Origin of the sequence: Actinomyces marseillensis, from assembly GCF_900155605.1 — a bacterium.
Lineage (GTDB): Bacteria > Actinomycetota > Actinomycetes > Actinomycetales > Actinomycetaceae > Pauljensenia > Pauljensenia marseillensis.
The window spans coordinates 710,884-768,554 of record NZ_LT707420.1 but is presented as its reverse complement, the minus strand read 5'-3'; the positions used below and the strand labels follow the sequence as shown (position 1 = coordinate 768,554).

The window sequence follows — 57,671 nt, the reverse complement described above, 5'->3', positions numbered from 1 at the left end:
AGTTCTTGAGGGGACAGTTTCCCTGCACCGCGATTCTCGCCACGGCGAGGTCCTTGCCCACCTAGCAACCTCGGGCCCACTCATTGGTCTGATTTCGCTCGCTCGAGGAGAAAACGCCTTTTTCACTGCACTGACGACAAGCGAAGCGACCGTCGTGCGTCTGACAACCGAGCAGCTTCAGATCGCGTTAACCGAAGATCCCTCAATTTCGACAGTCTTGACCGCGCTGGCAATTCGTTCACTGACGCGCCGACTCATGCGCGCCGAGGACCTGCACGTGGAAAACGCAATGCTTGCCGAAGACCTCGAACGTCAAAAAGAAGAGTTAGCTGCGACCCTTGAAGATCTTCGCGCAACCCGCGCCGAGCTTGTTGAACGCGCACGCTTCGCTATGCTCGGTGAACTCAGTGCAGGAATCGCTCACGAGCTTAACAATCCCGTGACAGCTCTATTGCGCGCGGCCGGGCACCTGCGCGAGGACGCTGAGGCGGTGATGGCTTCGCGCGCGCCCGAGGCCTGCCGCAATGCACTTGATTGCGCGATGGACTCTCCGCCGCTGTCTACCGCACGCGAGAGGGAACTCCAAAAAGAACTCCTTCCCATCCTTCACGATCGCAGTGTCATCCGTCAGCTCATTCGCGCTGGTTTAACTGACACCGCCCACGCGCACGCTTTAGCAAACAACCCCGATCAACTAGAAGCTTTCCAAGCAGGAGCACGCTTAGGAGGCTCATTGCGGTCAGTGTTGGCTTCGGGAGAACGCATTATTTCCCTTACCCAGTCCCTGAAGGGATATGCGCGCCCCGATGCCGACGATCTCAAGGAAGTTGATGTTCGGCGGGGAATTGATGATGTCTTGCGACTGACCTCCCACCGCGTCCACGGTATTGAGGTCGTGTGTGAATACGAGGATGTCCCTCCCATCCTCGCTCACCCCGCCAAGCTCCAGCAGGTGTGGACAAATCTCATTGTCAACGCCGCCGAAGCAATTGAGGACGAAGAGGCGGACCTCAAGGCGCAGGGGCAAGAAGGCGCGGCCTCGGAAAAGAAACTTCCCGCACGAGGCCACGCGGAAGCACGCATCACCATTACCGTCGCAAATTCCGGCGACGGCGTCGAAGTGTGCGTGTGCGATAACGGACCGGGGATTTCTCCACAGGTCCTCGAACGCATTATGGAACCACACTTCACGACGAAGGCTGGTCGTGTGCGTTTCGGTTTGGGAATGGGCATGTCCATTGTTCATTCGATCATCGCTGATCTGGATGGTCAGCTCACTATTGACTCTCACCCAGGGTCCACAATTATGCGGATCCTGCTTCCACTACATCATGTTCACGAGGAGGAATCATGACCCTGACCATTTTGTCCCTCGAAGACGAGGCCGATGTTCGCCAGGCACTGGAACGTGACCTCGAAGATTTTGAGGGCCGCATCCGTTTGGAGCTCGCGGAAGATGTTGAAGATGCCTGGAGCGTCATCGAAGAAATTACCGATGACGGGGATGAACTTGCCCTGGTTCTTTCTGACCACCGCCTTCCGGGCAAATCCGGTGTTGATTTTTTGGTTGAGCTCACTGCAAATCCGCACTTTGCTTCCACGCGAACAGTGCTGGTAACCGGTCAGGCAGATCAGAGCGATACGATTCGCGCGCTCAATCAAGCGGGATTGGACTACTACATTGCCAAGCCGTGGGATCCGGAGCTTTTGCGCGAGGTGGTTCGCACTCAGCTGACGGATTACGTCCTTGAAGAGGGGATCGATCCCCTGCCCTACATGCCTGTCTTGGACGGCGTGCGGGTCATGGAGTCGATTCGCTAGAACATTCATCGCATCAAAACAAGGAACCGGCCCGCCTCCTCACGAGGTCGGGCCGGTTCTGGTAGCTACAGTCAATATCCCGGGGATTTCCTGAGTCAGGCAAGAAATCCCCGGGAACAGATGAGAGTATTACCCTCTTCTTCTGATGACGACAGCGGTGCCTGCGCCGAGCGCGATCGCTCCGGCAGCCACGGGGATCCACCACCAGCGAGATAACGGCGATCGCGATGGTGCAGCTGGAGAGTCTGCTGCCAAAGCAATGGGATTAGCCTCTGGCGTTTCTTGCGCGTCGTCACTCGGTGAGGTGGATGCTTCCTCCTTATGCTCACCTGCAGGGCTTGTATCCGCACTCGTTGCGCTTTGTGCACTGCTGCTCGATCCGAAGACCTGTCCTCCCGTCAAGCGTTCAACGGCGCTGACTCGTCCCAGCGGGCTGGCCGATCGCGAGGGTGCAGCATTGGAAGACACGAGCGTCGAAGCCCCGGGAGCAGGAGGATTCTGCGCTGCGGGTGAGCTCGCGGGAGAATCCCCCGGAGCTTGAGAGGGCTCGGGTGCAGGCGTCGCAGTCGGCGCTTCAGGCACTGGGTTTGAGGAAGCAGCAGGGGCAGGTACGCTCGGCACTGCGGATGCGCTCACCGAAGGCGTAGGAGCCAGAGTCGGCTGCACGGAAGGAAGCGCGGTCGAGGGGCTAGAGGGTTCCGGCTGAGCTGCGGCCTCGTGAATGGAAGCAATCCAACTCACCGGTGCCGCAATTTCCTTGTCTCCGTCGAGGGCGCGGATCTGCAGGCGATAGCGACCTGGGCGCGAGAAGACCCAATTCGCGTGCATGTGAGTTGGCGAATCCGTGTGAATTCGAGAGAGCACGGGGTTCGCAGAATCGATCATGACCTGTGCTGGTCCACCGAAGGTACCCGTTTGGAAGAATGCGACACGGGAGTCCTTCGGAGATTCGAGCACGCGGACTTCATAGTCGATTCCCTTGGGGAAGAGAGAATAGTCAATCCCTTCCGTGCTCACTCCGGGCCAGACGATGTCAGGGTTCTGGGTTTCAGGCAGCACATAGCTGGATTCACCAATCGCGCCGAGAACGTCATAGCTTGGGTCTGTCAGGCTCTGAGGGCGTGTAAAGCGGGCGTTCACACCGACCTTCCAGGTCACCGAGTCGATTGAGCGCATGACCGAGGTCTTCTCACCCGTGAGTGAATCGTCCTTGAGCACCAGCGAGTACTTCGTTGGACTGGAAGAATCTGCGCGAAGACGCAGGTCCATGTGTCCGTGCGTGAGCTCAACAGGATTCGTCTTCAGCTCGTCAGCTGCGTGGTCGTTGCTCGTATCTGGAATAGTCGGGGCAGGCGATGCAGATGCAGACGGCTGCGGCGTAGGAATGAGCGGCTGTGTCGTTGGTGTTGGAGTGGGCTCAACCGTGTTTCCACCCGGCCACATCTTCAACTTCAGATCAAGCCCGAATGATGAAGACAGTTCGACATCTTCTTGCGCCTTCGTTGTCATCGAGGCCAAGGACTTCGGGTGGGGGCGAACAGTGAATTTCATATACATGGGCTGGCCCACGCAGGCCCCAAGGTCTTGCTGCTGAACATCGATTCCGCCCTTTCCGAGCGTGCCTTCGATGGCGCACCACGGCGAGAAGTCGTATTCACTTTCAAAGAACTCAACCTTGTAGGCTGCGCGCAGTTCGGGATCATCGGCTTGGACCTGAACCGTGTATTGGTCTTCGCTTCCTTCCTTGCGGACATATGAGACATGCACCCCCGGACGCGACACTGAAATGTGCGCGGGGTCCCAGACGGGGCTCGGGTCCGGGTTTGAGGGCTCAATGATGACCGAGCTTGATCGGGTGACACGTATTTCCGCTCGATCTCGCTGGGAAAAGGCTTGAGGTGTCGAGGCCCAGCGCGCGGCCCCACTTCCAGCCTCGGGAATGAAGATCGCCTGAATCAGCGCGTCATCATCGCCGAGGAGCTCGCGTACCTGTGCACGCCCATCGACGACGGGCTCTTCGGTCAAGAAATACCCGTTGACGGTGAGCCACAGACGTCCTTGATCCCCCGGATTTCCACTGTTGAAAGTGATCTCACTGAGGTGCTGATCACCGGGATGTTCACGCTGCGTATTGGGAGCAAGCGTGAGGGAAGGACGTGCCTGCGCGCCGTCACTGCGCTCGGTGGGTGCCGCTGCGAAGGCCTCGTGAATATCCTTGATGCTTCCAGAAGCAGGATTCGAGCCACCCACCTGCCACGTCAGTGACTGGATGGGAGAAGTGTAAATAGTCGTGCCATCAGTCGAGCGGGCATTAACCCGGAAGCGGGCCTGGTAGCGGCCAGGCTGCGTAAAAGTCGTGAAGAGGTGCGTGTGGCGCGGGTTGTAAACCGAACGATAAGCAATATCGTGACTGGAAAGGAAACGAGAGACTGAATCTCCGTGGTCGATGAACATTTCCATCCGGCCAGGGCCATCAACATTGATAAGGTCGAGCGTGTAGGTGCTTCCGTCAAATTCATCAGGGGCTGCCCACTCGACCGAGGAGTCGGCTCCGAGGCCCGCCCAGATTGGAGTGTTATTGGGACCGGGGTTTTGCGGGGCTGCGTTGAGCACCGAGTGCTCGGGACCCAAGAAAGCAAGATCGGGGCGCTTCTCTGGGACTTCTAGTTGGTACTTTGCATCCTGTGCACCGCTTCCCGCCCAAGCCTTCGGTAACCATAGGACGGTCTTTTCAACGGGCATATTGATGGTGTTCATGGTGAAACTACGCGTGTCAGCGTGCCAGATGGGAATGGGAGCATCAACATGTTGTCCCGTGACAACCCATTCGGTATCACGGTCGGGTCCTGCCCATGCCGCTTGGGGGGCAAACACGAGGGAGAGTGCGAGGGCTCCCGCAGAAATCAGTCTTTTTGTTCTCATAATGAGAATCATTATCACTCTAGAAGGTGTGCCCCGTCAATTTCACGATGAGTCACGCACCTTCTTCACAGAGCCTCACACACAAAAGCGCGACGCTTTACATATGCGGAATGCTACGCATCACCCTCCGCGTGAGCCAACGCGGAGAAACCCGCATGGCGCCCATCGCAAGTTTGTAAACGGGACGCGGCGTAACCAGCACCTGTCCCCGACGAACCGCATCCAAGGCCTCGGAAACAACTTGCTCAGGGCTCGCCCACAGCCACTGGGGCGCCGAGGACATATCGACTCCAGCGGCCTCGAAGAAGTTCGTATGCACGGGGCCTGGACACACCGCGGTCACCGTCACACCGCTCCCCCGCAATTCCTCGGAAAGCCCCTCACTAAAGGCCCTGATCCACGCCTTGTGCGCACTGTAGGTCCCAGCACCCGTTTCCGAAGCAACTGACGAAAGATTGCAAATTGCCCCGCGCCCACGAGCGCGCATTGCCCGGGCTGCCGCATAGCTCAAAGCCATGGGAGCACGAACCATGACGTCCAGTGCATTCTCTTCAGCCTCAAGCGAGTTATCAACGAAGGCCTTCCCCAATGCAAAGCCCGCATTATTAACCAGCAAACCGATGGGTGCCTCATCCTGGCGAAGACGAGCGGCTACGCGTTCGACATCTTCGGCGACACTGAGATCCGCAACGAGTACTTCTACGCGTACACCCGCGATCTGGCGGAGTTGTTCAGCTAACTCCTCGAGTTTGTCCTTGCGCCGCGCGACCACAACCACATCGTGGTGCGCCGCAGCCAGTTGCCAACAAAATTCCTCACCAATACCAGAGGTTGCCCCGGTCACAAGTGCTGTACCCATGGCGATTATTTTAGGCGCTGCCGCGTATGCTGGGGTGCCATGAGGCTTGCAACATGGAACGTTAACTCAATTCGTACCCGCGTCGAACGCGTCATCGCTTTCCTTGAGCGCGCCGATATCGACGTCTTGGCAATGCAGGAAATTAAGTGCAAGCCCGAGCAATTCCCCGTCGAAGCCTTTCACGAGGCCGGCTATGAGGTGCGTATGCACGGCCTTAACCAGTGGAACGGTGTTGCCGTCGCTTCCCGCCTCCCAATCGTCTCAACCGAGGTCAACTTCCCCGGCCAGCCCGGCTTCGGCGATCCTGAGGTCGTTGAGGCTCGCGCGCTGGGAGTCACAGTCCTCGATGGAGACCAGGAAGTCACAACCTGGAGCCTGTACGTACCCAACGGCCGCGAGCTTGACCATCCGCACTACACCTACAAACTGCGCTGGCTTCACGCTCTTCTTGAAATCGGCGATACCTGGCTTGAACAGGGCCGCCAGATCGCGCTTGTCGGGGATTGGAATATTGCACCCTATGACCACGATGTCTGGGATATCAAGGCTTTTGAGGGACAAACACACGTATCCCAAGCCGAACGCGAGGCATTCTTTGCCTTTGCACAACACGGATGGGATGAAGTCACCCGCGAGCGCGTCTCCCAATACACCTACTGGGATTACCAAAAGCTTCGCTTCCCGAAGAACGAGGGAATGCGCATCGACTTCATCTACGCCTCGCCGCAATTGGCCGCGCGCGTGACCTCTGCTTCGATCGATCGAGATGAACGCAAGGGAAAGGGCGCCTCCGATCACGTTCCCGTGATCATTGACCTCGCATAGTGTGCAGGATTTCCTCGTTCAGGGCGCTCCAATTGTCGTGATGCCACGGGCCAAAAGGCTCTTCACCTAAGAAAACCGCACGTTCACCTGAAAGAGGATCAACCCACAGGAAAGAACCTGACTGCCCAAAGTGACCGAAAGTCTTTCCCGAGGAAGAGGGCGCAGTCCAATGCGCCTGCTTATCACCCTTAATTTCCACACCAATTCCCCAGGGACAGGGACGGAAATTTCCGTATCCGGGAACAATCCCATCCAGATGGGGGAAATGAACAGTGGTTGCCAGGTCAAGAAGTTCAGCACTGATCAGCGTCGGGCGAGATAGCTCGCGAGCAAAAAGCATGAGGTCTTCCGCGTGGGCATAGCCCGAATAGGCCGGAGAGCCTTCAACAGTGAGGCTTGTCAGCCCCAGTGGCTCAGCAATCGTTTCTTCGATCCAGCGACCAATCTCTGTGCCCGTGGCTTCTTCAAGCATATCCGCGGCCGCTTCAATTCCCGCATTGGAGTAGATCCTGCGGGTACCCGGTGGGCGTGTGATGCTGCGCTCCCCCATTGTCATTCCCGAGGCGTGGGAAAGCAGGTGCTCTAGCGTCACCCCCGGATAGGGAGCAGGCGCACTCAATGTGACGAGGCCTCGAAAGATCGCAATCAACGCTGAGTAGGCGGTAAAAAGTTTTGTCACCGAGGCGAGGGGGAAGACTTCCCGCGAATCCCCTGAAACAAGGGAAGCCCCCGCGTCGTTCTCCGCGAGAATCGAGGCGCGGAAGGGAACAGAAAGCAACTGCGAGGTCATCGACTACTTCGAGGAGCTCGAGTACTCCACGAGGAGCTGCTGGAAGGGCGCAGCCGCTTTGCGCGGAATCATCGATCCCAGGGCGAGAAGCTGCTCAGCGCTGTAGTGGAGCTCGCGAACGGCAAAGGCCAAGTACTTGACGATGAGCTCGCGGCTATCGAAACGCTCGCCGTCCCAACCGCCAAGGATCACCATGCCGTACCAGCGCTCGACAAGCCTACGAGTATCGACGGGGTTGTCCGGGTCGCGATCGGGCATCTTCTCTGCGAGGCGTTCGAGCAATTGCAGCATTGCTTCGACTCGATAGGAGAAGTGATCGTGTGCGGGGTGGCTTTCATTGACCGATTCGACGGTGAACACGCGATCCAAGTCGGTCATGATTTGGTTGTCGCTTGCAGCCGCAAGACGAAGATGAGCAGCAATCCACTCATTCATCGTGTCAACTTTGGCACCGCGCTCTTCCAGAACAAGTTGGTCAGCTTCGCCCTCGGCGCCTTCGCGGGTGACGACATCAACGTCGAAAATTCCGAAAGCATCTTCAAAAGCATGGATCACGTGTAGAACGAGGGCGTCCTTCGTTGGGAAGTGGTACATCACGGTCGGGTGCGAGACACCGATTTCATCGGCGAGGTCTCGCAGCGAAAAGCCGTAATAGCCGCGAGTTGATAATAGCTGCGCCGCACCACGGATGATTGTCGTCCGGGTGGAACGCCCAACGGAGTAGCTGCCTCGTTTCTTGCGAGTTGCTCCGCTTTGCACACCTTCGTCGTCGCTCACGGCTACCTCCTTCATTCTTCAGTTCTGCTCTGTTATTTGGGATAACTATTAGAGTCTATGCGAAAAAAATGGGTGGCGCGAAATTATCGCGCCACCCAAAGGTATTTTCGTGATCAACGACCTATGATCTCGATTTTCAGTTCTTCAAGATCATCGCTGACATCAATGAGGACCTGCTCTCCGTCTGTGAGTTCACCACTGAGGAGGAGCTTTGCCAAACGGTCACCAATCTCTCGCTGAATGAGACGACGCAAGGGACGAGCACCGTAAGCCGGATCGTACCCGCGCCTGGTCAGCCAGCCGCGAGCGCCTTCGCTGACGCTCAGACTAATGCGACGATCCTTGAGCCTCTCTGCCATGGAATCCACCAAGAGGTCAACAATTCCAGACAAATCATCGGGGCTGAGCGGGTCGAAAATAACCGTTTCATCCAGACGATTGAGGAACTCGGGCTTGAAGGAGGCGCGCACGACGTTCATCACGCCCTCGCGCTTTTCTTCGTCGCTGAGGTCCGGATCCGTGAGGAACATCGATCCCAGATTCGAGGTCAAGATCAAGATGGTGTTCCTGAAGTCGACAGTGCGTCCCTGCCCATCGGTTAGACGACCATCGTCCAAGACCTGCAAGAGAATATTGAAGATCTCAGGGTCGGCCTTCTCAACTTCGTCCAAGAGAACGACGCTGTAGGGGCGACGACGCACGGCCTCGGTCAGTTGACCGCCCTGTTCGTAACCAACGTATCCCGGAGGGGCACCGACGAGGCGCGCAACCGAGTGTTTCTCGGAATACTCCGACATGTCGATTCGAACCATCGCCCGTTCATCGTCGAAGAGGAACTCGGCCAAAGACTTGGCAAGCTCCGTCTTACCGACGCCCGTGGGGCCAAGGAAGAGGAAGGATCCGGTCGGCCTATTCGGATCGGACAGTCCGGCGCGTGACCGACGAACCGCGTCCGAGACCGCGCGAACAGCGTCCTTTTGCCCAATCAGGCGGTGGGCAATGACGTCTTCCATGTGGACAAGCTTCTCACTTTCGGTTTGAAGCAGTTTGCCCACGGGGATCCCGGTCCAGGATTCAACGACCTCTGCGATTTCGGTGGGACCAACCTTTTCGGCAATCATGGGTTCGACCGAATCGGAATTCTTCTCCTCGGCTTCAACCTTTTCTTCCTCTTCGCGAATCTGGCGTTCGATCTGGGGAATATCGCCGTTTTGGAGGCGGCCAGCCTCATCGAAACGACCCGCGCGGATTGCAAGTTCAAGCTGGGTGCGCAATTCATCCAATTGCACGCGCAGCTCACCGACGCGGTTGTGTCCGGCCTTCTCTGCTTCCCAGCGACTGGTGAGAGCAGACAGCTCCTCGTTCTTGTTCGCTAGGTCCTCACGCAGCTTCTCGAGGCGCTCAGCCGTGGCCTCGTCCAGACCGTCGGGGTCAGATTCGGTCAGGTAGGACTCTTCCATACGCAGGCGGTCCACCTGGCGACGCAGAACGTCGATCTCCTCAGGGGAGGAATCCAGTTCCATGCGCAGGCGGGAGGCGGCCTCGTCGATCAGGTCAATAGCCTTATCCGGAAGCTGACGGCCGGTGATGTAGCGGTCGGACAGCTGCGCGGCTGCAACCAGAGCGCCATCAGAGATGGTGATCTTATGGTGCGCCTCGTACTTGGGGGCAATACCACGCAAGATTGCAACGGTGTCCTCGACCGACGGCTCACCAACGAAAACCTGCTGGAAACGACGCTCAAGAGCCGGGTCCTTTTCGATGTTCTCGCGGTACTCATCCAAAGTGGTTGCGCCAACCATGCGGAGCTCACCACGGGCCAACATGGGCTTGAGCATATTGCCCGCGTCCATTGCCCCTTCAGAGCCACCACCGGCACCGACGACAGTGTGGAGCTCGTCGATGAAGGTGATGATTTCACCATCGGATCGTTCGATTTCATTCAGGACGGCCTTGAGGCGTTCCTCGAATTCACCGCGGTACTTCGCACCCGCAACCATCCCTGTCAGATCAAGAGCGATGAGCTTCTTGTTCTTCAGGGACTCGGGCACATCTCCGGCGACGATTCGCTGAGCCAGCCCTTCCACAACTGCGGTCTTACCAACGCCAGGTTCACCGATGAGAACAGGATTGTTCTTGGTTCGACGGGACAACACCTGGATCACACGGCGAATCTCGCTATCACGGCCAATCACCGGATCCAGTTTTCCTTGGCGAGCCACCTCAGTAAGGTCACGACCGTACTTCTTCAGGGCCTCGAAGGAGCCTTCAGGATCGGCGCTGGTAATAGGATCGGGACGAAGCTCATCCAGAGCCTTCTGCAAGCGATCTGCGGTTGCGCCGTTTTCGCGCAGGATTTCGCCTGCGCTATCGTCATTTGCTGCCAGCGCAATGAGAAGGTGCTCGGTGGAGACATAAGCATCTCCCTTAGCGTCTGCGCTTTTACGGGCATCGTTAATCACTTGGATCAGGCCGCGTGAAGTTTGCGGCTGAGCGACACTCGAACCGCTGGTTGAGGGTAGTGCCACCAGCGCATTGCGCGTACGCGCACCGATTTGCTGCGGGTTTACGCCGATTGCTTGAAGCAGGGAGTAGGCAATACCCTCACCCTGTTCAAGAAGTGCTTCCAAGAGGTGTAGGGAATCCACCTGCGGGTTCCCAGCGGCCTGTGCCGACTGGACCGCACTGCTCACCGCCTCTTGGGCTTTGCTTGTAAATTGTTCAGTCATCATTCCTCCTGCCGCTCGTAATGGGCGGCTTTTTTCGTTCTGACTTACACAACGTCAACAAACTTGAGTCTATTCCACTCAACTTTATTTTTCTTCGCAAATCAGCATTCGAGTGCACATTTCACAAAAAAGAGAAGAACGCTGAATCTGACGCCTCACACGCCAGCTCAGCGCTCTTCCACATAAGAGCAGTTTTAATGCGTACGACGCAGGTAAATACCCAGACCGATCACGCTCAAGCCCAGCATTCCAACAACACTTGACCACGTCATCGCGTCGGGAGCCTTCGACAGGGCCACAGACTCACTAAAGCCCGTCATTCCAACCATTTTCACGCCGTCGGGAGAACAACTCACAGTGTATTCACCAGGGGTAAGCCCGGAGACAGTCCACTGATTAAGAGTGACTTGCATCGGATGTTCGCCACCATCAGCGCCCCGCAAGCTACACGTCTGCGCATTCCCAGCGGTGATCTGCACGACGTAACCGCCACTGGAATCAACCGTCACGCTTTGACCATTGGACACCTCACGAAGGCTCGACTGCATCGCTGAGAAATCGGCGCCAGAGAAGGCAATAGCAAAGAAGAGCACGGGGGCACACACAACCGACATGACAATGCCGAGGAAAATCACCCAGCCTCCACGCTTACGCACACGTGGCGCAGTTGGCACGGAAGAGGGATCAACAGGCGTCTGCGCGGGTGGTGCGTAGCCCAGCGGCCCGCCCGAGGTACGCAAACGGATTCTTCCGGACTCTCCTTCACGAGGCAGTCGCCGGCTAGGATCGCCACTTCCCTGCACCGTGGGCAAGGCAGGGTCATCGGAAAAAGAAGATGAGGTCTCGGCAGAGGGATCGAAGCGAGCAAAGCGCGGGGTACGCGCGGGGGCAACGACCTCGCCGTACTGCTCCCAGGGAACCGCAGAAGGAGAGGAGGGGGCTGCGCTCTCTTGCGATTGATCCTGCCACTGCGGCGAACGGGCTCCGAAACGCGGCTGATCCTCAGCGGCCATCGCGATCCAATCGCGAAATCGTCGCACCTAGGCGTTCCTTGCGAAGCTCGTCAACACCTGGAATTTCAAGGGGCTCAAGCTCGTGTCCACAAGCGCGCTCAAGCAGCAAATCAGCCAACTGCGGATTGCGAGCAAGAACCGGCCCGTGCAGGTACGTGGCGATAATCGAACCCTGGACAGCACCGTCGATTGCTCGAGACTGCTGAGCGTCGCCCTCAGCACCTTGACGATCAGCGGGCAAGGTCGAATTGCCGTTACCGAAAAGAACCCTACCCAAGGGACGAGCGAGTGGCCCCAGGCGACTGCCACCACCGTGGTTCTCAAAACCCGTCAGGGGCTCGCTTAGCCCCTCAATTTCGGGTTGAACAACGAGTTCGCCAATGGAGCGCTTGCCCTGCGGCAAGGTCGTGAGATCCAAAAGACCCAGGCCAGAAACCTTGCGATTACGCGCATCCGTGTACCAGTGGCCAAGAATCTGCAGGGAAGCACAGATTGCAAGGAGGGGACGACCGGCCTCGACCGCACGCTTCAGACCAGAATCGGCCGTGAAGGTCTCAACTGCTAGCTCCTGAGCGGCGTCCTCTCCCCCACCGAGGGTGTAGATATCGAGGTCATCGGGGATTGCATCGCCCACGCCGACGTACTCGATCCGGGCATCGATTCCGCGGCGGCGCGCGCGCTCCGCCAAGACCAGAGCGTTGCCGCCGTCAGCGTAAGTCCCCAAGACCTCGGGAAGAAGAACACCAATTCGCAGTGCACTCATTCTGCTTCCTCCGCTTCACGATGAGAGTCCAAAACCCGCTTGAAATCACGCAAAGCCGTGTAGTTCAGCAGGATTTCAACGCGCCCAGGGGTGCATGCGCGAAGCGCTTCCATAGGCAGAGGGAAGAGTTCACAATGCACACCCGCATACTCCAAGCGCACCGCGAGATCAGCGCCGCGCTCACCGCAGGCGTAAACCTTGCGCGCTGGCGCACCCAAGACCGAGAAATCAACGTCCCACAGCCACGAGAGATCCTGGCCGTCAGCGACCTGGCCATTCACGGCAACGATCACCTGATCGACGGCCGGATCAATCATGTACATGGCTTCTTGCCAACCGGCGGGGTTCTTCGCCAGCATGAGTCGCGCCAGACGCCCGTGAATTTCATACGTCGAGTAGCGTCCCGCAACTTCTTCAACCTGCGACATCGCGCGGCACGCCGCCTGCGGGTCCACGCCCATCGCAACCGCCGCAGCCAAGGCCTCGAGAGCATTCGACAGATTCGCACGCCCCGGAAGGGACAAGCGAAGAGGAATGCGCAGCCCGTCCTTTCGGCACGCAACAGCGGCGGGGTGTGCAGCATCGGAGAGGTCTTCGTCTTCAAGCCACCACATCGGCTCGGGACGCTGGTATTTCTCCAGCCCTTCCTCACCCGAAACGGAGGTCAAGGGAACCACTCGCCACGAATCATCAGAGTGGATTACGCGCCCACCCCGAGGAAAAGCGGTCGAGTCCCCCATCCATGCATGTCCCGCAGCAACCCATTGAACATTGGGGCTATCCCAAGCAGCAGAGGCAATCAACGGATCGTCACAGTTGGCGATAACAATGCTGTCGGGATGCTCATTGACGGCCTTTCGCAGGCGACGCTCCACCGCGCCGATCTCGCCCACGCGATCCAGTTGGTCACGCGAAAGGTTCAGTAAAACAATCGCTTGAGGGTTAACGAAGCGACTCACCACTGGCATGTGCATTTCATCGACCTCGAGGGCAGCCAGCGGCGCGTGAGAGCGCATCAGAGCGGTCGTGATTCCCGGCGTCATATTGTCGCCGTTGGTATTGGAAGCAACCTCACCGATTGCAAAGAGAGCCGCGCGCAGCAGCCGAGTCGTGGTCGACTTTCCGTTCGTTCCAGAAACGACAGCGCTGCGGCGATGAGCAGCTAGATCAGCGAGCAGATTCGGGGCAAGTTTCAGCGCAACTTTGCCGCCGATCATTCCTCCCGATCCGCGGCCGAGCCGACGCGAAGCCCAGCTGGCGCCCTTCCCTGCAGCAATTGCCGCACGCGAACGCAAAGTCAATGAAGTCATGGAAACAACACTACATGCCTCCATGCTTCATAGCTTCTCCACAGCTTGGACATAATGCACACAGATTTGCCGTGGGCACAGTTAATGCCATGAACACGAACGCAGAACTCACCGCTCGAAGCGCAGCAGGCACCCAGGCCTCGGCTATGAGCGCATACGCCACCTCGGCGATGCACAAGGCGACCCAAGCTATCCGCGCCAATGCACGAGTCCTGCGTTACCTGGCCTCGTCGCTTTCTTCCACCGCTGTGGACTACACGCTGCTCCTGATCCTTAACGCGACGATCGGCGGCGTCTTCTTGCCGGTCGCACTGGCCAGGGTCTCTTCGTGCACGATGAATTACACAATGAACCGCAAGGTTTTCAATGCACGAGGCGGAGTTGTGGCAACCGCAATCCGTTACGCGATCATGGCGGCGAGCATGATGACCATGTCCTACCTGATGATTCAGGCTTTGGTTTCCGCCGGAATGGCGCTGTGGATGGCCTCGCTGACTGCAAACAGTTCCTTGTTCATCGTGAACTACCTGGGTCAGAACTTCTTCGTCTTTGGCACCTTGGCTGACTTCCGCGTCTTCATTACCGAGGCCGCCGCTTCCGCAAGCGTCTTCGCTTCCCGGGCAGCAACTGTGTGTGCTTGCGCAATCCGCGGCATTGTTGCTCGCCTGCGCGGACGCGAGCTGGTTTTAGCCGCCTAACTCTCATAACGAAAAACGGGGAGGTATCTTGCGATACCTCCCCCTACTCGTCGCCTCGAGGACCATCACCCGAGGGACGAGCTATCGTGAAACCACAACGGTTCCTTCGATAACCCGAACTCCTTCGGGTGACGCTTCAATGAGCGCGCGGACTCGCTGGTTACCAGCGGGCCTCCACGCGACCAGACCGTGATTCCTGACGGGCACCATGCCGCGCCGAGTCTCCTCGCTGCGCCGCGCATGTGCACGACGCATGGGGCGAATCTGACCATCCGGGCTTGCGACAAAAACTCTGTCGAAGACGGGTTCAAATTCTTCGACCCTTTGGGCCAAAGCGTCGCGTTGCGCTCGCAGGCGATCAACTTCGTCCTCCAGCTCCATGATCCGCTGGATACCGGCCAAGTTGATTCCCTCTTCCTGGCTGAGGCGTTGAATCTCCTTCAGGCGCTCGACATCGCGTCGGGTGTAGCGCCTCCCGCGGCCCTTCGTACGCAGGGGCGTGACAAGGCCGATTCGGTCGTATTGACGCAAGGTCTGCGGATGCATTCCCGCAAGCTGTGCTGCAACGGAAATCACGAAGGTCACTTCATCTTGATGTCCCATCACGCACTCACCTTCTTCACAAGTTCTGCACGAGGATCACCTTGGTCTAGACCATCAGCCAGCGCCTTGATCGAGTCAAGTTGCTCAGGAGTGAGGTCCTTGGGGACCACCACACTGATGGTTGCCAAGAGGTCACCCGTCTCCTTCTTCGTGGCCACTCCGCGTCCCTTCAGGCGCAGGGTGCGACCAGAATCAGAACCGGCAGGGACCTTGACAGTGACGGTCGAACCGTCGATCAAGGGAACTTCAACCTTGGCGCCCAGCGTGGCCTCGGCAAAGGTCACGGGAAGGGTCATGCGAAGGTCGTTACCCTCGCGGCTGTAGACCGGATCCTCCTCGACGTGGATGGTGACGATCAGATCGCCAGTGGCTCCGCCGTTAAGCGAGGCCTTCCCCTTGCCGCGCAGTCGCACGCTCTGCCCGTCCTTGATTCCCTTGGGAACCTTGACGGTCATGGGCTTACCGGAGACTGCCAACTTGATGTTGACTCCACTCAGGCTCTGCCTGAGCGTGATGCGCGTTGAAGCATGCAAGTTTTCACCCTTTTGAGGCGCTTGCTGGTAGGACGCTCCGTGCGCGCCGCCGAAGTCACCGAATTGAGAGGCACCCGCGAAGGGTGAGGACCCGCGCGAAGAGCCTCCACCAAAACCGCCGAAAGCGCCCAGGATGTCGTCCAGGTTGATACCCGCGCTGCCGTTGGTGGCAAAACGAACGTTTCCGCCGTTTCCACCGCCGAAAGCACCGAAGATATCTTCAAAGTTCACGCCGGATGCTCCGGAGCCACCGGCACCGCCGCGGAAACCGCCGGCGCCCATCGCGCGAATCGCATCGTATTGCTGGCGCTGTTCAGGGTTGGACAGGACCGTGTAGGCCTCGCCGATTTCCTTGAAGCGCTCTTCAGCTTCGGGGTTGCCCTTGTTCTGGTCGGGGTGCCAGGTGCGCGCAAGTTTGCGGTAGGCCTTCTTGATTGTGGCCTCATCAGCATCCTTGCTTACGCCAAGAACCTTGTAGAAATCCTTTTGGAGCCAATCTTCTCCACTCACTGCGCGTCACCTCCTTTTTTGACTCTGCAGTTCGTTGAATGTTCCTTATTCAGGGTTGTACACCAGGACTTTCGCCGCGCGGATAATGATGTCTCCGCGACGATATCCAGATTGCAAGACCTGTCCCAAGACCGGGTGATCCACGTCAGCGCTGGGCTGAGCCATGAGCGCCTCGTGAAGCATGGGGTCGAAATCGTCCCCCTCGTCTCCGAAACGTTCCAGCTCGAAGCGCGTGCGAAGCGTGTCTTCCAGCTTGTTCGCGATAGAGGCGAAGGGACCGTCGTTGAGATCTCCGTGCTTGCGCGCGGCCTCGATATCGTCCAAGACACCGATCATGGCTTCCAACACTTGGTCGCGCCCGGACTGGACGTGGCCGGCAACGGATTCCTTGGAACGGCGAACGAAGTTCGAATATTCCTGGTTCAGGTTGTACAGGTCTGCGTGGGCGCGGGCGAGTTTTTCTTCCGCCTGCGCCACTTGGTCGAGAGCCTTGGACAGTTCGCTGTCTTCGAGCTGCTCTTCAAAGTCCGACATATCGACCTCGCCCATTTCCTCACCCTGAGTGCTTTCCGAGGCCGCGGCTGCGTGTGCAGCTGCGCTCTCCTGAGCGTGAGGCTGGGCGTCGCCCGGGGTGGCCGGCTGAGAGCCGACCACCGGATCCTGGGCGTCGTCGGAAGTATTCGTGGGCTCGGTGCTCACTTGTCGTCCTCATCCACGACTTCGGCGTCGATGACGTCGTCATCGGAGGAGGAGGAAGACTGCGAAGCGCCTGCTTCAGCGGCGGCCTGAGCAGCCTGAGCGTTCTGATAGACCTCCTGGCCGATCTTCATCGCGGACTGGTTGAGCTTCTCAACGGAGCTCTTGACAGCCTCGATGTCGCTGCCCTTGAGGGCCTCCTTCACGGCGTCAAGGTCACCCTGGACTTCCTGGCGGGTCGCTTCGGAGACCTTGTCGGCGTCTTCCTTCAGGGTCTTCTCGATGGTGTAGACCAGCTGCTCTGCGGAGTTACGAATCTCAAGCTCCTCGCGGCGCTTCTTATCGTCTTCTTCGTGCTGAGCGGCCTCGTTGACCATGCGCTCGATCTCTTCCTTGCTCAAGGCGCTACCGCCGGTGATGGTCACCGCGGTTTCCTTGCCGGTTCCAAGATCCTTCGCGGAGACGTGAACGATACCGTTTGCGTCGATGTCGAAGGTCACTTCGATCTGGGGAACGCCACGCGGTGCGGGAGCGATTCCGGAGAGCTCGAAGTTACCGAGCGACTTGTTGTCAGCGGTGAACTGACGCTCGCCCTGGAAGACCTGGACCAGAACCGAGGTCTGGCCGTCGGCAGCGGTCGAGTAGACGCGCGACGCCTTGGTCGGGATTGCGGTGTTGCGCTCGATGACCTTGTCCATGACACCGCCCATGGTCTCAATGCCCAGAGACAGAGGAGTCACGTCGATCAGCAGAACGTCCTTGCGGTCGCCCTGGATGACGCCGGCCTGCAGGGCTGCGCCAACTGCGACGACCTCATCGGGGTTCACGCCCTTGTTGGGCTCGCGGCCACCGGTGAGCTTCTTGACCAGTTCGGCAACGGCGGGCATACGGGTGGAGCCGCCAACCAGGACGACGTGGTCGATCTCGCTAACGGAGATTCCGGCGTCCTTAATGACCTTCTCGAAGGGGGTCTTGGTGCGCGCGAGCAGATCCTCGGTCATTTCTTCGAACTTCGCGCGGGTGAGGGTCTCGTCCAAGTGGACGGGGCCATCAGCAGTGACCGAGAGGTACTGCAGCGAGATGTTCGTGCTCATGGCGCTGGACAGTTCCTTCTTGGCCTGCTCAGCTGCTGCACGCAGACGCTGAAGAGCAACCGGGTCCTTGGAAAGATCTGCGCCGTCCTTGGACTTAACCTGCTCGATCAGCCAGTCAACGATGCGCTGATCCCAGTCATCGCCACCCAGGCGATTGTCGCCGGCGGTTGCGCGGACCTGAATGGTGGAGAAGCCGTCGTCGTCCTTGCCGATTTCCAGCAGGGAGACGTCGAAGGTACCGCCACCGAGGTCGAAGACCAGGATGAGTTCGTCTTCCTTACCCTTTTCGAGGCCGTATGCCAGTGCCGCTGCGGTGGGTTCGTTGACGATACGCAGGACGTTCAGGCCTGCGATCTGACCGGCATCCTTGGTTGCCTGACGCTCCGCATCGTTGAAGTATGCGGGGACGGTGATGACCGCGTCGGTGACGGGTTCACCGAGGTAGTCTTCCGCGTCCCTCTTGAGCTTGGAGAGGATTCGTGCGGAGATTTCCTGAGCGGTGTACTTCTTATCGTCAATGCTGACGGTCCAGTCAGTCCCCATGTGGCGCTTGACCGAAGAGATGGTGCGATCAACGTTCGTGACCGCCTGACGCTTGGCGATTTCGCCAACCAGGACTTCGCCGGTCTTGGAGAAAGCAACGACCGAGGGGGTCGTACGTGTGCCTTCTGCGTTTGCAATGATTGTGGGTTCTCCGCCTTCGAGCACTGCAATAGCGGAGTTCGTGGTACCGAGGTCAATACCTACTGCGCGTCCCATAATGAGTTTCCTTTCATCAAAGCGTGGTGGAAATTGTCGCCGAGGCGATACCGCGCTTTGTACGTCTTCTGTTGTGGTGGCCGAGGATGTCGACCTCCAGACCACCTTGAGCCTGTTGCACTCAAGTTTAGGGATCAAGTCTCATGCCCGCAAGCGCTACACCCAACCTTGAGTCTGACATACTCAACTTCTTTTGGAGGGTTTTATTCCCTGTTTTCCAAAATTTCCTACTTTTAATTGGCGGCAACGCCAATTACCACTGAAATTCCGCGGAAAAGTCGGGATTCTTTCCGCGAAATTTCTCCATATCGCGACGTTCTTTCTTCGTCGGGCGCCCACTCCCGCGTTCACGCTGGGCGAAGGAGACCCCCAGCCGAGGCCTCGGCTCACTGAGATCCTCGTAGCACAGCTTCGCAAAGGGATAGCCCAGACGCTTCACAAGAAGCTTGCGAACAATAAGGACACGGTCGAAACCCTCCACCCGCAGACGGACCTCATCGCCCATCCGCACTTTCTGCGCAGCTTTTACCGATTCCCCGTTGAGCTTGACGTGTCCGGCGCGAGCAGCCGCCGTCGCCTGAGAACGCGACTTCACCTGGCGAGTTGCCCACAGCCATGTGTCAATGCGCATGGTTTCGCCACTCGCGAGCGCCCCCTGAGGGACCTCACGCGGTTCATCAACTGCGCTCACGCCCGGCTTTTCACTCATGGCAGCATCTTAACTCCCACGCGCTTGCAGCCTTCTTACTCCCCCACCGCCCACACAAGTGGCGTTCCGCCACTCAGCGCCCACTCGGCCTCGTTTGTGGCAAAGAAAGGAGCAAGATGCCAAGATGAAGCGATGGAGTGCGAACATTTAACAAGCGGACAGTGCCATTCGTGTCCATTAATGCCCACTCCCTATGATCTTCAGCTTGCACGGCGTCAAAGTACGGTCAAAAAGATCCTTGCCGGCATCCCCCACGCATCCGCCATGCAGTGGCTCCCTCCTGCGGCCTCGACACCTTCTCACTATCGAACGAAGGCAAAGTTCGCGATCGGCGGCACGGCCGAGCATCCAACTCTGGGCATCACCGGCCCAGCGCCCACGTACGCCGGCGTCGACCTTCCTCACTGCATCGCACACACCGACACCATCGCTCGAAGCATTGATCCCCTCAAGGAATTCATTAGGAGCACCGGAATTGAGCCCTATGACATCACGAAACGCACAGGCGAACTCAAACAGATTCTTGTGACCCAGGGCTCCGATGAAACCTTGATGATCCGTTTCGTGATGCGATCGAAGCGCGAACTGGCGAAACTGCGTTCTCGCCTGCCTCTTCTGCAATCCCTCATCCCCACGCTCCAGGTCGTCACCGTCAACATCCTTCCCATTCACGCGGCCCTTGTTGAGGGCGATGAAGAAATTGTGATCTCCGAGCAAACGACCCTGCCAATGCTCGTCGGCGATGTCGAACTGCACTTGGGGCCGAGGTCTTTTTCGCAAACCAACACGGGCGTGGCCTCGGAACTGTATCGCCAAGTCGCGCAGTGGGCGCGCAGCAGCGGTGCAACCTCGCTGTGGGATCTGTACTGCGGAGTGGGTGGTTTTGCCCTGCATGCGGCGCTTGGCGGGGTTAAGCGTGTAAGCGGCGTTGAGATTTCTCCCGAGGCCATCGCCTCGGCCCAGCGCACCGCCGCCGATGCTGGGGTGTGCGATAGTGTAACGTTCATTGCCGCAGACGCCGCACAGTGGGCTTTCGACCAGGGCGTTGACGCCTGTCCCGAGGCTATCGTCGTCAATCCCCCGCGGCGCGGCATTGGTGAGGCTTTGGCGGGGTGGATTAATGATTCACGCGCGCACTACGTGATCTATTCCTCGTGCAACCCCAAGTCGCTTGCTCGCGATCTGAAACGAATGCCGAATTATGCCCCGCTACAGGCGCGACTCTTCGATATGTTCCCCCACACCGAACACATGGAGTGCGCGCTGTTGCTGGAAAAATTGCCCTAGTGTGGCGGGGACGTCGAGTGTGCGATGGTGCAGATGCGGATCAGGTGTGCGCGATGTGACCGCGCCTTGTAGAACATTCAATCCAAAGCTAAGCTCGTCAATAGACGATGTGCTTTTGTATCAACAATGAGTACACTGAAAAAATCCTGAATCACGACGTTTTAAACACGCATCAAAAACTGGGGGACATAATGAGAAAAAGCCGGAGAGTTCTGGCTACAGGCGCTGGGCTGGCCCTTTTCGCCGCAGGTACGGTAACAATGTTTGCGCCTCGCGGCGCTCAAGCCGATGACCAGGCCTTCCCTCTTTCGCAGTACGCCTCTTCTACAACGACGACTGTGTGTAATACCGATCCTGTGATCACGACCTATCACGGTACCGTCGTAGTAAATATCCCGATCACCACGCTTCTTGCAGGCCACGAGGCCGAAATCCGCGCTGCAGCTGCGCAGGGGCTCTCCCCCCACGATTCCGGTAGCTCCTACAACTCCGACATCACACTGACCGTGAGTGTCCCTGAGGAAGTCAATTTGGGGACGTCTCGCGCGAGATCTACCTCGTCAATGCTCGCCTACACCTGGTTCTCCCCCAACTCTGACCGCACACAGGTCACGGCGAACATCCAGTTCAAGGATCTGAACTGGCAGCAGCTGCTCGACATCTACGATGCAGAGAAAGCCAACCCCGGCCAGCACACGATCAAGGTCCAGGTCCCCTATGCCATTGGCACAACTGACCCCACGGAAGCGACTCGACTGGCCAGCGAACAGGTTACCGTTACAGGTAAGTTCAATTTCTTCGCTTCATCGACCACCCCCGCTCAGGTCTTTAACTTCGACACGAAGACCCTGACGCTGGCGGAGTCGCCTACCGACTGCTTCGCGTCCGCACCAACCCGGACAACGCGCTGGGTTGACGAAGAAGACGGCCACGACTTGCAGCCCCCGAAGACCGGACCGAATTTCTTCCAAGCCGCAGGAATTCCCGACTACGAATTCTCCACCTGGGAGCTCTCTTCGGATCGCTTGACCGGCATTTACAAGTACAAGAAGGCTTTCGGCTCTCTTCCGGTCAACGGTGATGACCCGGCGATCGACACCGATTTTAAAATCGGCACCGATGAGAACCCCCCAACTCAGAAGGAAGAGATCCACGCCGAGAATAAGAACTCGCTTCTGACCATCGAGAACGTCGTTCACTTGAATGACCTTCGCGGTGGACGCATTGCGGATCTCCTCCAGAAATACGACGAGACTCCCAACGCTTTCGACGATATTGCGCTGAAGAATGCTCACTTGGGCTTCACAACCCAGATCACTCTTCCTGCACAGCTAAAGTTTTCTGACCCCTCGGCCATCTCGGTGACCGGGCTTCCCCAGGGCTTCTCAGCGAAGACAGTGGCAATTAATGGACAGACCGCAACGGTCACCGTTGACTTCGATAACCCCGATCAGATCACCACCATTGAAGCCCTCAAGGATGCGATGGCGGGGCTTCAAGGTGAAGCAGTGATCACCATTAAGAAGATTGCCTTCACTGATTCCGCAACTGCCGATTCGGATTACACGATCGATCACCTCACACAGGGCACTATCTCGGTTGATGTCGAGAAGCAACTCGGTGCCATCGTCATACCCGGGCAGCCTTCACCCGCATGCCCTCCGACTATGGGCGAATACGAAACTGTCGAACCGGCCGAGCCTCACCCTGTTCTTGGAACAGTATTCGATCCCCCGTCGCCTGCTTGTCCTCCTTCGGACATCCCTTTTAGCGCCGGATGGAGGCTCCCCATGACCGGCCCTTCTGCCGGATGGGACGAAGCTCCGCTCATGAAGCACACCTTGAAGTACACGACCAGCGAGTCGCATCCCTACGTGACGCGCCTGTCCTTTAAGCCTGGTCCGACGCCGACACCGACGACGGTCACGCCCTCGGTTCCTCCCACGCCTGCAACGCAGCTCGCCAAGACCGGTGCTATCACCGGTGGAGTGCTGCTGCTCGCTGCCGGGACAAGCGCTATTGGCGCCGCGACAATGCGGAAGAAGCGCTCGTAATTCGCATTTCATAGTCATAAGGCGGGGGTGCCGGTGATTCACCGGCACCCCCGCCTTATGTGTGGTGGGGAGCTGCCCCTCAGCTCAGCTCCCCACCGGGATACTCACCTCAATTCATGCGCCGCCTGCGCAGCGCATAGCCCGCAGCTGTCAGAAGGGCAGCACTGATCAAGATCGTGCTTGTTTCGCCACCTGTGCGAGCAAGAGATGACTTCTTGCCCTTGCGAGTGCTCTTCTTCTTTCCATCCTTTGCCGAGGCCGTGCCCGCTTGCTCTGCAGAGGCGGAGCCAGCCTGCTGTGCGCCGCTTTGAGAAGGATCGGCGCTAGGCTGGGTACTTGGATCCCCGCTAGGCTGGGTACTTGGATCCCCGCTTGGCTGGGTGGTGGGATCCGTTGTCGGCTGAGTACTTGGATCCGTCGTTGGGTCCGGAGTTGGGTCCGCCGTTGGATCCGGAGTCGGTGCCGGCAGCGAGACGCTGAGCGCAGTGCTCAAGCCAATGCGTGCGTTCGCCCGCATTGTTGTGCATGCCTCCGGAGTCGGATCAGCCATGCAATCCACGCCAAGAAGATCGTTGGTCGTAGGACGCTCGATCTTCACCATGCGGAGATTGTCGAATAAGACCGGCGCATCGCCCTCATCAGCGGCGATGGTGAAACGCACCTTCGTTCCATCCTTCGTGACCGTGAAAGTCACAGGAACGCGTTGGAAGGAACTAGGATCGCTATTGGTCCGGTGCTTCTGATCCGCAGCCATCCAGTTTTCGGCCCAGGTCCGGTCAATGACGGTCTCCGGGTTTGCAGCAGGATCGGTATCGTTCACCGTCTGGACATCCAGATAGTTCTGTCCGACCAGTCCTTCAGCATTTGTATTCACCGTCAGCGCTTGTTCATCATCCAAGGAGCGAGCACGGCGTGCACTTCGCGTACCAGCACTGCGGTCGCTACCCGAAACAGCTGCGCGCGTCGTTCCGTCGGGAACAAGAACGCCCAGCTCGGCGATTGCAAGTAGGCCATCGGGTTGGTCGGCCTTGGTCTTGTAATTGCTCAGGACTCGGATGCGAACATACTTCGCGTTCACGGCCTCGTCGAAGGTAATGCGCTGAGCAAGAGCCGTGTTTCTCAAAGTGCCTTCGGCGACCTTCTGATTGATGTTCGCTGCGTCTTGGCCAACATAGACCTCGTAGGCCTTGGGCCGGCCATTAGCTTGCCCCGCGCGTCCTGCGATCGACAGGCCACCGATACTCACCGGCTGTGCGCCAGTGGGATCGTTTCCTTCGAAGAGTGCGAGATCAATCGTGCTGGGGTGATCGGTGAGGTTGACCCAATCCTTGTCGTAGAAGGTCGTCAGGTCCTTGTCGAACATGTTCGAGGCCGGGTTCCCTTCGTAGGCAGCGGGTGCGCTGACCAGCTGGAGGGCTCCCGTGTAGTCCTTAAGCGTCAGAGTCGGAGTGGGCTCAGGGGCGGGGGTGTCACCACCCTCGGTAGCGTTTCCACACAGGACGCGGGCATTACCCCAGTTCGCGTGGTCGTTACCGTTGCCATTGCCGCCGTCTCCAACGATCAAGCGGATGTACTTCATCCCTCGAACATTGCCCGAGATGTCCCTCGGTTCGCTTCCTCCCCTGATGACCGAAGTTTCTGGAACGACATCGGACCAGTTGGAACCGTCAGCGCTACCGATGACGTGGAAGGTCACTGAGCCACTCCACTGTCCATCCTGCACGCCAACCGTTGCCTTGAAGGTTGTGCACTTTCCTTCCAGTTCGAAACCGAGGTCACTGGGAGCGTGTGCGCCCAGACCCTTGGCATAGGGCTGATCATTCATCGAGATCGGATCACCGTCTCCTGCTTGATCTTCACCGACCTCGCTATCACGTTCGACAGGTCCCCAGCCGTTGGAGTTCCACGTCGATGAGAAGGGGATGTCAGATAGGTAGTTGACGGCATTGGATCTGATGGATCCCAGGGCTGTCACACTCGTTGTGCCCACAGCGGTACGGTCCTCATCACCGATCCGGTAGTGGGCCTGGTGCGTCAAGGTGACGGCATTGCCGCCGGCCCCTTCGGGAATGCTCACTGTCCACGTGGTGGTGAAGGTTTCTCCCTTGGCAAGAGTCTCGGCAGTCGTGGGCGAAGTCGCCTGTGCGCTCCACCCAGCCGGAAGACTCAATTCGCTGCGGACATTGGTGACGTCCGCGGACTCATTATTCACCAAGGTCGTTGTCACTTGGACGGTCTTGCCTTCGATCGCGCTTCCCTGGGTTGCGATGCTCGCAGCAGCGCAGGCGGGGACGTCGGCGGTTGTTCCAAGATCTTCGACTCGGAAGTTATCGATCGAGAAATCGTTTCCTGACTTTCCTCCCTGGACGTTGTAGAGGCCAACCCAGTAGGAGCCGCAAGCACCAACATTGAGTTCTTCAACGAAGTGCGAGGGCCTCTCCGTTTGGGGAAGGAGCGTCGAATCGAGATAGTTCGCACTGACTCCGTCAGATCCCGCAGAATCGTATGCGGTGACCCAGTAGTATGAACCGCTCACGGCGTTGTCGTAATCGTAGGAAATACGGTAGCGGTGTCCCGCCTGCAGATTCACGGTCTGCGGAACAGTCCGGTAGACAAGACCGCCGTTTTCTTCATGGCTCTTCAGCGACCAGTGTCCCGCGATCGCATCATCCGTCGCCTTTCGTGAACGATCGGGAAGGACTCCGCCTCGTTGAGTGTAGGGAGCGTTCAGCGAGGCCAGGACTGTGCGCGGGTCCGTGATATTGCCGGCGTCGCCCTTGACGAAGGGGCCCCAGCCTTCCGCAATATTCTCGAAGTCCTCAAATACTGTCGTCACAGGCTTGTCTCGAGTAGCCCCCAAGTCCCCATTTCGCTGCTGCGATCCAGCGCTTGTCACTCCATCTCCCGAGGCGGAAATAGTGACCTTGCGGGTCTTTCCATTGTTGATTTGGAGCCACGCGCTGCCCTGGTAGGTTCCTGCGTTCAGGGTCATCTCTTGGGACAGCGAGGCCTTGCCTGCACCCAGTTGCGCGACAGGATCACCGTGAGGATCCTTCACGACGCTCACTGAACCAGCCGTTGTGTAGCCACTCAAGCTTCCCGAGTTAAATCCGGGATCAGCGAAGACGGTTCCTGCACCCCATGCGGGGGTTGAGACGGCTGCGGGAGCGTTTTCTGGAACCAGCACGAAGGCCGTGTGGTCACGATCGCTTTCAGCCACTCCGTCATAGACCGAGGCCGGGATGGTGACCTTTCCGCCGGAAATAGCCAGATCAGTGACCTTCACGCGTCCTTGATCGGTGAGTCGGTAGAGAGCCAGAGACCCAACACCTTGGTACGACTTCGTCAGCGTCCACTCCGTTGCAGTTCCAGCGGGGTTGTAGTAGTACAGGCGATCTGCCCCGGCAGAAGTTCCGTTGTCCTTCCACGGCAAGAGGTAGCTATCGCCTCGAAGGACTGTTGCCCCGTCGTAGACAAATTCACGCGAGGAAGACATGTCTGCCTGAATCGTCCCAACGACGTAGCTAGCCTCTGTTTGAGCAGTAACCGCCGTCGCCCCTGAAGCCACCGTTCCATTGGCAAATGTGTAGGTGTGCTTCGTCTTGCCATCCCCTGCATCCGCGGTGTCGTAGCGCATGATGCGAGAGTTCTGGAGGAACTTGCTGGGCAGGTTGTTTGACCAAATATTGCGATAGAACGCGTCTTGGTCTTGGTGGCCAGTCCAGCCTTCGAACTCGACAATCTGGGGGTAGCCCAAGACAACGTTCGGGTTCCAATTGTCCTTATTCGCATTGTCGACGAAGCGGATGACCTGGGAGTTCAAGCCCTTGTTGGTTGCACCACCGTAGTGCTCGTCATTCGACCAGTGTGACCACAGCGAGTGCCTCTCGAAGCGGTCTGCCCATTCAGATCCGACTTCCCATCCCATCTTGTTGAGTTCGTTGCCCAAGCGGTCAGCTTGCCAGCCCGAACCGTAGTAGACGTCGATGTAGATCCAGCGGAAATTCGGGTACTTGCTTAAGGGGAATTGATTGCGCAATTCCTGGAAGCGATTAACGGCACCGCCATTGCCCAAGTCGTCACGCTGATTGACGTAGTAGGACTGGTTGAGCCAGTTCCACCCGCGGCCACCGGTGAAGGGAAGAGAATGGAAAGAGTTTGCTTCCGGGTAGGCCTCGGTCGTATTGACGTGAACGCCGTAGATCGCATTGACATCCTTCGTGCTGGCGAAGAGGGTGCCGAAGTCGGCCTCGCCACCGGCGCGAGTATTGACGTTACCGCCGTAGTCCATGTGGCCCGAATCGTGGCCTTCAGAGGCATAGCCCTTGACCATGACGCGCTGCCCCAGGCCGTCAGTCGCAAGGCTCACGCGCTTGACGTCATCGGCGATCTGGAGGAAGGGATGGGTTGCGGCCGAACCGAAATCGAAGGGAATGTGGGTGACAACCCACTTATGATTGTCGGCTGCGCCGGTGATCTCGGGAGTGATATCCGCATAGGCAACTGCGGCATCTTGCCAATCAACGCCGCCCGAAGAGTTCGCGTCTCCTGTGAAGACAAGTGTCGTGTAGGGGCGTTCTTCGTCCCCAATAGCATCCGTCGCGGCCTCGGAACGGTAGGTCCACTGACCGTTTTGCGCGATCAGAGTCTTGATGCCGTTTTGTTCGATAACTTGGCGCTTCCACCTGGAATTCCAGTTGTTTTCATAGCCGTGAGGCTGGTCGTAGGTTGCGTTGGTTTCCATACCGACGGCGACCTTATTGGTGTTGACCATGAGGTAGGCGCTGGGTTGTTCGTAGTAATCAATGGGTGTCGAGGCGGTGATGCTGGCAAAAGTATCGTCAACACCCGCATAGGAGTCGCCATTGGCTGCGCCTCGGGATACTCCCGTGATGCCGCATGCGTATGCTCCGCCTTGGTCTGCATTTACTGAGACGAGGCCGTGGCCGGGAATTTCCACCGTGTGCGCGCCGCTCATCTCAGTGATGCGGAAGGTCAAAGTCGGTCGCTTTGCGCCCTCCGTTCCTTGGGAGCGGGAGGTAATTTCCTGTACCTCGATCTCGGCTTTCATCGTGATCTCACTGCCGACGAAAGTTACCGTGTAGGCGACTTTCTGGTCGGAAACACGCTGCGCTTCAACAGTGTCGACGGTGTATTGGTTTCCGTCGATCGTGACCTGGTGAAGCGTTTCCGCGCGGCCGCCAACGGGGTTTCCCGCAAAGGTATATCCGGTGACCTGCGGGAATTCGTGCGAGACCGTTGCACGAAGTTGTCCCGCGCTAATGGTCGTGGGCGCGTTGAGAATAACGGGGGTATCTGTTGCACCTTCAGTAGCATGTGCAACCGCTGATCCCGGAAGGGACAAGGCGAGTGCCCCAAGGATGGCCAGGGGTCGCCAAAAGACGCGTTTGTCTATCATCGTGTCGGGCTCCTTTGCCTAGACGTGACTCATCTATCTTCCAGCGAACATTCATCAAATGCAAGGAGTTTTTGAGAGGTATTTGTTCCACAGGTGGAGCACAGCTTGTCCATAATCCCTACAGAAACCGGCCGTGAATTCTAGGGGCATGAACAAGAATGACTTCCCCGCTCCGGCCACTCCTTCGGCCGATGACCTTGCCCGCTCTTTCGCTGCCCGCCAGCAGGCAGCCACCGCCCAGGCCACTCACGCAAGCTCGGCCTCGGCAGAACACAATACTCCTACCCAACGCACCCGCCCCGCGAAGCGTCGCCGCAAGGGACTGCGCAACGGAATCATCGCGGGTGCAACCGCGATCACGCTGGCTTTGGGTGGTACCACCGCGTGGGCCCTCAACCGCTACGTGATCGACCACGTTGAAGTCACCAGTGCTTCTTCGTACGAGGCCGCGCAGGGCAACGCGCAGACAACTTCTCTGAACACGGATAGCGCAACGATCACCTCGGATACCTACACGAACGGAAACACCACGATCTCCGTCAAGCAGGTCCAAAACAACGGCGTCACCTATTACGTCGCCGATGTCCAGCTCTCCGATGCCACTGCTCTACGTTCCGCTTTCGCAAACGATCAGTTCGGCGCGAACATCACGGACCTGGTGTCCTCGATCGCAACGGATAACAACGCGGTCTTCGCTATTAACGGCGACTACTACGGTTTCCGCTCGACGGGCATCGTGATCCGAAACGGCACAATCTACCGCGACAGTGGCGCTCGTCAGGGCCTGGCCATCTACAAGGACGGCACGATGAAGGTCTACGACGAAACGCAAACCAACGCTCAAACCCTGGTCAACGAGGGCGTGTGGCAGACTCTCTCCTTCGGTCCGGCTCTTTTGCAGGACGGCCAGGTGATCAGCGGAATCGACAACCTGGAGATCGATACCAACTTCGGTAACCACTCCATCCAGGGCAATCAGCCGCGAACCGCAATCGGAATCATCGACGACAACCACTTTGTCTTCGTCGTTGTGGATGGACGTTCTCGCACGTCAAGCGGCGTAACGATGAGCGGCCTAGCCAAAATCATGCAGAGCCTGGGCGCAAAGACCGCCTACAACTTGGACGGCGGCGGCTCTTCTGAAATGTGGTTCAACGGCCAAGTCGTCAACAACCCCTCTAACGGTGGCGAACGCGCTACCTCCGACATCATCTACATCACGAAGGGAGCTTGAGCCATGTACGTGTTAATTCCTGCTTACCAACCGGATGCACGGTTGCCGCGTCTCATCCTTGAGCTGCACCGAGCTGATTCAGCAATGCGCATTGTTGTGGTCGATGACGGTTCCGGCGAAGAATACCGGGAGATCTTCGATGCCTCGCGCACTGCGGGCGCACACGTCATCTCCTACGAAGGTAACCGCGGTAAGGGCTACGCACTTCGGGCTGGTTTCACCTACATTTACGAGCATGCCCAAAGCCTTGGAATCAATGACTGCGTTGTGACTGCAGATGCCGATGGCCAACACACACTGGTGGATATCTTCCGCGTGGGCCAGGCCTGCGCGACGTCCAATCAGAGTGTCCTGGGCGTCCGCGAGTTCGTCGGTCATGTTCCGGCGCGTTCGAGGATTGGAAATAGTGCGACCTCTGGGCTCTTTTGGCTTGCAACCGGCTGGAAGCTCAAGGATACCCAGACTGGACTCCGTGCCTTCCCGATTGATCTTTTGCCGACCTTGATCGATATTGAGGGCGATCGTTATGAGTACGAGCTGCGCGTCCTTTTGCAGCTTGCGAAGTACCGTCATCCGGTGACACAAATCCCGATTGAGACGATTTACGAGGCCGGCAACCCGACCTCTCACTTCCGTCCGCTGCAAGATTCCGCACGAATTTGGGCCCCGCTCCTGAAGTTCGCTGCTTCTTCTGGAATTGCGACCATTATCGACTACGTTTTGGTTCTTCTCTTGAACGCTCTCACGGGTACTTTGCTCTTCCCCGTTGTTGCTGCTCGTTTGGTCAGCGCTTCGGTGAACTTCACAATGAATCGCCATGTCTTCGAGGCCAAGAGCACCTCCCTGCGTCGCAGTGCGATGCGTTATGCGTCTCTGGCCCTTGCGGTCGTCGCCGGCTCCTACATCATGCTTTCCGTGATGACGAGCGTGGGGGTGCCGCTATGGCTGGCAAAGATCATCGCTGACACGACGATGTATCTGGTGTCCTACTCCGCGCAGAGCCGCTATGTCTTCGCTCCGGAGAAGGAGACGGCCTCCGGGCAAGAAAACACTTGTGGTCGCTCTACTCCTGTCCAAGCCGCGGCTGTGCACTCATTACGCGCACGTGCTGCAGTGGGTTCACATAACGATACACTTCGCTTGAGCCGTGCCTCCTAAAGGAGCCCTCGCGCGCTATCCTCAATGGCATAACTTTGGCTCATGTCCACGCACCAATTAAGGAGCACCCATGCGTATCGAGATTCTTAATACGCTTCCCGATTCTTCTCATGATCAGGTTCACGAGGCCTTTGATCGTTTGCTTCCGCAGCTGTCATCCTCTGCGCAGCCTTTGTCTATGGAACAGATTAAGGAGCTTTTTGACCAAGAATGCCTGCACCTGGTGTGCGCCGTTGATGATGAGGAGAAGATCGTGGGGATGCTCTCCCTGGTCGTCTTTGATATTCCAACGGGAAGGCGCGCGTGGATTGAAGATGTTGTAGCGGATCAGGCCGTGCGCGGACAGGGCGTTGGTCAAAGTCTTGTGGAAGCCGCAGTGGACCACGCCAAGGCGTTGGGGGCTCGGACAGTCGATCTGACATCCCGGCCGACGCGAGAGGCGGCGAACCGCCTCTACCGTCGGGTTGGTTTCCTTCAGCGCGAAACCAACGTCTACAGGAAGTCGTTCTAACCGTGTAGACCCAGAATGTGGGGTGGGGCAGCTAACGCTGCCCCACTTTTCTTTTAGAGAATCGTGTCGGAGATGACGTTCAGGATCCTCAGCAAGGTGTCGCGGTCGCTGCCGTCTACTGCGCTGAGAAGCCCGCTGCGGACTGCGCTTGCGAATACACTATTTGCGGCCTCGTAGGCCTTGCGCCCCTCGGGGGTGAGGCACACAAGAACAGAGCGTCGATCCGTTGACGATCCTTCTTTACTGATGAAGCCCTTTGCGACAAGACGGGAGATCGCGCGGCTGGTTCCAGAGCGCGTTAACGAGACAAGAGCCCCAAGCTCTCCAGAACGCATGGGCTGTTCTCCATTAGCAAGCTCATCGAGCATTTCAAACTCGATTAAAGCCAAAGGAGCGCTCTTGCTAATTTCGGAACCCAAGGCGCTCTGAACAGCACGCGTAACAGAACTCCACGCGTGCCAAAGCTCAGCTTCGCTCTCATCAAGGAGAGTCTCATTGCTTTGAGTAATCACCCTTTCAATTTATCAGCCTCAGAGAAATAAAACTACCCCCTGACCTGCGCAAATGCGCAAATAAACCGGACGAATTTTCATCGAAGTATTACAAACTAATATGATCTGACAACGATTGCATCTAAATAATTGAACAAAGTTGTTTTAGTGTCATCTCGCCTTTACTGAAACGAAGCGGGAGCCAATATATGCGACTCAATATTTACCATTGCACATATGTTCACCCGTTCCTGAATAAAATGTGCAGCGTAAAATGCAGGTATGACACCACGACTTGAGTCTAAAAATCCAGAACTCGACTCCAATACTCTTGATTATCTCCATTTCCTAGCTGATTCCCCAACGCCCTATCACGCGGCTTCCCTCGCCGCTCAGCGCCTCGAAGACGCGGGATTCACCCGACAAAGCGAAACAGAACCCTGGGACGCAAGCCCCGGTGGACATGTTATGGTTCGCGGCGGAGCCGTCATGGCATGGGTGGTTCCCCAGAACATCACCGATGCGACAGGATTCCGAATTGTCGGAGCACACACAGACTCCCCCGCTTTCACCCTTAAGCCCTCACCTCAGACCACGACAGGCGATGGCTGGGGACAGATCGAGGTCGAGGTCTACGGCGGGATGATCATGAATTCCTGGCTCGATCGCGAACTATGCGTTGCGGGTCGACTGATCATGGCCTCGGGAGAAGAAATCCTGGTTCGCACAGCACCACTGGCACGCATTCCTCAGCTCGCAATCCACCTCAACCGAGGCGTCAACGAGTCTTTGCACCTCGACCCCCAGAAGCATCTGCACCCCGTGTGGACGGTCGACACCCCAGATGCCTCGCTGATGGACACCATTGCCCGCGCTGCTGGTCTGGAAAACGCAAACGAGGTAGTTTCTTTCGATCTGATCTGCACTCCCTCACAAGGTCCCGCTACCTTTGGCTCGGAGGCACAATTTGTTGCCGCTGGACGCCAGGACAATCTCTCTTCGGTCCATCCTGCATTGACGGCACTGGAAGACATTGCAGGAATGGGCATTCCTGAAGGCGGAGACATTATTGTCTTGTCGTGCTTCGACCATGAAGAAGTGGGTTCCGAATCGCGCACAGGCGCGGCCGGCCCGATCCTCGAAGACGTTTTGCGTCGCACTGCTTGGGCGCTTGGACGTGATGAAGACGGCTACGCACGCATGATTGCTTCGTCCACTTGCGTGAGTGCCGATGCTGCGCACTCGGTGCACCCGAATTACCCCGAGGTGCACGATCCTTCGCATCACCCGGTCATGGGCCGTGGCCCGGTCGTCAAGATCAACGCGAAGCAGCGCTACGCAACAAACGGTGTGGGTATCGCCCTGTGGAAGCGTGCATGCACACGTGCAGGAGTCTCTTCACAGGACTTCGTATCGAATAACGCCTCGCCCTGTGGGACAACGATCGGCCCAATCACCGCAACGCGTCTAGGTATCGAGACCGTTGACGTGGGTGTTGGATTGCTCTCTATGCACTCGGCTCGCGAGATGAGCCACGTCCAAGATCTTCTTGATCTTCGCAAGGTGTTGGCTGCCTACTGGCTTGGCGCCTGATTGATTGACATGCCGTGGTGCCCGGGTGAGTTCTCACCCGGGCACCAGCATGTCTTAGTTAAACGCAGCAGCGAGCTCGCCGCTCAGAGCTCGCGCAATCGTCCGCCTGAAGCGTTCATTCATCGGCGGAAGCTCATCGCCTCGAACAAAAGCAGCTTGAGTATTTTCCCCATCGGCCGGGAAGGGTTCTCCGTCCTCCCACTCGCAAGCAAACGCCAGGTCGAGATAGGTTGTTTGGTCCCCATTCTCATAGATCACAGGACCCACGACTTCGACGCTGATCAGACGCTGTGCACGTGCCTTGCAGGCCGTCTCTTCGAGGATTTCGCGACATGCGGCTTGAGCGGGCTCCTCTCCCGGATCGATAATCCCGGTCACTGGAGTCCACTGATGGTTGTCTGCGCGTTGGACAACCAAGATCTCGACGGAAGCGGGGTCGATGGGGGCATTCCAATCGATGCTCGCGCCATCGCGGCCTCGAAGAACGACCGCGGTGCAGCCCGAAAGCCAGAGCGGGGAATTGCCCACATGCTTACGGAGTTCAAGAATAAAGTCCGGTGTAGCCACTGATCCTCCTACTCACAGTGTCCAAATAAACGGGATCAAGAAGATCTTGACGATGATGGCGAAAGCAAACATCGTTGCGTAGGCGGCCTCGATTCGTTCATCGGCCACCCGCGCATCGGCAGCCTGCAAAACTGCCGGCTGGCCCAAGAACCCAGCGACAGCACCCGCACTACGAGGCGCAGACAAACCCAGGAAGCGGCCCGCAATAGCCTGCGCGACGCAACATGCCGCAACGATGATCAGCGCGAGGAGGGCCGCCCTCCACCCTTGGGGACTGGCTAATAGCTCAACGAAAGCAGGGCCGGCGTTAAGACCCAGAGCTGCCAAGAAGAGCATGAGGCCAATGGAACGGATCGTGATGTTCGCCGAGGCCGGCAGGGTCCATACCAGCGGGCCTGTGCGACGAAGCGCGCCAAGGAGCATACCGACAATGAGCGGGCCCGCAGCTGAGCCCAGCTGGAAGGTTGCTCCGCCAAACATGGGGAAGGGAATTGCCCCGAGCGCCATTCCCAGAACCATGCCGATTCCAAAGGCCATTCCATCGACTTCACTCACGCGACGCTCGGAGTCACCGAGGAAGCTTTGGACATTGTCGAGTTCTTCTTGAGGGACAACAACTGCGGCATGGTCACCAAGGTTGAGTTTGAGGTCATCGCAGGCGAGCAGGTCCAGATCGCCGCGTCGAACTCGCGTAATAGCCGCACCGAAGCGGGTCGCCATATTGAGTTCCGCAATCGATCGTCCAGCTACGTCTGGGCTGGAGACGACGATGCGTTCAAAGGCCACGTCTGAGCGATCATCGGCCAAGTGCGCCTCGGTCTGGACACCGAGCTGTTCGACAACTTCTGCGATTGCCGAAGAGCCGCCAACGAGAACAACTAGATCTCCCTTGCGCAGTTCTTCGCCGGGAATCAAAACTCGCGTACGCCCCTCGCGCTGCAGGTAGGACATGCGGACACGTCCTTCTCGCCAGGCGGGGATCTTTCGGGTTGTCACAGCCCGCTCAACGCGGACAGTTACCGCGTCTAATCCCGCACCCGCGAGTGAAGGGGTGTCTTTTTCGCCGATCCACTTGCGCGTCACTGTCATCGTGACGACGATGATGCCGACGATCACGCCAATGGGGTACCCGAAGGCGTAGCCCACTGCAGCATCCGGGCTTCCACTGACGCGCGTGGCCGCGTCGAGTGCAGGGGCCGCGGTCAGTGCGCCCGTATACAAACCAGTGACGAGGCCTTTGCCCAGTCCCAGGAAATGGCCACCCACCCAGGCAATGACAGCTCCGACGATACAGATAATGGTCGCAGAGCCCAGGAGAGAACTCTGGCGCCGCAGATCAGCGAAAAATGTCGATCCTGCGGCAATGCCGACTGTGTAGACGAAGAAGGCCAATCCAATTTGTTGAATAATCGCGGTCCCATGCCCTGCTTCGGGACTATATGCAGAGACCAAGAGACCAACAAAGAGAGCTCCGGCCGCACCGAAACGGAAGGGCCCGACACGAATCGCCCCTAAAATAGCTCCGAGTCCAACAACAAGGAATAGAGTCAGAAGATGGTTCTGTGCGAGGAATTGGGCCATAAGGACTAAGGGTAGCTTCCAGTGGAGAGGAAACCCAGAGTATTGCGAGATAAGAGTAGATACAGTGGCGAGTAAGACACTCTCGCATCCAGAATGTTCACAGTATTCGCACAGCATGTTACCGTTCAATAAAGGGCGACGTATAGGAAGGATCCCGCCATGACAAATCCGCAGCCGGGTTGGTACCGCGATCCCTCGAACTCCTCCCAGCTGAGATGGTGGGACGGATCGCAGTGGACCAGCTATACACAGGCAGCAACCGGTGCCACAAACGGCACGACCCCTGCAGGTAGAGTAACGACCTCGTCATCCGCCTACAGCGCTGTGCCCGCTCACCCATCAGCTTCAACGACCGGCTCTGCACAGGCACAGTACCCATCTGCTCAGGCTTCAAGCGCCCAGCCCCAAGCGCCCTTTGCGCAAGCGCGCCCTTCTTCCGCGCAGCCTCAAGCGCCGTTTGCGCAGCCACAGGCACGTCCTTCTTCCGCACAGCCTCAAGCGCCCTTTGCGCAGGCTCGCCCTTCTTCCGCGCAGCCTCAAGCGCCGTTTGCGCAGCCACAGGCGCGCCCTTCTTCCGCGCAGCCTCAAGCGCCGTTTGCGCAGCCACAGGCACGTCCTTCTTCCGCACAGCCTCAAGCGCCCTTTGCGCAGGCTCGCCCTGCGCCCGCGCCGGCCCAAGCACCTCTCGCGCAGCCACAGGCGCGTCCTTCTTCCGCACAGCCTCAAGCGCCCTTTGCGCAGCCCCAGCCTCGTTACACTGGCGCACCCCAGGCGAGCGTTCCTGGCGCACCCCAAGCGGGCTACTCAGCGGCGCCAACGCGGCCCTCCTACGCCTCGGCGCCGCAGCCTGCGTACGGATCGAGCAGCACATCTAGCTTCCCCGGCGCGCCCGCGGCCCCCATGGCGCCTGCTCGCCCTGCGAAGCCCGCAAAGCCGAAGAAACCCTCCGCATGGACGGGTAAGCAAAAGTTCCTCACCGTCATGTACGTGCTTTTGACGGTCGCTTTTACTGTTTCTGGCTTCGCACTCATGAATTCTGCGCAGCACAATCAGGACCGCGCCTCAATCCTTGACGCTCAAATTCAGCCGCTGCGTCAAAGTGTCGCGGAACAGCAAAAGAAGCTTGACGCATTGAACAAACAGCTGGAAGGGTCGGGCAAGTGAGCAGCATGAATCCCCAGGCAACAGGTGAATCCACTGAATCCGAGAAGCCGCAGGAAACGAAGGCTCCCTCTTCGAAGATGCCGAAGCGTGTCGTGAGAATTACCGCGGCACTATGCGCTATCAGCTTGATTTGGGTAGTTGTCACACTGGTTCAAGCCCTGCTCGCTTACCAGAAGGTCAGCTCCCTGAGTTCAGAGACCAGTGATCTTCAATCGCAGTCAGCCTCGATTGAGCAACAACTCACTGAAACGCAACAGAAAGCAGCCACGGCTCGAGTACAGCCGTGGTGCGATTCGGTCACCCCAGCATCTGCCAGTGATGCAGGCAAGATCCAAGACCTCCTCAAACAGTTGAAGACCGTTGATCCGAAGGGCGAATACGCAGAGCAAGTCTGCCCCAACAAGGTCAAGGCATTCACTATTAATCAGGATTACTCCAAGCTACAAGCCTCCTTGGAGGACATCAGCGTCAAGTGCGAAGCTGACGGCAACCACGTGAGGATTTCGGGTGAGCTTAAGAAGTACAAGGGCCCGAAGGAGGCAACGAGCTCAATGAAGAAGTCGAACCTCACTCTCACGATCACTTCATCGCTTGAAGGAACCACTGATACTGCGCAAACCCAAGCAAAGATTGAGGGAATCAATCCGGGTGAATCGAAGCAATTCAAGGCAGAAGCTGATCTTCCGGCGAAGGCTCTGACCTGCCGAGTATCCGCGGTGTCCTGGTGGCCCGCTGATTTGAAGTAAGGACAGCATCGCATTTTGGGCGGCATCTTCACGGTGCCGCCCAAAATAGTAGTTGGGGGCGTGCATATCGCACGCCCCCAACAATTCGTCTAATTAGAAAAGCGCTTAATGCGCGTTCTCCTAGTTCCTCGCGATGGCCTCGCGCACCAAAGGAATCAGTTCCTCGCGCGAGGGATCCAAGGCCTCGGCGCGGAATTGTTCGCGATCGGCGCCCTCAAAGGAAGCAGCAGTGCCTGGGTCCTGATCCTTAGGGATCGAGAAACCGAAGACAATGACGTCAACGACCTTGCGGATCGGGATCTGGTTCGCCTCTGCGGAGTCATTGACGCTGCCCAGAGCCTCGAGGTAGAAGATCGAGAGGATCTCACCCATGATGTTCGTCGGCAGAAGCGGCTTGCGCCCCATACGCTCGAGGGCAGACTCCAGCATGCCGGTGACAAAATCGGCCAAGTGGTTGCGCTGGCTTCCCGGAATGCCGCTTGCCTCGGGGTTACGCATCTGGAAAAGACGGTATTCCATAAGGAGGATGTAGGCGGTGCGCCCCTGAGTTGCCAGGCTTTCCAGCGTCGCAACGATGCTGTCGAGGTCCAGCGGGCCTTCGATTGAATCAAAAGCNCCGCGCAGCCTCAAGCGCCGTTTGCGCAGCCACAGGCGCGCCCTTCTTCCGCGCAGCCTCAAGCGCCGTTTGCGCAGCCACAGGCACGTCCTTCTTCCGCACAGCCTCAAGCGCCCTTTGCGCAGGCTCGCCCTGCGCCCGCGCCGGCCCAAGCACCTCTCGCGCAGCCACAGGCGCGTCCTTCTTCCGCACAGCCTCAAGCGCCCTTTGCGCAGCCCCAGCCTCGTTACACTGGCGCACCCCAGGCGAGCGTTCCTGGCGCACCCCAAGCGGGCTACTCAGCGGCGCCAACGCGGCCCTCCTACGCCTCGGCGCCGCAGCCTGCGTACGGATCGAGCAGCACATCTAGCTTCCCCGGCGCGCCCGCGGCCCCCATGGCGCCTGCTCGCCCTGCGAAGCCCGCAAAGCCGAAGAAACCCTCCGCATGGACGGGTAAGCAAAAGTTCCTCACCGTCATGTACGTGCTTTTGACGGTCGCTTTTACTGTTTCTGGCTTCGCACTCATGAATTCTGCGCAGCACAATCAGGACCGCGCCTCAATCCTTGACGCTCAAATTCAGCCGCTGCGTCAAAGTGTCGCGGAACAGCAAAAGAAGCTTGACGCATTGAACAAACAGCTGGAAGGGTCGGGCAAGTGAGCAGCATGAATCCCCAGGCAACAGGTGAATCCACTGAATCCGAGAAGCCGCAGGAAACGAAGGCTCCCTCTTCGAAGATGCCGAAGCGTGTCGTGAGAATTACCGCGGCACTATGCGCTATCAGCTTGATTTGGGTAGTTGTCACACTGGTTCAAGCCCTGCTCGCTTACCAGAAGGTCAGCTCCCTGAGTTCAGAGACCAGTGATCTTCAATCGCAGTCAGCCTCGATTGAGCAACAACTCACTGAAACGCAACAGAAAGCAGCCACGGCTCGAGTACAGCCGTGGTGCGATTCGGTCACCCCAGCATCTGCCAGTGATGCAGGCAAGATCCAAGACCTCCTCAAACAGTTGAAGACCGTTGATCCGAAGGGCGAATACGCAGAGCAAGTCTGCCCCAACAAGGTCAAGGCATTCACTATTAATCAGGATTACTCCAAGCTACAAGCCTCCTTGGAGGACATCAGCGTCAAGTGCGAAGCTGACGGCAACCACGTGAGGATTTCGGGTGAGCTTAAGAAGTACAAGGGCCCGAAGGAGGCAACGAGCTCAATGAAGAAGTCGAACCTCACTCTCACGATCACTTCATCGCTTGAAGGAACCACTGATACTGCGCAAACCCAAGCAAAGATTGAGGGAATCAATCCGGGTGAATCGAAGCAATTCAAGGCAGAAGCTGATCTTCCGGCGAAGGCTCTGACCTGCCGAGTATCCGCGGTGTCCTGGTGGCCCGCTGATTTGAAGTAAGGACAGCATCGCATTTTGGGCGGCATCTTCACGGTGCCGCCCAAAATAGTAGTTGGGGGCGTGCATATCGCACGCCCCCAACAATTCGTCTAATTAGAAAAGCGCTTAATGCGCGTTCTCCTAGTTCCTCGCGATGGCCTCGCGCACCAAAGGAATCAGTTCCTCGCGCGAGGGATCCAAGGCCTCGGCGCGGAATTGTTCGCGATCGGCGCCCTCAAAGGAAGCAGCAGTGCCTGGGTCCTGATCCTTAGGGATCGAGAAACCGAAGACAATGACGTCAACGACCTTGCGGATCGGGATCTGGTTCGCCTCTGCGGAGTCATTGACGCTGCCCAGAGCCTCGAGGTAGAAGATCGAGAGGATCTCACCCATGATGTTCGTCGGCAGAAGCGGCTTGCGCCCCATACGCTCGAGGGCAGACTCCAGCATGCCGGTGACAAAATCGGCCAAGTGGTTGCGCTGGCTTCCCGGAATGCCGCTTGCCTCGGGGTTACGCATCTGGAAAAGACGGTATTCCATAAGGAGGATGTAGGCGGTGCGCCCCTGAGTTGCCAGGCTTTCCAGCGTCGCAACGATGCTGTCGAGGTCCAGCGGGCCTTCGATTGAATCAAAAGCCTGCGTCATCTCGGTCAAAAGTTGCGTCGAATATGCGATGAAAGCGTCTTCAAGGAGCTCATTCATATTCGAGTAGTTCGAATAGAATGCACCGCGGGTATAGCCCGCACGACCAACAACTTCATCAATTTTTGTTCCCGCAAAACCGCGTTCAACAAGAATTTCCACTGCTGCGTCAACGAGGCGCGAGCGCGTGAGCGCCCGGGCCCTGCTTTCGCCCTCCGCGCGTTTCTTAGTCACAGCCACCTCCACGATTAAAGAATTACTGGGCACAGCATAGTCATTTTTTCGTTGATTTTCTCAGCCAAACCCGCAGTTTAAGAAGTTTCTTCGGCATTTAGTAAAGAAATGAAAAGTAATTTCAACGGTCGAAGAACCTATCATGTCTTTAAGATCATAAGAATTTGTGGAGTATTCATCATGACCCCCAGCATTAAGCATTTACCCTTGATTTCCGGGCATACCATTCCCCAATTCGGCTTTGGAACATACAAGCTTGTCGGCGAGGATGCTTATCACGGGGTCCTCGATGCACTTGAGATTGGCTACCGCCACATCGACACCGCGCAAATGTACGGAAATGAGGCCGAGGTTGGACGCGCCATCGCGGACGGCCCTGTGGCGCGCGAGGAAATTTTCGTGACCTCGAAGCTCAACAATCCCAACCATGAGCCCGATGTTGCGCGCGCCAGCCTCGAGCGTTCTTTGGAGGAACTGCAGCTGGACTACTTGGACTTGTTCTTGATCCACTGGCCTCTTCCCATGCACTACGGCGGCGATATTATGCCCACGTGGCGAGCGATGGAGTCTTTTGTCCGTGAGGGGATGGTGCGTTCCATTGGTGTTTCGAATTTCGAGGCCCATCACCTCCAGCCGATCCTCGATAGCTGCGAGGTCCCGCCCTCCATCAACCAGATCGAATCACACCCGTACTTCGCCAACCGTGAGCTACACCATTTCAATGCTCGCTACGGGATCATTACCGAGGCATGGGCTCCCCTAGCGCGCGGGGCGGTCCTTTCCGATCCCGTCATTGTCGATATCGCGCGCCAAGTCGGTGCGCAAGAATCGCAAGTTGTTCTCCGCTGGGCAATTCAACGAGGCGACGTCGCTTTCCCGAAAGCGTCCTCGCATGAACGGCGCGCGGAAAACTTCGCCATTACAGGCTTTGAATTGGACGCGGATCAGATGCGCAGGATTGACGAACTGGATCGCGGGGAAGAAGGACGCACGGGGCCTCGTCCCGATGAGATGGACCGAATGTAGCGCTTTCGCTTCAGGCGCAACTCATATCGTTTTTGGATATGAGACAGGCACAGATTGTGGGTGTGCCGCTGGGCTATCGTGAAGACATGACTCATGTTTCTACGACTGACTTGGACCGAGTTCTTGCTTCCCTCGATCCTCAGCCCAGCGGCACTTATGTCTTCTCTCTGGTCGACGAGATTCCTCAGGGGGTCGATTTCTTCGCCGTGATCCGCGACGAGGATGGCTACACCGTGGTCGTTGAGCAAGAGATTGCCCGTGAAGCAGGTATCAATGCCGATGAACTGTACACGCGAATCGACTTGGGTTCTTCCACCGAGCTTGCCGCAATTGGCATTACTGCATCGATTGCACAGATCCTCGCAGCGCGTTCGATTACCGCGAATTTCATTGCATGCCGTCGCCACGACCATCTCTTTGTTCAACCTGATCGCGCTCAAGAGGCCAGCGCTTTGCTCGAGGATCTTGGCCGTCGCGCTAAGGGCTGGCTACCCGCCTGAAATTCATTTTTCGGACACACGCACACGCATCTTCGGCCTAAAGTAGAAGCATGGCTGTACTACCTACGGGGAGCGACGAAGCGATCCTCCGTCTTTCTGACGGGACGGTCAAACAGCGCAACCTTTTAACTGGAACTGAAGTGTGGACGGTTCCGGGTCGGGCTCACCGCCCTCTGACTCGCCCGGGTTCGCCTGCCCCTATCATCGATCATGATTTAGACGGGCATCACTGCGCCTTCTGTTCGGGTCGATACTTGGAAACCCCTCCTGAGAAAGCGCGGATTGTTCGCACGAGCGAGGGTGAATGGGAAACTCTCCACGGCCTCGGCGCTGAGGAACTTGGAGATACCGTTGCTGAATTCCGGCGGATTCCCAACCTTTTCGAGATCGTTTCCTACAACTATTGGCACCTCAATCACGGCCATGTTCCTTCCGAGGCCGAGCGGCGCCGGATGGCAGAATACTTGGCGTCCCCGCAGGGCTACGACCACGTGATGAATGTTGTTCGTGCGCGTTTCTTGGCATCGGGTGGAAGCCTCGAGGAGTTTGAGGATCTGTCGGATTCGGAGAAGCTCACTCAGGCGAATGGTTTCTTTTCTGGCGGTCACGATCTGATTGTTGGGCGACGCCACTTCGTTGATGGGGCGAAGGATACGTCCCAATTGGCTTCGGCTGGGACGCTGACGCCCGAGGAGCACTTCCAGTACATGTCGATGACCGTGCGGGCGATGCGGGACCTGTACGACTTGGATCCAGCCGTGAAGTATGTTGTGGCCTTCCAGAACTGGCTCAAGCCCGCGGGCGCATCGTTTGATCACCTGCATAAGCAGCTTGTGGCGATTGATGAGTTCTCGACGCAGACGCATGACGAGATTGAGCGCGTGCGCACCTATCCGGGAATCTATGACGAGCTCTTGAAGATCGCCGCGACACGTGGGCTGATTTTGGCGCAAAACGACCATGCGGTGGCGATGGCTGGGTTTGGGCATCGCTATCCCTCCTTGGCGATTTGGCCACTTCACGCGCCGGCTGAACCCTGGGAGTACTCCCCTGAGCAATTACGAGGCATCAGCGACCTTGTGCACGCGATGCACGCGGCGACGGGCGCGGAGGTGCCGTGTAACGAGGAGTGGTACTACCGGCCCCCGAGTTCGTCGATTCCTATGCGCATGAGGATCTTGATCAAGTGGAGGATTTCCACGATCGCCGGTTTTGAGGGCGGGACAAGGATTTACCTCAATACGATCGATCCATGGTCCGTGCATCAGCGGATGCTGGAACGCCTGGTTGTCATGCGCGATGAATGTTCGATCGCACCGATGAAGCTGGGCGAAGAATGCAAGGTCACACCGCTGCTGCTGAGGTAAGGGCTCGGGCGGGTTGTCGGCGTTCGTTTGCTGTTTGCGCGCGGTCAAGATGATCGAGTTCCCGGTTTTTCGGGCATGACAAAGGCGAGAGACCCGGGGTATCCCTTTCGCGGAACGGTTTGATAGACTTGGGGTGCCGGGTTAGTACCCCTCCACCAAGCTTGAAATAATAGCTCGTAAGAAAGCGGGGGCCGAACACCCGGCGTTTTCTATTCCAGCGGGATCTCGGCTCATCCCCGCGTGTGCGGGGAGTACATCAGGGGTTGCCTTTCATGTTCTGGCTTGTTAAGGTTTAGGTGCCGAGCCGGTATCCCCCGCGAGCCTGAAATAAAGTGGCCGAGAGAAAGTGGAGGGCCGTAAACTCGGCTTTATTTTTGAGAACCCATCCCCGCCTGTGCGGGGGAAACTCCTTTACCAGTTTTTGCGCCGCGCTCGGCTTGGGCTCATCCCCGCGCGTGCGGGGAAAACGAAGAGGGAGAATTAGGCGTGCTGCCTGTCGTACAGGCAGTCCTCCCAGTACTCCCGGATCAATTCTTCGTCGTACCCCCTTACAAGGCCGTCGATTAGTTTTTCCGGAATGTCTGCTCCGTAAATAGTGAGGTCTCCGATGATTTTCATCGTGAGCGATTCGTCCTCGGCTATTTCAAGAAGGAACTTACTCTCCTCGTCTTCGAGAACGGGCATAGGAAGGATACTATCTGCATATTCAATAAGGTCTTCGACCGTATACATCGCCTCAGTCATAATCACTCCCTCACTCAACTGGTGTCAATTTACCATTTGATGCGCGAAGTACGCCTACGCCTCCAATGGGATGTGTAGTGATTGTTGCGCCCTTTGTCGCGTGTTTGCCTCTCACGCTTATCTGCGGACGTTCTGCCCAACAAAAAACTTGTGACCCCAACATCAGTTGGGGCCACAAGCCTAAACGCGGTAGCGCAGGGATTTGAACCCTGGGTGGCTGTTACACCACACAGCATTTCGAGTGCTGCACCTTCGGCCGCTCGGACACGCTACCTCGGCACCCCACAATAGCGGATCTGGCAGGATGGGGCAATTCCACGCCAACATAGACGAAGCGACCTAGACTGACGACATGGCAAAACGGCGTATCGATCCAGCAGAAGGCCACACCGCACTCCTCACGTGGTACCGCGCCCCCGAAAGCGCCTCGCGCGCAACTCTCTTCACCGCCGTACGCTACACGCTCGAAGAAATCGCAGCCCTACACCCCGGTCGATCCGTCGAACTCCGCGTCCCCCCGGCAGGCGCCACTCAAATCCTCCCGGGTACGACGCACCGCCGAGGGACTCCCCCGGCGGTGATCGAAATGTCACCAGAAACCTGGCTCAAACTGGCATGCGGAATGCTGGATTGGAATGACGCGCTCTCCCACGGGGACCTCCAGGCCTCGGGTCAGCGCACCGATCTTTCCACGTATCTTCCGCTATTTTCTAATTTGCGATAGCCGGCTGATCAAGATCCGACAGGATCTGCGACGCGGCTTCAACCGGCGCAAACCACTTATTCGTCTTATTCACCACGCCGCGCTGAGCAACCGCCGCAATAGCGGCAGAAACCGCCGCGAAGGTCACCACCGAAACCAAGGATGCCGTACCGTCATCATCCTGAGGTGCGGCCTGACCGGTCACAGCCTTCCAGCCCAGCTCCGCAACCTTTCCGGCCACGAAACCGACGGCCATAGACAGCCCTGCGGTAATGAGTTTCTGACTGAGACTGCTTCCCATGATGACTCCTTGCATCAGATCGCATCGAACACTCGATACCAACATTTTGCCCTATTGACGCGGGAATATCTCACCTTCTATGCACTATTGCTTAGACTGGTACGGTGCGAAAGACCAAGACCGCCTCTCTGTCCACTCAACACCAAGCTCGCCGCATCGCCTGCGCTGCTCTTCTGTGTGCGCTCGCACTGAGCGCCTGTTCCCCGTCAATCCCTCAGGGAGCCCAGTGGACGGACGATCCTTTCCGCACAGACTCAAGCTCTTCCACCCAGGCGGGCTCGACCTCGGCAGTAGCGAAGCACACGAAGGCAAGCGGTGACCAAGGAATTCCGCGCGGAAGCGGAACCCTGCGCATTGCTTACGCACCCGGCTGGCAGCTCCCCGCCGACTATGTCTCGGCCTTCGAGGCCGCAAGCGGCTACACCATTGATCAATTCCCCGCGTCCTCTATTTCACATTCTCTCGATGCCGATATCCTCTTCGGCATTGATTCGGCCACGGCCGCTTCCCTGGGCGCGACGACATCCCCCACGGCAATCGGCAACGACCCGATTTGCGCCTACGCGGATCGCTCATGGTTTTCTGCAAACCGCAAGGCGCTACCAAACTCTCTAGCGGAGCTCTCGTCCTCAACCTACGCGCCGCTCACCGCGCTTCCCCCCGAGAACTCGCCAATCGGAAGCCAATACCTGACCAACGCCCAGAAGGCTCTCGGCGCGAACTTCGAGGACTGGGCAGCCGACCTGCGCGAATCGGGAAGCTTCTCCTCTTCGGCCGGTGATGCGCTGGGTCAGTGGAGCGTCACAATCCCCACCGACCGTGCCTCGATCATCCCCGAGGCCGACTCCGCACAAGGCTCTCACGCGCGCCCAATCCTCGTGTGGGATGCGCGCCTGGCAGTTGCCGCAGCCTCGAACACGGGCACGGAAAGCCGCGCTCAAGCGATCCCGGGATCGTGCGTTTCCCGCGAGGTAGTGGCCGCTCCCCTACCGGCTTCCACTCATGCCGAGGCTGTGGATTCCTTCCGCGCCTTCCTTTCCTCACAACTGGGCAAGGACTCGGCTGCATACGCAGGCTTGGCGTATAACGAGGGGATTGCAGCGGATTCGCGCGCAGCCTGGTTTATGGCGCCAGCAAACTAAGACACTTTTCAGTCGTTAAGCTCAAGAGCTGCTGCAATTCGATCCCGTTTGCGTTCGCGCACCCACTGATGGCATGCCCTGGCCGAGAGGGCAAGAAGCGCCAAAACGTTGAGCGATGAGCCGATGAGTGTCATCAGCAAGATATGACTGGTTCCAGAGTGGGCGATATCGGCTACGGCGACAAGAATGTTTAAGCTCAGAGCGGTCATCAAGATAATTCGCGCGCGAGGGTGTCCCTGCCATGTGAGTGCGGCAGTGACGATCACCAGACCAACCAGAATGACAGAAACAAGACCAACCGTTAAGCGCAGCGCAAGAAGATTAATCTGCGATTCTGCGAGCTCATCAAGGGCTCCGACATTGATCGCGGCATACTTCCAGGGGTTTCGTAAAATGAGCACCGCGTTGATGACCTCGGTCAGAACCATGCAGGCTACCAATGCCATTCCTACGACCAACTGAGTGGGGCGCCGGCGGTGCGCCTGCGTGTCAACGACGTGGGCATCAGCAATCTGTACCGTGTCTTCGTCGTCAACTTCAACGTCGGTGACATCGAGAAGATAGAGGTCACCGTCGGTGACGACACGGTCGCCACCACCGTTTTTATCGTGATAGGCGCTGAAGAAGTCAGGCAAGATTTCGACGCGGGCGTCCTCGCAGGCATAGAGCACATCATCGACAATGTAGTTGCGCTCAATGTCGATATCCGCATCGATCTTGTGAGTGATTTGGAAGGTGAGTAGGCTCAGGCCAATTGCCCGGTCGAAGGTACCCGCGGCAAGCCACTCGACCCTCCGACCACCGGGGAGGACCCAGCCTTGAGGGGTGCGCCAAAAACGCACATGGTGGCGCTCCGATGACTTTCCGGGGACTGCCTTTTGATAGGCAAAATGCTGCTTTCGCCCAAAGAGCACCAGGTTAGACACGGGCGCCGAATCATAGTGCTGGCGAGTGAGCCACGAACGGATCACACGGAGCACACTTCTGGGACTGATGGGGTCGGCCCGCACCCAACCCGCGGCAGTCATCGCCGCGTGAATATCGACCTCGCTACCCAGTAGTGCCAGATTCACCGGGTCACCCAGCAAGCCATCAGCAGTCCTGGTGCGTCCAATGAAATAGTCGGGGACATAGAGCCACGTGAGAAGCTGGTGAAGTCGCGGAAGCGCAAGGTAGGCAGTCACCCCCCAGCAGATGGCAAACCAAGCAATTGCGGTGGGTTTAAGCCTGATGGAACCCGCCAAAAACACGTATGCGAGCCACAGTGTTGCGATTCCGGAGAAGATGAAGAAAAGAGCGTCAACGACATCATCGAAGCCCCAGTCACGTTCTTGAAGGAAATCGAGTTTTTCTGAGGCGTGCTGGTAAACGGGCGGATGCTGTGGGCGGGGACGCTCCAGACGTGGACATGCGCTGTGCTCAGCCCCCGGCTGTTCCGAGGCCTCAGGCAGTGTTTCACTCATGTCCCATCCTCAGTGCAAGAAGTATTCCTTCATCAGCTTAACCCAGATGGATCGTAAGATTGAGGGCGCCTGAAAGTGAGTCAACAGGCGCCCTCTGGAGACGCAGTATGTCAGGGGTTTTTCACGTCTCCGGCACTCACGTTACCGCGAGAGCTAGTCGGACTGAACGTTTTCGCCCCCTTGAGTTCGATGCGAATTTTCCGCAGTTTTTCGCCATTTTCGAGCGAAACGACAACCATGTCTACCTCTCTTAAACACGGCCGCTACCATTCCCGGTTTCCACACTCCACCCACTCAAAATTGGCTACAAAAAGACCCCCAACACCATTGAGGGACTTTAGTCCCATTTGTGGTATTGGGGGGCACCAACTCAGGCGTGACGGCGGATAAACTCCGCGAAGGCCTCGATAGCCGACTTCACGAAAGCCTGCGTTCCGGCGTCAACAAAACGGCCATCCTCGCCAAAGGAATCAGCATTTGCTTGAAGGAACATTTCGGGCTGAGTCATGTTCAGCGGATTAAAGAAGGAGAGGGTCTGGCGCACAGCCGCCTGTCCGAGAGCAGCTCCAACCGCTCCAACAGAAGCACCAACGACGTACAGGGGCTTGCCGCCAATCGGGTTCGATCCCCATGGGCGTCCCATCCAGTCAATGGCATTCTTCAAACCACCGGGGATCGAGCGATCATATTCGGGACTCGCAATAAGGACCGCGTCGGCCTCTTCAAGGATTGTCTTGAACTCGGTAGCCACCTGCGGGTAATCCGCCTCGAGATCGGGGCTGTACAGGGGGAACTGGGAGAAGTTTGCCTCGACGAATTCCAAATCCTCAGGAGCATCGGCGATCATCGCACCGACAAGCTTGCGGTTAATGGATGTGGAGGACAGAGAACCAATAATGTATGCGACCTTGTACGTCATGGGACAAACCTTTCATCACTGAGCCGCGTCTTCAGCAGCACTGCAAATGTCAACCCAGTCAGAACTTCAGCTATTCCTCATTGGGACCTAAGTCACTGATCTCCTTTACCAGGCGCCGTTTCCTCCGGTGCCGCGCTTGCGATCTTGTTCCTTGCGACCGTCTTGGTCACCCTTTTCTATGCGGCGCTGCATTTCCTCGCGCTTTTTGCGCTGCTCGGCAGTTTCGCCGTCATAAGGATCCTTCTGCTTGTCAGTCTGCTGATCCTTATCGTCCTTCTTGTCCTTGTTCTGATCGTCCTTGTTCTGATCCTGCTTATCGTCTTTATTCTTGTCGTCCTTGTTGTCTTTATTGTCTTTGTCGTCCTGATTATCTTTGTTATCGGACTTTTCAGCCTGCTCTTGCTTCTGCTTCGCACGATCGTGGGCCTTGTCAGCATCAGCTCCGCCACCCTGGCCCTGCTGATTTTGCTGATTCTGCGTCGAGGACGTCGACTGGCAGGGGGAAACGACCTCCCCCATCTCCTTATAGAGCGCTGCCGCTTGAGCACGGTCACTCGCCATCGCGGCGTCACCCTGTTTTTCCAATCCGAGTGCAAGGTTCATTCGCACGGTGCACTCGTAGGAATAGGTTTCGATGCGCCCATCCTCAACCTGTCGCGCCTTGGGAACACGGTCCCAGGCGGTACGCAGTTGCTCCACACCCGAGTCGATGTGATCGAGTCGAAGGTCTTCGGTACCCGCGTTGTAGTGCGCAACCCAGCTCGCCGGACCCAGATCCCCCCAATAGATCTGGCGAGAATAGGAGGTCAGCGCGGCCTCGTGATTGCCCGCACGCGCGGTCCTACCCGTCGCCCAGGCCCACAGGGGAAGCGAAACCATATAGGTACCGACCGCGAGCGCAAGGACAACGACGGGCATTGACCACCACAGCGGGCGCAGGAGTTTTCCGTTGCGCGGGCGACGCGCGTTGCGTTGAGCTCGGTCTGCCGAGGCTGGCCTTGCGCTTGGGATTCCATCCGCCGAGGCCTCGCCGTCGTTCTGCGCACCCGCAGGCGGCTGGTAGAAGCCCTCGGGACGTTCCTCTACACGAGCTGTCGATCGATGTTTAAATCGCACGGGTCCTCCTGAGGGCGTGAACGCGGCCGGCAAAAATGGCGGCTTCCCATGCCATGAGCACGGTGAGAACCAGCGCCGAGGGCCAGAGAATATAGCGAGAGGTTTGAATCATATCGCGACTATCCGCAATATTACGGGCGTTCGAAACAGACGAATTTGCAGCATTTCGGATTGCTGAATCACTGGGAGAACGCACCATATCGACACCGAGCTGGGACGCAATCTGGTTGAGCTTCGCAACGTCAATCTTTGAGATCGCGTCGGGCGTTCCAGCCTGGGTGTAGTCCTTGATGTACTCAGGAGTCTTCGAATTCTCTTGCCCCAAGGCAGAGACCTTCATGCGACCGCCTTTCTCGGTCCCATAGCCGATGACGAGGCCGCCTGAAAGCTCGGGCTGGACCTTCTTCCAGTCGTCTGACTCACCCGCGCCCGCGCCGCGCCATGCATCACTGTTGGAGGTCTCCCCATCGGTAAAGAGGAAAAGGACGCGAGTATTCTCCGGGTGTTTCTTTGCGGCAGCTTGCATTTCCTCAGCGAGGTAGGCCGCCGGACGGTCCGGAGAAGAACCACGAGAGGTGGAACTCACTTCATGCGTCAGAGTGCTCATGAAAGAGCGAACCGCACCAAGGTCAGTGGTCAGTGGAAGTCCGGTATCGGCCTCGGAATCCCAGGTCACAATACGGTAGCGAGCACCCGGAGCGGCATTGACAATGGTCTCAACATCGTGACGCACACCGTCTAGACGAGGCTTTGAGCCATCCCAATCCTCGGCCGCCATTGAACCCGTGCGGTCAATCACGAGCCACACCTCAACGTTGGTTGTGACTTTTTGCGCTTCTCCGGGGATTGAAGGACCCACCAAAATCGACAAAAGAGCGAGGGAAATTCCACCTCGTCTGACCAGATCAGAAGTCCTGAAGGGCTGATGACGACGGGCGCTCCACCAGGAGAAAAATAGGCATGCCGCAGCTATCACAACGACGAGGTAAACCGGCATGAGCGGTCGAAAGGAGAGCGACAATATTCCTCCTGGGTTCGGATCAAACACTGGCAAGTATAGTGGCGAACCCACATTCAGCAGATAGAACATCTATTTGACGACTGAAGAGATACATATGTAAATTTGAATCTGCAGCACAGTGTCCTAAATACACAATCACCAGGAAATTCGAGGCAAAATGAAAGCGCTCTCAAAGATTGCAACTGGTTCACTTGGACTAGCGCTCCTCTTCTCTTCCCTCACTGCCGTAGGCGCAAACGCCGTCGAGGCGGGCGCTGATGGACAAATCAACGGCGACCGTAGCTCCGGCTGCGTTGTCGACTGGACAGCGCGCGCAATGCTCGATGAGAACATGAACAATATCCCCCGGGGACTGCGTGCCGGCCCCTACGCCACTTCGGGTTTCATGGAGAGCGTTCACCCTCGTCACGGCAGCCAGGCCATTCTTGAAAACCACCACTGGTTTAACCCAAACTTGAACCTTCAGTACTGGCGCATCCCGGTCGGCGCTAACTACGAAATCCTCCCCGGCGCTGAGCTGACGGTCGATCTTCCCGATGACATGACGAACATTCAGTTCTTCGGAGATCTGAGCTCGCAAGTCGTCAACGGCGATGTTGATCGCTTCATGCGTGGTCAAACTTTCGGCGCACTCGCATCGAACCTGCACTGGGACGTCGTTCCGACCGCAACCCAGACGGACGCTGCACGCAACATCTGGACCCTCAAGTTCAACCAGGGCCTGCCCCTGGGACGCGCAGCTGTCATCGAATTTGTTGGTAGCGGTGACCACACCAAGCACTACGAAGCGACGTCTCACCTGAGCGGCCTGCGCGCGACCGACGAAAACGGCAATGCTTGCAGCCCCATCCCCACCCCTTCGCTCACCGTGGGTCACTGCCAGGCAGGAGTTGTTGGCCGTACCGTCTTCTCCCCCTACTCGCAAGATATTGATCGCCGTGAGAAGTATGCAGACAGCTGGCAGGGAACCGGCCAGCTCTGGGGCGAGGCTGGAGCAGACGGCTGGGATCCCTCACGCCAATACTCCGACGCTGCTGGCGCAACGCGTCGCATGCGCTTCTACGCCGCAACCAAGCGTGAACTGAACAACGCAACGATGACCGTGAGCGCCCCCCAAGGTGCAACCTTCGACGAGGCCTCGATCGCCTCTGCGCTCACCCCTGGCGCTGGCCAGCTTGTTGCTAACGGCTTCTCACAGTCGGTGACGGGAACTCCCGCCCCAACCGTGAGTGCCGATAAGAAGACGCTGACCTTCACCGTTGCACATATGCCGGAGAACTCCTCCTTCAGCGTTGAGGTGAACGCTGTGCTCACCGGCGAGAAGGCACACCAGACCCCGACCTCGAAGCCCATGGTCTTCTTCCACACCTTGGTTGGTTCCATCCCCGGATGCGAGGTCACGCCGACTCCGACCACCCCGGCAACCACGCCTTCCACTCCGGCTACTCAGCCCACCCCTGAGCAGCCTCAGAACCCCAAGAAGCCCGCTCCCCTGGCACACACCGGTGCCGCAGGATCATTGCTCCTGGGACTGGCAGGAATGAGCCTCTTTGCAGGCATGCTGGCACTCAAGCGTCGCCGCGCATGATCTGATTCGACAATAGGTGTGGGGGCCGCAGCAATCGCTGCGGCCCCCACATTTTTGTATCTATACCCAGGCCGAGCATGCCCGCACCCAGGCGAGCGTGCTCACATCGGGAGGCTACAGCCTCGTCACTCCCAAAAGCCCAAGGAAGGAAAGAATAGCGACGGCAAGCCAGCCTGCGGGAGTTCCCACGCGATCTGTGACCGTCACGCGAGCGTCACCTTCGATCTCGTTCACCTGCTTGGCCTCGATATCTTTAACAATCGAATCCACTGTGCCCGAACTTGTCATCTGGTAGAGGTTTCCCCCGGTCGACTCGACCTGGTTCTTCATATCCTCGCCATCTGTACCCAGGTAATTACCGGGGAATAGGCCAATCACCTCAACTTTTTGACGCTTCGCAAAGTCAATCGCCTCGCTCAGGGAATACAGTCCCTGGCCGACCACCTCATTGTCCGAGGCCAAAATGACAGTGCGCGAACGATCTTGATCTGTGTGGTCAAAACCTAAGACACACGAGGCCAAGCCGTCGCCGATCTGAGAAGCAACTTCCTCATCGGGATCGTCGGTCCCTTCCAGGTACTTCGCGAGCTCTCTGGAAATCCGGTAGCCGCTGGAGGTACGCGCCAGAATACCGTTCCTCAGGACCGAACTGAGTTCATCCAAGTACTCAGTCACCATCGGATAGTCATCGGTCAGAGGGAACTTGCGAACGGAACGACCACTCCACAGGTATAAGGAGACGCGCTCCCCATTAAAGTGCTCAACCAAAGTCTTGAAGGCTTCGCCAATTTCACTGTCGTAGTCCAGCATCGAACCGGACGCGTCAAGGCAGAGGACAATATCGCGCGAGGCAAGGCGCCGGTCGTCGACCCGGCGATCAACCGGGTTCGCTGCGACGACAGCCAAGGATGCTGCGCCAACACAAAAAACAGCCAAGAGCGCAGCGACAATCATCCGAGTTTTACGCATAAGCGCGCGGTAACGGGGAAGATTACGAACATAGCCCGTGTTAGCAACCCACCCTCGCCTCTCACTGGCGTGGAGCTTTAAGCCAACATGACGCCATCCGATGGCCGCGCCAAGAAGAATAACGACAAGGACAACAGCAATCAGGTATCCGTATCTCACGCCTTCACCACTTCCCTCGCCTTGCCGGCAATGGCACTCGCATCGAAATAGGTTTCGCTTCCGTCGGCCTCGGACTCAGCTTTGAAACCGTGCTCGCAGACTTCAAGAGCGTTGGCAAGTTCCGGCCATGTGGGCACAATCCGACGAATCTCATCGACTGTTGCGGTTTCAAGATCACGTCCACTGCGTTCAGTACCCAGCGCCCTCAAAATACCGGCGATCGCCAGGTGAACCTCGCGCTCGTTGAGGTCCTTGGACTGCAGACGCCCCTCAACCTCGTCAATGAAGCCCAAGTAGCGCTGACGACGCTTCTCATCCAGAGGGATCAAGGTGACCTGGTCTTCCTCAAGCCCACGACTCGAGCGAAGCCAGCGGATCACCCACACACCGATCCACACAAGGGTCGCAGACAGAACTAAGACACCGGCGATCCACATCCAGTGCGGGTAATTGACGACTTCGCGCAGTTCACCGGACACGATTCTCCCTTTCCAGTGCGGACAAAAGGGTTCGCACCACTTCAGCGCTCGAGGACACGCTCACCCGCGTAATTCCTGGGATGTCGAGGAGCTGACGCACAACTTGGCGACTTTGATCGGCGCGCACGGCGGCCTCGGAAGCAATCTGCGAATCTTCCAAAAGGAATCCGGGCAAGGGGCCGGCATCAACGTCGACGATACGCGTCCCCTTGGGAAGCTTCGTGGGATCGGCGTCGGCAACCTGCATGACGATCATGCGATGGTGGACGCTCAGACGCTTGAGCAATTCCAGCGCACGAGGCGTGGGCTGGGGATGCGTTTCATCCGTGACCAAGACGATGAGGGAGCGCCGATGCGTTGCCGCTTGTACGCGAGCAAGCAAGGTCTCCAAATCCGAAGAGGGCGAGCGTAAGTCGATATCCTCTTCCAGGCGCCGCAAAATCAGCTCAATATGAGCGTTACCCGAGCGTGCGGGCATATGACGCATCCGCCCCTGACATCCGGAAACCAGACCAACTTGATCACCGCGGCTCGACGCAAGCCACGCGATTGCCTGGCAGATCGTCAGCGCAATGGCTTCCTTACTCTCTCCGGAAGGAGCAAGCGCGCTCATGGAACGACCGGTATCAACGACTAGGACAACCTGAACATTCGCACTGGCCTCGTATCGTTTGACGATCGGAGTCCCGGTTCGAGCGGTCGCCGCCCAGTCGATGTCTTTAACGTCATCTCCGGGCTTGTATTCGGCCATATCCATGAATTCCCAGCCCTGTCCCGCGCGCGCAGAATAGTGCTGGCCCTCCATGAGAGACAGAAGTTTGCGCAAGACAGGCAATTGGGTTCGACCAGCCAAAGCACGCAGCTGAGAACTATTCGTCCGAGCCTTCTGGTGCTGGTCGACATTGCCTAGGGTCTGCGAGCCTTCCTCGACGATCCCCCTCTTAATGATTGGACTCACGGCACCGCTACCGCAGAGAAGACAGCATCGATGAGGCCGTCGACGGAAATATCATCCGCCATTGCATCGAAGGTACGAATGATACGGTGACGCAAAATCGGGTGGCGAAGTTTCTTAATATCCTCAGGCATGACGTAGTTACGCCCCTGCATGAGGGCAACCGCCTGACTGACACGCATGAGGGCGATGCCACCACGAGGCGAAGCACCCACGCGCACGTGCTGAGAGAAACCGGGAAGCGGATTCGGCCCCATGCCGCGAGTGGTATTAATCAGGTCGACGATGTAGGCCTTCAAGGTGTCGTGCAGGAAGATGCGACGAGTCATCTGCTGGAGGAAGGTCAGTTCTTCCAAGGTAATGGGTTCAGCATCGATGGGCTTATCCATGCTTCCCGAGTCGATCCTGTTGAGGACTTCGAGCTCTTCGAGAGGCTGGGGGTAGGTGATGATTTCTTTCATCAAGAAGCGGTCCATCTGTGCTTCGGGGAGCACGTAGGTACCTTCTTCTTCGATGGGGTTCTGGGTTGCCATGACCATGAAGGGCTTGGGCAGCGGGTAGACGGTTCCACCGATGGTGGTCTGACCTTCCTGCATGGCTTCAAGCATCGCGGACTGGGTCTTTGCCGAGGAACGGTTAATTTCATCCAGGAGCACGATATTGGCGTGGACCGGTCCCAATTCGGTCGTCATTTCATTTTGTGCCTGGTTCCAGATACGCGTGCCGACGATGTCGTTAGGCATGAGGTCTGGCGTGCACTGGATGCGATGGAAGCTTCCTGAGATTGCCATTGCGATGGTCTGAGCCGCGGTGGTCTTTGCAAGACCGGGCACCGATTCCATGAGGATGTGGCCCTGTGCAAGGAGGCCGACGATCAGGGTTTCCCTGAGCTGTTCTTGGCCAACCACGCGCTGCGCGAAGATCTTCTGGATGCGGTCCAGGAGCTCTTTGCTGCGTTTGAGCTCATCATCGGTGAGGTATGTAGACATTCAGGAAACTCCCGGGTGATTGAATAATTACCAATATCTTACTGGTTTTCAGCAGCTCGTTCCGACTCGCGACTTCACTGCCCGGTCTGAGTGGGCGTTGGAAGCGTGAACGGCGAAATTGAGAAGGTCGGAACCGTTACCGAGATCGTTGGAAACGGCGTGACATGTGGGATATTCGTTTGTTTTGGACTCGAATGGATATAAGAGCGCCAAATACTGAATATCAGCGCAATGATGAGCCAGACAACCCACCTCTTGCTTTTTGCGTTCCGCACAGTGGAACCGTGGGGCGAGAGATCCACATCATTGTTCGTCAGGCGCATGCGTCGTCGCCGTTTCCACTGCGCGCGGCGATTCCCTGCCGAGGCCGATCCCGCTTGGGTGGGCCTCGGCAGGCGAGTTCCCGCGCGGCCTCGTTGACGGGGTTTCTCGGGCACAGCGCTGGGCGCAGGGAGGTCGAGATGAGAAAGATAGTTGGGAAGGGGCTGAATTGTTCCCTCTTGAAGGGCGCTGGGACCCTCGCGAGTGAAGCGATCGACCAGAGCGATTTCCTCATCAAAGAGTGCCTCGATCGTGACGACGGGGACCCTGGACGACAGGTCTCGAATGAGAGACTCCAAGAGCACCACGGATTCGGGGGAAATGTAGGCCTCGGGATAGATCGGGAGGAAGCTTCCATCACTATCGATGAGGACCGTGGCCTTTCCTGAGCGAAGCAGACACGTAACGTCTGAAACCCTGATCTCAATTCGCCGCACGACTGGGGAGGTGGTGCGTTCTTGGGAGGCGTCATACCACTGGGCAACCACACGCTCAGGAGAGACCATCAGGTGATGTGGAAGGGCAAGAGCATAGCCGCTGAGGCTCGCGGGGACGCTTGAGAGGAGATCTGTGCCCTCGGTGGAGGGGAAGGGAAGCGCTTCCACCGGCTCGGGCACGCAATTGGTGGTTGCGAAGCGATCGTAGGTGCTCTTCGGTGCGGTCAGTAGCGGGAAGCGTTCAAGTAACTCGGGCGAGGCGACATCTGCCGCGATGTGGGCACGTGCCGCTACTTTGTTGATAAGTGCGAGGACCTCGTCACGCGTTGGAATACTATCGTCGTTAATGCGGTGCAGGTGCTGGGAAACCTCCAGGTTTTCATCGTCTTTATGACGATTAATGACCTGTTGAAGGTTGACGGTGAAGTCACGATCCGGGTCGAAGTAGACATCGAGGAAACGGCGCGCGTCCTCGAAAGAATCCAAGTCGTCGAAACGGATCATCGCAATAAGATCAGGGGCGATCGAGTAGGCATCCGTCGTCACCTTGAAATCCGAGTATTTGGGATCCAGTGAGCGCAGGATATTCGTTGCATCCATCGCAATTGCCCAGCGGGCGACAAGACCCGCGCGCGTGAGGGGAACCGCAAAGGAGAAGAGATAATTCAACCCACATTGCCATTGACTGCCACGGATGTATTGGTCTCGTGGAGTCCCTTCGTCCACGGCGAGGAGATCGTCAAGATCCAAGGAATCGGGTTCGCGGTCAAAGCCTAGACCAAGGAAATCGGGTTCTGTCGTGACAAGAACACAGGGATAACGCCCCTCGAAGGGGGAGATTCTCCGCGCGAGATCGCATGCTGATGCAAAATGGCGATCGGCCTCGAAAGTGGCGGTATCGCTGCGGAAAACGGAGAGCAAGGCTTCATTGATCCCCGTTCTGTTCGCCACTTCGGCTGTCCACATCGACGTGGCGGATGCACGTCCTGAAACAGGGAGTAAAAGCTCTGGATGGTCAAAGCACGCGGGAAGACGCAGCCATGCCTGACGGACGATCTCACGCGGCCCGTGGACGCGGATATCGATCTCTGAAAAGTAGGTCAGGCACTCAACTTGAGCAACGTCGAATTTTCCGGGTGCGTATTCGACGGGACGTTGAAGTTCGGTTCGAATGGACTCCATGAGGACGTGAAGGGCGCCCATTTCCTCAGGCTTCACGTCAAGAGTCCCATAGGCAAGGGTCAGGCACATCCACAGTTCTCCCGGCTTTTCAACAACCGGGTCCATTACGGCCCATTCGAAGCCGTTGATGAACTTCCACTGTTTGGCGACCACACCCCATCCTTTCCTATAAGAAGCCTTTTCTACTCTAAGACATAGACGCGATTAAAACACAGGCGG

49 protein-coding genes and 1 tRNA gene (1 of these 50 running past the window's edge) are annotated in these 57,671 nt (G+C 57.7%); 20 read left to right on the top strand and 30 right to left on the bottom strand.

Features of this window, described 5'->3' with window-relative positions:
• On the top strand, window positions 1-1,354 hold the 3' portion of the coding sequence (locus tag BQ8011_RS03230; protein WP_072457346.1) for a sensor histidine kinase. Its footprint begins 746 nt before the window's first position; only the last 1,354 of its 2,100 coding nucleotides appear in the window; its start codon lies off the left edge, out of view; its stop codon occupies window positions 1,352-1,354.
• Window positions 1,351-1,821, top strand: a complete 471-nt coding sequence (locus BQ8011_RS03225) for a response regulator (protein WP_072457344.1) — start codon at window positions 1,351-1,353, stop codon at window positions 1,819-1,821. The genes BQ8011_RS03230 and BQ8011_RS03225 overlap by 4 nt, the downstream gene beginning before the upstream one ends.
• A gap of 129 nt (window positions 1,822-1,950) precedes the next feature.
• Here BQ8011_RS03225 and BQ8011_RS03220 read toward each other — a convergent pair whose 3' ends face one another.
• Window positions 1,951-4,743 (bottom strand): choice-of-anchor M domain-containing protein, encoded by a 2,793-nt coding sequence (locus BQ8011_RS03220; protein WP_231945362.1) that lies wholly within the window; start codon window positions 4,741-4,743, stop codon window positions 1,951-1,953.
• Window positions 4,744-4,840: 97 nt separating this feature from the next.
• Window positions 4,841-5,602 (bottom strand): SDR family NAD(P)-dependent oxidoreductase, encoded by a 762-nt coding sequence (locus BQ8011_RS03215; RefSeq protein ID WP_072457340.1) that lies wholly within the window; start codon window positions 5,600-5,602, stop codon window positions 4,841-4,843.
• Between the two features lie 39 nt (window positions 5,603-5,641).
• Between BQ8011_RS03215 and BQ8011_RS03210 the strand changes: the two genes are divergently transcribed.
• On the top strand, window positions 5,642-6,427 hold the full coding sequence (locus BQ8011_RS03210; protein ID WP_072457338.1) for an exodeoxyribonuclease III: 786 nt from the start codon (window positions 5,642-5,644) through the stop codon (window positions 6,425-6,427).
• Here BQ8011_RS03210 and BQ8011_RS03205 read toward each other — a convergent pair.
• The 6 genes from BQ8011_RS03205 to BQ8011_RS03180 form a co-directional block, all read right to left on the bottom strand.
• Entirely contained in the window at window positions 6,411-7,217 is an 807-nt protein-coding gene (locus BQ8011_RS03205; protein ID WP_072457336.1) for a serine hydrolase domain-containing protein, read from the bottom strand. The two genes, BQ8011_RS03210 and BQ8011_RS03205, sit on opposite strands and share 17 nt — an antisense overlap.
• A 3-nt stretch (window positions 7,218-7,220) precedes the next feature.
• The gene (locus BQ8011_RS03200; protein ID WP_231945361.1) at window positions 7,221-7,994 is read right to left on the bottom strand and encodes a TetR/AcrR family transcriptional regulator; all 774 of its coding nucleotides are present in this window, start codon (window positions 7,992-7,994) and stop codon (window positions 7,221-7,223) included.
• Between the two features lie 113 nt (window positions 7,995-8,107).
• Window positions 8,108-10,723, bottom strand: coding sequence for an ATP-dependent chaperone ClpB (clpB, locus tag BQ8011_RS03195; RefSeq protein ID WP_072457856.1), 2,616 nt, complete (start codon window positions 10,721-10,723; stop codon window positions 8,108-8,110).
• 194 nt (window positions 10,724-10,917) lie between these two features.
• Entirely contained in the window at window positions 10,918-11,763 is an 846-nt protein-coding gene (locus tag BQ8011_RS03190; protein WP_231945360.1) for a hypothetical protein, read from the bottom strand.
• Window positions 11,726-12,499, bottom strand: a complete 774-nt coding sequence (locus BQ8011_RS03185; RefSeq protein WP_072457332.1) for a type 1 glutamine amidotransferase — start codon at window positions 12,497-12,499, stop codon at window positions 11,726-11,728. The genes BQ8011_RS03190 and BQ8011_RS03185 overlap by 38 nt, the downstream gene beginning before the upstream one ends.
• Entirely contained in the window at window positions 12,496-13,809 is a 1,314-nt protein-coding gene (locus tag BQ8011_RS03180; RefSeq protein WP_197678559.1) for a MurT ligase domain-containing protein, read from the bottom strand. The genes BQ8011_RS03185 and BQ8011_RS03180 overlap by 4 nt, the downstream gene beginning before the upstream one ends.
• 89 nt (window positions 13,810-13,898) lie before the next feature.
• On the opposite strand from BQ8011_RS03180, the gene BQ8011_RS03175 reads away from it, so the two are divergent.
• Window positions 13,899-14,507 carry a GtrA family protein gene (locus tag BQ8011_RS03175; RefSeq protein WP_072457855.1) on the top strand — a complete coding sequence of 203 codons (609 nt, stop codon included), beginning with the start codon at window positions 13,899-13,901 and terminating at the stop codon, window positions 14,505-14,507.
• 81 nt (window positions 14,508-14,588) lie between these two features.
• On the opposite strand, the gene BQ8011_RS03170 is transcribed toward BQ8011_RS03175, so the two are convergent.
• The 5 genes from BQ8011_RS03170 to BQ8011_RS03150 all read right to left on the bottom strand — a co-directional run bounded on the left by BQ8011_RS03170 (window position 14,589) and on the right by BQ8011_RS03150 (window position 19,411).
• Window positions 14,589-15,110: a heat shock protein transcriptional repressor HspR gene (locus tag BQ8011_RS03170; protein ID WP_072457330.1), complete on the bottom strand. Its 522-nt coding sequence runs from the start codon at window positions 15,108-15,110 to the stop codon at window positions 14,589-14,591.
• On the bottom strand, window positions 15,110-16,153 hold the full coding sequence (locus BQ8011_RS03165) for a DnaJ C-terminal domain-containing protein (protein ID WP_072457328.1): 1,044 nt from the start codon (window positions 16,151-16,153) through the stop codon (window positions 15,110-15,112). Before BQ8011_RS03165 ends, BQ8011_RS03170 begins: the two co-directional genes overlap by 1 nt.
• A 45-nt stretch (window positions 16,154-16,198) precedes the next feature.
• Window positions 16,199-16,852: a nucleotide exchange factor GrpE gene (locus BQ8011_RS03160; protein WP_072457326.1), complete on the bottom strand. Its 654-nt coding sequence runs from the start codon at window positions 16,850-16,852 to the stop codon at window positions 16,199-16,201.
• Window positions 16,849-18,702 carry a molecular chaperone DnaK gene (gene dnaK / locus BQ8011_RS03155; protein WP_072457324.1) on the bottom strand — a complete coding sequence of 618 codons (1,854 nt, stop codon included), beginning with the start codon at window positions 18,700-18,702 and terminating at the stop codon, window positions 16,849-16,851. Before dnaK ends, BQ8011_RS03160 begins: the two co-directional genes overlap by 4 nt.
• A gap of 253 nt (window positions 18,703-18,955) precedes the next feature.
• Entirely contained in the window at window positions 18,956-19,411 is a 456-nt protein-coding gene (locus BQ8011_RS03150) for an RNA-binding S4 domain-containing protein (RefSeq protein WP_072457322.1), read from the bottom strand.
• A gap of 180 nt (window positions 19,412-19,591) precedes the next feature.
• Between BQ8011_RS03150 and BQ8011_RS03145 the strand changes: the two genes are divergently transcribed.
• Window positions 19,592-20,698 (top strand): methyltransferase domain-containing protein, encoded by a 1,107-nt coding sequence (locus tag BQ8011_RS03145; protein ID WP_072457320.1) that lies wholly within the window; start codon window positions 19,592-19,594, stop codon window positions 20,696-20,698.
• A 260-nt stretch (window positions 20,699-20,958) separates the two neighbouring features.
• Window positions 20,959-22,752 carry a cell wall protein gene (locus tag BQ8011_RS03140; protein ID WP_231945359.1) on the top strand — a complete coding sequence of 598 codons (1,794 nt, stop codon included), beginning with the start codon at window positions 20,959-20,961 and terminating at the stop codon, window positions 22,750-22,752.
• Between the two features lie 109 nt (window positions 22,753-22,861).
• On the opposite strand, the gene BQ8011_RS03135 is transcribed toward BQ8011_RS03140, so the two are convergent.
• Window positions 22,862-28,171: an endo-alpha-N-acetylgalactosaminidase family protein gene (locus tag BQ8011_RS03135; RefSeq protein ID WP_072457316.1), complete on the bottom strand. Its 5,310-nt coding sequence runs from the start codon at window positions 28,169-28,171 to the stop codon at window positions 22,862-22,864.
• A gap of 148 nt (window positions 28,172-28,319) precedes the next feature.
• On the opposite strand from BQ8011_RS03135, the gene BQ8011_RS03130 reads away from it, so the two are divergent.
• The 3 genes from BQ8011_RS03130 (at window position 28,320) to BQ8011_RS03120 (ending at window position 31,074) form a co-directional block, all read left to right on the top strand.
• A complete protein-coding gene (locus BQ8011_RS03130; RefSeq protein ID WP_072457315.1) occupies window positions 28,320-29,405 on the top strand; it encodes a phosphodiester glycosidase family protein in 1,086 nt (361 codons plus the stop codon).
• A gap of 3 nt (window positions 29,406-29,408) precedes the next feature.
• Window positions 29,409-30,563 (top strand): bifunctional glycosyltransferase family 2/GtrA family protein, encoded by a 1,155-nt coding sequence (locus tag BQ8011_RS03125; protein ID WP_083429982.1) that lies wholly within the window; start codon window positions 29,409-29,411, stop codon window positions 30,561-30,563.
• A 70-nt stretch (window positions 30,564-30,633) separates the two neighbouring features.
• Window positions 30,634-31,074, top strand: a complete 441-nt coding sequence (locus tag BQ8011_RS03120; RefSeq protein WP_072457313.1) for a GNAT family N-acetyltransferase — start codon at window positions 30,634-30,636, stop codon at window positions 31,072-31,074.
• Window positions 31,075-31,127: 53 nt separating this feature from the next.
• Here the strand turns inward: BQ8011_RS03120 and BQ8011_RS03115 are convergent, their stop codons facing one another.
• Window positions 31,128-31,586: a MarR family winged helix-turn-helix transcriptional regulator gene (locus tag BQ8011_RS03115; RefSeq protein ID WP_072457311.1), complete on the bottom strand. Its 459-nt coding sequence runs from the start codon at window positions 31,584-31,586 to the stop codon at window positions 31,128-31,130.
• Between the two features lie 261 nt (window positions 31,587-31,847).
• Here BQ8011_RS03115 and BQ8011_RS03110 point away from each other — a divergent pair, with 261 nt between their 5' ends.
• Window positions 31,848-33,158 (top strand): M18 family aminopeptidase, encoded by a 1,311-nt coding sequence (locus BQ8011_RS03110; RefSeq protein WP_072457309.1) that lies wholly within the window; start codon window positions 31,848-31,850, stop codon window positions 33,156-33,158.
• Between the two features lie 54 nt (window positions 33,159-33,212).
• Here BQ8011_RS03110 and BQ8011_RS03105 read toward each other — a convergent pair whose 3' ends face one another.
• Together BQ8011_RS03105 and BQ8011_RS03100 are read right to left on the bottom strand one after the other, a co-directional pair.
• On the bottom strand, window positions 33,213-33,725 hold the full coding sequence (locus tag BQ8011_RS03105; RefSeq protein WP_072457307.1) for an NUDIX hydrolase: 513 nt from the start codon (window positions 33,723-33,725) through the stop codon (window positions 33,213-33,215).
• 12 nt (window positions 33,726-33,737) lie between these two features.
• Window positions 33,738-35,306 (bottom strand): aspartate:alanine exchanger family transporter, encoded by a 1,569-nt coding sequence (locus BQ8011_RS03100; RefSeq protein ID WP_072457305.1) that lies wholly within the window; start codon window positions 35,304-35,306, stop codon window positions 33,738-33,740.
• A 159-nt stretch (window positions 35,307-35,465) separates the two neighbouring features.
• On the opposite strand from BQ8011_RS03100, the gene BQ8011_RS03095 reads away from it, so the two are divergent.
• The 4 genes from BQ8011_RS03095 (at window position 35,466) to BQ8011_RS03070 (ending at window position 39,216) form a co-directional block, all read left to right on the top strand.
• Window positions 35,466-36,470 carry a DUF2510 domain-containing protein gene (locus BQ8011_RS03095; RefSeq protein ID WP_072457303.1) on the top strand — a complete coding sequence of 335 codons (1,005 nt, stop codon included), beginning with the start codon at window positions 35,466-35,468 and terminating at the stop codon, window positions 36,468-36,470.
• A complete protein-coding gene (locus BQ8011_RS03090) occupies window positions 36,467-37,216 on the top strand; it encodes a hypothetical protein (protein WP_083429981.1) in 750 nt (249 codons plus the stop codon). Before BQ8011_RS03095 ends, BQ8011_RS03090 begins: the two co-directional genes overlap by 4 nt.
• 990 nt (window positions 37,217-38,206) lie before the next feature.
• Complete coding sequence (locus tag BQ8011_RS03075) at window positions 38,207-38,470, top strand: hypothetical protein (protein WP_077209665.1); 264 nt, start codon at window positions 38,207-38,209, stop codon at window positions 38,468-38,470.
• Window positions 38,467-39,216, top strand: coding sequence for a hypothetical protein (locus BQ8011_RS03070; protein WP_083429981.1), 750 nt, complete (start codon window positions 38,467-38,469; stop codon window positions 39,214-39,216). The genes BQ8011_RS03075 and BQ8011_RS03070 overlap by 4 nt, the downstream gene beginning before the upstream one ends.
• Before the next feature lie 120 nt (window positions 39,217-39,336).
• On the opposite strand, the gene BQ8011_RS03065 is transcribed toward BQ8011_RS03070, so the two are convergent.
• The gene (locus BQ8011_RS03065) at window positions 39,337-40,071 is read right to left on the bottom strand and encodes a TetR/AcrR family transcriptional regulator (protein ID WP_083429980.1); all 735 of its coding nucleotides are present in this window, start codon (window positions 40,069-40,071) and stop codon (window positions 39,337-39,339) included.
• A gap of 180 nt (window positions 40,072-40,251) precedes the next feature.
• Between BQ8011_RS03065 and BQ8011_RS03060 the strand changes: the two genes are divergently transcribed.
• Genes BQ8011_RS03060 through BQ8011_RS03050 form a run of 3 tightly spaced genes read left to right on the top strand, consistent with a single transcriptional unit; the run spans window position 40,252 to window position 42,964 of the window.
• Entirely contained in the window at window positions 40,252-41,097 is an 846-nt protein-coding gene (locus BQ8011_RS03060) for an aldo/keto reductase (protein ID WP_072457299.1), read from the top strand.
• A gap of 38 nt (window positions 41,098-41,135) precedes the next feature.
• Complete coding sequence (locus BQ8011_RS03055; RefSeq protein ID WP_231945358.1) at window positions 41,136-41,597, top strand: ACT domain-containing protein; 462 nt, start codon at window positions 41,136-41,138, stop codon at window positions 41,595-41,597.
• 50 nt (window positions 41,598-41,647) lie between these two features.
• Complete coding sequence (locus BQ8011_RS03050; protein ID WP_072457297.1) at window positions 41,648-42,964, top strand: DUF4921 family protein; 1,317 nt, start codon at window positions 41,648-41,650, stop codon at window positions 42,962-42,964.
• 480 nt (window positions 42,965-43,444) lie between these two features.
• Here the strand turns inward: BQ8011_RS03050 and BQ8011_RS03045 are convergent, their stop codons facing one another.
• Together BQ8011_RS03045 and BQ8011_RS09005 are read right to left on the bottom strand one after the other, a co-directional pair.
• The gene (locus BQ8011_RS03045) at window positions 43,445-43,708 is read right to left on the bottom strand and encodes a hypothetical protein (protein WP_157885004.1); all 264 of its coding nucleotides are present in this window, start codon (window positions 43,706-43,708) and stop codon (window positions 43,445-43,447) included.
• Window positions 43,709-43,895: 187 nt separating this feature from the next.
• Window positions 43,896-43,982: transfer RNA gene (locus tag BQ8011_RS09005), tRNA-Ser, on the bottom strand.
• A gap of 78 nt (window positions 43,983-44,060) precedes the next feature.
• Here BQ8011_RS09005 and BQ8011_RS03040 point away from each other — a divergent pair.
• Entirely contained in the window at window positions 44,061-44,432 is a 372-nt protein-coding gene (locus BQ8011_RS03040) for a sterol carrier family protein (protein ID WP_072457293.1), read from the top strand.
• Here BQ8011_RS03040 and BQ8011_RS03035 read toward each other — a convergent pair.
• Window positions 44,419-44,712 carry a DUF4235 domain-containing protein gene (locus tag BQ8011_RS03035; RefSeq protein WP_072457291.1) on the bottom strand — a complete coding sequence of 98 codons (294 nt, stop codon included), beginning with the start codon at window positions 44,710-44,712 and terminating at the stop codon, window positions 44,419-44,421. The genes BQ8011_RS03040 and BQ8011_RS03035 overlap by 14 nt on opposite strands.
• Window positions 44,713-44,816: 104 nt before the next feature.
• Between BQ8011_RS03035 and BQ8011_RS03030 the strand changes: the two genes are divergently transcribed.
• The gene (locus tag BQ8011_RS03030; protein WP_072457289.1) at window positions 44,817-45,854 is read left to right on the top strand and encodes a hypothetical protein; all 1,038 of its coding nucleotides are present in this window, start codon (window positions 44,817-44,819) and stop codon (window positions 45,852-45,854) included.
• An 8-nt stretch (window positions 45,855-45,862) separates the two neighbouring features.
• Here BQ8011_RS03030 and BQ8011_RS03025 read toward each other — a convergent pair whose 3' ends face one another.
• The 4 genes from BQ8011_RS03025 to BQ8011_RS03010 form a co-directional block, all read right to left on the bottom strand.
• Window positions 45,863-47,317 carry an LssY C-terminal domain-containing protein gene (locus BQ8011_RS03025; protein ID WP_083429979.1) on the bottom strand — a complete coding sequence of 485 codons (1,455 nt, stop codon included), beginning with the start codon at window positions 47,315-47,317 and terminating at the stop codon, window positions 45,863-45,865.
• Window positions 47,318-47,687: 370 nt separating this feature from the next.
• Window positions 47,688-48,236, bottom strand: coding sequence for an NADPH-dependent FMN reductase (locus BQ8011_RS03020; RefSeq protein WP_072457287.1), 549 nt, complete (start codon window positions 48,234-48,236; stop codon window positions 47,688-47,690).
• Window positions 48,237-48,341: 105 nt separating this feature from the next.
• Window positions 48,342-49,352, bottom strand: coding sequence for a hypothetical protein (locus BQ8011_RS03015; protein WP_072457285.1), 1,011 nt, complete (start codon window positions 49,350-49,352; stop codon window positions 48,342-48,344).
• Window positions 49,342-50,373, bottom strand: coding sequence for a vWA domain-containing protein (locus BQ8011_RS03010; protein WP_231945357.1), 1,032 nt, complete (start codon window positions 50,371-50,373; stop codon window positions 49,342-49,344). Before BQ8011_RS03010 ends, BQ8011_RS03015 begins: the two co-directional genes overlap by 11 nt.
• A 157-nt stretch (window positions 50,374-50,530) precedes the next feature.
• On the opposite strand from BQ8011_RS03010, the gene BQ8011_RS03005 reads away from it, so the two are divergent.
• The gene (locus BQ8011_RS03005) at window positions 50,531-51,961 is read left to right on the top strand and encodes an LPXTG cell wall anchor domain-containing protein (RefSeq protein ID WP_072457282.1); all 1,431 of its coding nucleotides are present in this window, start codon (window positions 50,531-50,533) and stop codon (window positions 51,959-51,961) included.
• Between the two features lie 114 nt (window positions 51,962-52,075).
• On the opposite strand, the gene BQ8011_RS03000 is transcribed toward BQ8011_RS03005, so the two are convergent.
• The 5 genes from BQ8011_RS03000 to BQ8011_RS02980 all read right to left on the bottom strand — a co-directional run bounded on the left by BQ8011_RS03000 (window position 52,076) and on the right by BQ8011_RS02980 (window position 57,605).
• A complete protein-coding gene (locus BQ8011_RS03000) occupies window positions 52,076-53,089 on the bottom strand; it encodes a vWA domain-containing protein (protein WP_072457280.1) in 1,014 nt (337 codons plus the stop codon).
• Window positions 53,086-53,568 carry a hypothetical protein gene (locus tag BQ8011_RS02995; protein ID WP_072457278.1) on the bottom strand — a complete coding sequence of 161 codons (483 nt, stop codon included), beginning with the start codon at window positions 53,566-53,568 and terminating at the stop codon, window positions 53,086-53,088. Before BQ8011_RS02995 ends, BQ8011_RS03000 begins: the two co-directional genes overlap by 4 nt.
• Window positions 53,558-54,526 (bottom strand): DUF58 domain-containing protein, encoded by a 969-nt coding sequence (locus tag BQ8011_RS02990; RefSeq protein ID WP_072457276.1) that lies wholly within the window; start codon window positions 54,524-54,526, stop codon window positions 53,558-53,560. Before BQ8011_RS02990 ends, BQ8011_RS02995 begins: the two co-directional genes overlap by 11 nt.
• Window positions 54,523-55,512: an AAA family ATPase gene (locus BQ8011_RS02985; RefSeq protein WP_072457274.1), complete on the bottom strand. Its 990-nt coding sequence runs from the start codon at window positions 55,510-55,512 to the stop codon at window positions 54,523-54,525. The genes BQ8011_RS02990 and BQ8011_RS02985 overlap by 4 nt, the downstream gene beginning before the upstream one ends.
• A 74-nt stretch (window positions 55,513-55,586) precedes the next feature.
• On the bottom strand, window positions 55,587-57,605 hold the full coding sequence (locus BQ8011_RS02980) for a hypothetical protein (RefSeq protein ID WP_231945356.1): 2,019 nt from the start codon (window positions 57,603-57,605) through the stop codon (window positions 55,587-55,589).
• Window positions 57,606-57,671: the final 66 nt, after the last annotated feature.

What these genes read in the sequence shown, in the direction of transcription:
- BQ8011_RS03095 (WP_072457303.1), top strand. Translation starts at nt 35,466, where the DNA reads ATGACAAATCCGCAGCCGGGTTGGTACCGCGATCCCTCGAACTCCTCC.
- BQ8011_RS03055 (WP_231945358.1), top strand. Translation starts at nt 41,136, where the DNA reads ATGAGACAGGCACAGATTGTGGGTGTGCCGCTGGGCTATCGTGAAGAC.
- BQ8011_RS03005 (WP_072457282.1), top strand. Translation starts at nt 50,531, where the DNA reads ATGAAAGCGCTCTCAAAGATTGCAACTGGTTCACTTGGACTAGCGCTC.
- dnaK (WP_072457324.1), bottom strand. Translation starts at nt 18,702, where the DNA reads ATGGGACGCGCAGTAGGTATTGACCTCGGTACCACGAACTCCGCTATT.
- BQ8011_RS03130 (WP_072457315.1), top strand. Translation starts at nt 28,320, where the DNA reads ATGAACAAGAATGACTTCCCCGCTCCGGCCACTCCTTCGGCCGATGAC.
- BQ8011_RS03025 (WP_083429979.1), bottom strand. Translation starts at nt 47,317, where the DNA reads ATGAGTGAAACACTGCCTGAGGCCTCGGAACAGCCGGGGGCTGAGCAC.
- BQ8011_RS03020 (WP_072457287.1), bottom strand. Translation starts at nt 48,236, where the DNA reads ATGACGTACAAGGTCGCATACATTATTGGTTCTCTGTCCTCCACATCC.
- BQ8011_RS03150 (WP_072457322.1), bottom strand. Translation starts at nt 19,411, where the DNA reads ATGAGTGAAAAGCCGGGCGTGAGCGCAGTTGATGAACCGCGTGAGGTC.
- BQ8011_RS03120 (WP_072457313.1), top strand. Translation starts at nt 30,634, where the DNA reads ATGCGTATCGAGATTCTTAATACGCTTCCCGATTCTTCTCATGATCAG.
- BQ8011_RS03075 (WP_077209665.1), top strand. Translation starts at nt 38,207, where the DNA reads ATGGCGCCTGCTCGCCCTGCGAAGCCCGCAAAGCCGAAGAAACCCTCC.
- BQ8011_RS03125 (WP_083429982.1), top strand. Translation starts at nt 29,409, where the DNA reads ATGTACGTGTTAATTCCTGCTTACCAACCGGATGCACGGTTGCCGCGT.
- BQ8011_RS03220 (WP_231945362.1), bottom strand. Translation starts at nt 4,743, where the DNA reads ATGAGAACAAAAAGACTGATTTCTGCGGGAGCCCTCGCACTCTCCCTC.
- BQ8011_RS03040 (WP_072457293.1), top strand. Translation starts at nt 44,061, where the DNA reads ATGGCAAAACGGCGTATCGATCCAGCAGAAGGCCACACCGCACTCCTC.
- BQ8011_RS03100 (WP_072457305.1), bottom strand. Translation starts at nt 35,306, where the DNA reads ATGGCCCAATTCCTCGCACAGAACCATCTTCTGACTCTATTCCTTGTT.
- BQ8011_RS03110 (WP_072457309.1), top strand. Translation starts at nt 31,848, where the DNA reads ATGACACCACGACTTGAGTCTAAAAATCCAGAACTCGACTCCAATACT.
- BQ8011_RS03045 (WP_157885004.1), bottom strand. Translation starts at nt 43,708, where the DNA reads ATGACTGAGGCGATGTATACGGTCGAAGACCTTATTGAATATGCAGAT.
- BQ8011_RS03060 (WP_072457299.1), top strand. Translation starts at nt 40,252, where the DNA reads ATGACCCCCAGCATTAAGCATTTACCCTTGATTTCCGGGCATACCATT.
- clpB (WP_072457856.1), bottom strand. Translation starts at nt 10,723, where the DNA reads ATGACTGAACAATTTACAAGCAAAGCCCAAGAGGCGGTGAGCAGTGCG.
- BQ8011_RS03210 (WP_072457338.1), top strand. Translation starts at nt 5,642, where the DNA reads ATGAGGCTTGCAACATGGAACGTTAACTCAATTCGTACCCGCGTCGAA.
- BQ8011_RS03180 (WP_197678559.1), bottom strand. Translation starts at nt 13,809, where the DNA reads ATGACTTCATTGACTTTGCGTTCGCGTGCGGCAATTGCTGCAGGGAAG.
- BQ8011_RS03185 (WP_072457332.1), bottom strand. Translation starts at nt 12,499, where the DNA reads ATGAGTGCACTGCGAATTGGTGTTCTTCTTCCCGAGGTCTTGGGGACT.
- BQ8011_RS03225 (WP_072457344.1), top strand. Translation starts at nt 1,351, where the DNA reads ATGACCCTGACCATTTTGTCCCTCGAAGACGAGGCCGATGTTCGCCAG.
- BQ8011_RS03135 (WP_072457316.1), bottom strand. Translation starts at nt 28,171, where the DNA reads ATGATAGACAAACGCGTCTTTTGGCGACCCCTGGCCATCCTTGGGGCA.
- BQ8011_RS03175 (WP_072457855.1), top strand. Translation starts at nt 13,899, where the DNA reads ATGAACACGAACGCAGAACTCACCGCTCGAAGCGCAGCAGGCACCCAG.
- BQ8011_RS03205 (WP_072457336.1), bottom strand. Translation starts at nt 7,217, where the DNA reads ATGACCTCGCAGTTGCTTTCTGTTCCCTTCCGCGCCTCGATTCTCGCG.
- BQ8011_RS03170 (WP_072457330.1), bottom strand. Translation starts at nt 15,110, where the DNA reads ATGGGACATCAAGATGAAGTGACCTTCGTGATTTCCGTTGCAGCACAG.
- BQ8011_RS03145 (WP_072457320.1), top strand. Translation starts at nt 19,592, where the DNA reads ATGCCCACTCCCTATGATCTTCAGCTTGCACGGCGTCAAAGTACGGTC.
- BQ8011_RS03050 (WP_072457297.1), top strand. Translation starts at nt 41,648, where the DNA reads ATGGCTGTACTACCTACGGGGAGCGACGAAGCGATCCTCCGTCTTTCT.
- BQ8011_RS03035 (WP_072457291.1), bottom strand. Translation starts at nt 44,712, where the DNA reads ATGGGAAGCAGTCTCAGTCAGAAACTCATTACCGCAGGGCTGTCTATG.
- BQ8011_RS03215 (WP_072457340.1), bottom strand. Translation starts at nt 5,602, where the DNA reads ATGGGTACAGCACTTGTGACCGGGGCAACCTCTGGTATTGGTGAGGAA.
- BQ8011_RS03140 (WP_231945359.1), top strand. Translation starts at nt 20,959, where the DNA reads ATGTTTGCGCCTCGCGGCGCTCAAGCCGATGACCAGGCCTTCCCTCTT.
- BQ8011_RS02985 (WP_072457274.1), bottom strand. Translation starts at nt 55,512, where the DNA reads ATGTCTACATACCTCACCGATGATGAGCTCAAACGCAGCAAAGAGCTC.